60 protein-coding genes (2 of these 60 running past the window's edge) are annotated in these 55137 nt (G+C 69.8%); 39 read left to right on the top strand and 21 right to left on the bottom strand.

Annotation, left to right across the window (positions count from 1 at the left end; translation table 11 throughout):
• Positions 1-276, bottom strand: part of the annotated coding region (locus AD72_RS26095) for an APC family permease (RefSeq protein ID WP_037347340.1) (this coding region is incomplete at its 3' end). The annotated region extends 823 nt beyond the left edge of the window; 276 of its 1099 annotated nt are in view.
• Positions 277-434: 158 nt separating this feature from the next.
• Between AD72_RS26095 and AD72_RS26090 the strand changes: the two genes are divergently transcribed.
• The 9 genes from AD72_RS26090 (at position 435) to AD72_RS26050 (ending at position 10437) form a co-directional block, all read left to right on the top strand.
• The gene (locus tag AD72_RS26090) at positions 435-2525 is read left to right on the top strand and encodes an acetate--CoA ligase family protein (protein WP_051899030.1); all 2091 of its coding nucleotides are present in this window, start codon (positions 435-437) and stop codon (positions 2523-2525) included.
• Positions 2507-3649, top strand: coding sequence for an acyl-CoA dehydrogenase family protein (locus AD72_RS26085; RefSeq protein ID WP_031469234.1), 1143 nt, complete (start codon positions 2507-2509; stop codon positions 3647-3649). The genes AD72_RS26090 and AD72_RS26085 overlap by 19 nt, the downstream gene beginning before the upstream one ends.
• A gap of 26 nt (positions 3650-3675) precedes the next feature.
• The gene (locus AD72_RS26080) at positions 3676-4278 is read left to right on the top strand and encodes a TetR/AcrR family transcriptional regulator (protein WP_031469233.1); all 603 of its coding nucleotides are present in this window, start codon (positions 3676-3678) and stop codon (positions 4276-4278) included.
• 151 nt (positions 4279-4429) lie between these two features.
• Entirely contained in the window at positions 4430-5278 is an 849-nt protein-coding gene (locus AD72_RS26075; RefSeq protein WP_031469232.1) for a TetR/AcrR family transcriptional regulator, read from the top strand.
• Positions 5279-5356: 78 nt separating this feature from the next.
• Positions 5357-5905: a thioesterase family protein gene (locus tag AD72_RS26070; RefSeq protein WP_051899029.1), complete on the top strand. Its 549-nt coding sequence runs from the start codon at positions 5357-5359 to the stop codon at positions 5903-5905.
• Between the two features lie 19 nt (positions 5906-5924).
• Positions 5925-7085: an acyl-CoA dehydrogenase family protein gene (locus AD72_RS26065; RefSeq protein ID WP_031469230.1), complete on the top strand. Its 1161-nt coding sequence runs from the start codon at positions 5925-5927 to the stop codon at positions 7083-7085.
• On the top strand, positions 7085-9160 hold the full coding sequence (locus tag AD72_RS26060) for an acetate--CoA ligase family protein (RefSeq protein WP_031469229.1): 2076 nt from the start codon (positions 7085-7087) through the stop codon (positions 9158-9160). The genes AD72_RS26065 and AD72_RS26060 overlap by 1 nt, the downstream gene beginning before the upstream one ends.
• Entirely contained in the window at positions 9153-9938 is a 786-nt protein-coding gene (locus AD72_RS26055) for an enoyl-CoA hydratase-related protein (protein WP_031469228.1), read from the top strand. Before AD72_RS26060 ends, AD72_RS26055 begins: the two co-directional genes overlap by 8 nt.
• 76 nt (positions 9939-10014) lie before the next feature.
• On the top strand, positions 10015-10437 hold the full coding sequence (locus AD72_RS26050) for a nitroreductase family deazaflavin-dependent oxidoreductase (RefSeq protein ID WP_031469227.1): 423 nt from the start codon (positions 10015-10017) through the stop codon (positions 10435-10437).
• Here AD72_RS26050 and AD72_RS26045 read toward each other — a convergent pair.
• The 3 genes from AD72_RS26045 to AD72_RS26035 all read right to left on the bottom strand — a co-directional run bounded on the left by AD72_RS26045 (position 10414) and on the right by AD72_RS26035 (position 13245).
• On the bottom strand, positions 10414-11085 hold the full coding sequence (locus AD72_RS26045; protein ID WP_031469226.1) for a formylglycine-generating enzyme family protein: 672 nt from the start codon (positions 11083-11085) through the stop codon (positions 10414-10416). The genes AD72_RS26050 and AD72_RS26045 overlap by 24 nt on opposite strands.
• Before the next feature lie 17 nt (positions 11086-11102).
• Positions 11103-12602: a class I adenylate-forming enzyme family protein gene (locus AD72_RS26040; protein WP_031469225.1), complete on the bottom strand. Its 1500-nt coding sequence runs from the start codon at positions 12600-12602 to the stop codon at positions 11103-11105.
• A gap of 70 nt (positions 12603-12672) precedes the next feature.
• Entirely contained in the window at positions 12673-13245 is a 573-nt protein-coding gene (locus AD72_RS26035; protein WP_031469224.1) for a TetR/AcrR family transcriptional regulator, read from the bottom strand.
• A gap of 56 nt (positions 13246-13301) precedes the next feature.
• On the opposite strand from AD72_RS26035, the gene AD72_RS26030 reads away from it, so the two are divergent.
• From AD72_RS26030 to AD72_RS26020, 3 genes are all read left to right on the top strand, one after another.
• Positions 13302-14174 carry an alpha/beta fold hydrolase gene (locus AD72_RS26030; RefSeq protein WP_031469223.1) on the top strand — a complete coding sequence of 291 codons (873 nt, stop codon included), beginning with the start codon at positions 13302-13304 and terminating at the stop codon, positions 14172-14174.
• A 62-nt stretch (positions 14175-14236) separates the two neighbouring features.
• The gene (gene rpmF, locus AD72_RS26025) at positions 14237-14407 is read left to right on the top strand and encodes a 50S ribosomal protein L32 (protein ID WP_031469222.1); all 171 of its coding nucleotides are present in this window, start codon (positions 14237-14239) and stop codon (positions 14405-14407) included.
• Positions 14408-14542: 135 nt separating this feature from the next.
• Complete coding sequence (locus AD72_RS26020; protein WP_031469221.1) at positions 14543-14986, top strand: DoxX family protein; 444 nt, start codon at positions 14543-14545, stop codon at positions 14984-14986.
• A 5-nt stretch (positions 14987-14991) separates the two neighbouring features.
• On the opposite strand, the gene AD72_RS26015 is transcribed toward AD72_RS26020, so the two are convergent.
• Complete coding sequence (locus tag AD72_RS26015; protein ID WP_031469220.1) at positions 14992-15573, bottom strand: TetR/AcrR family transcriptional regulator; 582 nt, start codon at positions 15571-15573, stop codon at positions 14992-14994.
• Between the two features lie 84 nt (positions 15574-15657).
• Between AD72_RS26015 and AD72_RS26010 the strand changes: the two genes are divergently transcribed.
• Positions 15658-16812 carry an EstA family serine hydrolase gene (locus tag AD72_RS26010; protein WP_031469219.1) on the top strand — a complete coding sequence of 385 codons (1155 nt, stop codon included), beginning with the start codon at positions 15658-15660 and terminating at the stop codon, positions 16810-16812.
• On the opposite strand, the gene AD72_RS26005 is transcribed toward AD72_RS26010, so the two are convergent.
• Together AD72_RS26005 and AD72_RS26000 are read right to left on the bottom strand one after the other, a co-directional pair.
• Complete coding sequence (locus AD72_RS26005) at positions 16813-18129, bottom strand: cytochrome P450 (protein ID WP_031469218.1); 1317 nt, start codon at positions 18127-18129, stop codon at positions 16813-16815. It abuts the gene before it with no gap.
• On the bottom strand, positions 18126-18455 hold the full coding sequence (locus AD72_RS26000) for a hypothetical protein (protein WP_031469217.1): 330 nt from the start codon (positions 18453-18455) through the stop codon (positions 18126-18128). Before AD72_RS26000 ends, AD72_RS26005 begins: the two co-directional genes overlap by 4 nt.
• 163 nt (positions 18456-18618) lie before the next feature.
• Here AD72_RS26000 and AD72_RS25995 point away from each other — a divergent pair, with 163 nt between their 5' ends.
• Positions 18619-19851, top strand: coding sequence for a sensor histidine kinase (locus AD72_RS25995; RefSeq protein ID WP_063890801.1), 1233 nt, complete (start codon positions 18619-18621; stop codon positions 19849-19851).
• A complete protein-coding gene (locus AD72_RS25990; protein ID WP_031469215.1) occupies positions 19848-20525 on the top strand; it encodes a response regulator transcription factor in 678 nt (225 codons plus the stop codon). Before AD72_RS25995 ends, AD72_RS25990 begins: the two co-directional genes overlap by 4 nt.
• Positions 20526-20535: 10 nt before the next feature.
• Here AD72_RS25990 and AD72_RS25985 read toward each other — a convergent pair whose 3' ends face one another.
• Positions 20536-21951, bottom strand: a complete 1416-nt coding sequence (locus AD72_RS25985) for an MFS transporter (protein ID WP_343123747.1) — start codon at positions 21949-21951, stop codon at positions 20536-20538.
• Between the two features lie 76 nt (positions 21952-22027).
• Between AD72_RS25985 and AD72_RS25980 the strand changes: the two genes are divergently transcribed.
• Positions 22028-22636, top strand: coding sequence for a TetR family transcriptional regulator (locus AD72_RS25980; protein WP_231644963.1), 609 nt, complete (start codon positions 22028-22030; stop codon positions 22634-22636).
• A 3-nt stretch (positions 22637-22639) separates the two neighbouring features.
• Here AD72_RS25980 and AD72_RS25975 read toward each other — a convergent pair whose 3' ends face one another.
• The 4 genes from AD72_RS25975 to AD72_RS25960 all read right to left on the bottom strand — a co-directional run bounded on the left by AD72_RS25975 (position 22640) and on the right by AD72_RS25960 (position 25584).
• Positions 22640-23623 (bottom strand): MBL fold metallo-hydrolase, encoded by a 984-nt coding sequence (locus AD72_RS25975; protein WP_231644962.1) that lies wholly within the window; start codon positions 23621-23623, stop codon positions 22640-22642.
• Between the two features lie 27 nt (positions 23624-23650).
• A complete protein-coding gene (locus tag AD72_RS25970; protein ID WP_031469211.1) occupies positions 23651-23956 on the bottom strand; it encodes an ArsR/SmtB family transcription factor in 306 nt (101 codons plus the stop codon).
• Between the two features lie 35 nt (positions 23957-23991).
• A complete protein-coding gene (locus AD72_RS25965; protein WP_031469210.1) occupies positions 23992-24447 on the bottom strand; it encodes an SRPBCC family protein in 456 nt (151 codons plus the stop codon).
• Positions 24448-24516: 69 nt separating this feature from the next.
• Positions 24517-25584 (bottom strand): pentapeptide repeat-containing protein, encoded by a 1068-nt coding sequence (locus tag AD72_RS25960; protein WP_051899026.1) that lies wholly within the window; start codon positions 25582-25584, stop codon positions 24517-24519.
• 27 nt (positions 25585-25611) lie between these two features.
• On the opposite strand from AD72_RS25960, the gene AD72_RS25955 reads away from it, so the two are divergent.
• From AD72_RS25955 to AD72_RS25945, 3 genes are read left to right on the top strand one after another with little or no spacing between them, the layout of a single operon-like run.
• Positions 25612-26232 (top strand): hypothetical protein, encoded by a 621-nt coding sequence (locus AD72_RS25955; protein WP_156365380.1) that lies wholly within the window; start codon positions 25612-25614, stop codon positions 26230-26232.
• Positions 26233-26238: 6 nt separating this feature from the next.
• Positions 26239-26883 carry a hypothetical protein gene (locus tag AD72_RS25950; protein ID WP_031469207.1) on the top strand — a complete coding sequence of 215 codons (645 nt, stop codon included), beginning with the start codon at positions 26239-26241 and terminating at the stop codon, positions 26881-26883.
• A complete protein-coding gene (locus tag AD72_RS25945) occupies positions 26880-27551 on the top strand; it encodes a hypothetical protein (RefSeq protein ID WP_031469206.1) in 672 nt (223 codons plus the stop codon). The genes AD72_RS25950 and AD72_RS25945 overlap by 4 nt, the downstream gene beginning before the upstream one ends.
• Positions 27552-27563: 12 nt before the next feature.
• Here the strand turns inward: AD72_RS25945 and AD72_RS25940 are convergent, their stop codons facing one another.
• The 5 genes from AD72_RS25940 to AD72_RS25920 form a co-directional block, all read right to left on the bottom strand.
• Positions 27564-29057: a purine-cytosine permease family protein gene (locus AD72_RS25940; protein ID WP_037347334.1), complete on the bottom strand. Its 1494-nt coding sequence runs from the start codon at positions 29055-29057 to the stop codon at positions 27564-27566.
• On the bottom strand, positions 29054-30007 hold the full coding sequence (gene speB, locus AD72_RS25935; RefSeq protein ID WP_031469204.1) for an agmatinase: 954 nt from the start codon (positions 30005-30007) through the stop codon (positions 29054-29056). Before speB ends, AD72_RS25940 begins: the two co-directional genes overlap by 4 nt.
• 92 nt (positions 30008-30099) lie before the next feature.
• Positions 30100-31245 carry a beta-1,3-glucanase family protein gene (locus tag AD72_RS25930; protein ID WP_051899025.1) on the bottom strand — a complete coding sequence of 382 codons (1146 nt, stop codon included), beginning with the start codon at positions 31243-31245 and terminating at the stop codon, positions 30100-30102.
• A 160-nt stretch (positions 31246-31405) separates the two neighbouring features.
• On the bottom strand, positions 31406-32803 hold the full coding sequence (locus AD72_RS25925; RefSeq protein WP_031469202.1) for a PucR family transcriptional regulator: 1398 nt from the start codon (positions 32801-32803) through the stop codon (positions 31406-31408).
• A 45-nt stretch (positions 32804-32848) separates the two neighbouring features.
• A complete protein-coding gene (locus AD72_RS25920) occupies positions 32849-33592 on the bottom strand; it encodes an IclR family transcriptional regulator (protein ID WP_031469201.1) in 744 nt (247 codons plus the stop codon).
• A 117-nt stretch (positions 33593-33709) separates the two neighbouring features.
• On the opposite strand from AD72_RS25920, the gene AD72_RS25915 reads away from it, so the two are divergent.
• The 5 genes from AD72_RS25915 to AD72_RS25895 all read left to right on the top strand — a co-directional run bounded on the left by AD72_RS25915 (position 33710) and on the right by AD72_RS25895 (position 38757).
• A complete protein-coding gene (locus tag AD72_RS25915; protein WP_031469200.1) occupies positions 33710-34702 on the top strand; it encodes a dihydroxyacetone kinase subunit DhaK in 993 nt (330 codons plus the stop codon).
• A gap of 11 nt (positions 34703-34713) precedes the next feature.
• The gene (gene dhaL, locus AD72_RS25910) at positions 34714-35322 is read left to right on the top strand and encodes a dihydroxyacetone kinase subunit DhaL (protein WP_031469199.1); all 609 of its coding nucleotides are present in this window, start codon (positions 34714-34716) and stop codon (positions 35320-35322) included.
• Positions 35323-35351: 29 nt separating this feature from the next.
• Positions 35352-36242: a LysR family transcriptional regulator gene (locus tag AD72_RS25905; RefSeq protein WP_031469198.1), complete on the top strand. Its 891-nt coding sequence runs from the start codon at positions 35352-35354 to the stop codon at positions 36240-36242.
• Positions 36243-36376: 134 nt separating this feature from the next.
• Positions 36377-37564: a CaiB/BaiF CoA transferase family protein gene (locus AD72_RS25900; RefSeq protein ID WP_082469171.1), complete on the top strand. Its 1188-nt coding sequence runs from the start codon at positions 36377-36379 to the stop codon at positions 37562-37564.
• Between the two features lie 11 nt (positions 37565-37575).
• Positions 37576-38757: an acyl-CoA dehydrogenase family protein gene (locus AD72_RS25895; RefSeq protein ID WP_031469196.1), complete on the top strand. Its 1182-nt coding sequence runs from the start codon at positions 37576-37578 to the stop codon at positions 38755-38757.
• Here AD72_RS25895 and AD72_RS25890 read toward each other — a convergent pair.
• A complete protein-coding gene (locus AD72_RS25890; RefSeq protein WP_037347332.1) occupies positions 38732-39304 on the bottom strand; it encodes a putative immunity protein in 573 nt (190 codons plus the stop codon). The genes AD72_RS25895 and AD72_RS25890 overlap by 26 nt on opposite strands.
• Positions 39305-39370: 66 nt before the next feature.
• Between AD72_RS25890 and AD72_RS25885 the strand changes: the two genes are divergently transcribed.
• From AD72_RS25885 to AD72_RS25865, 5 genes are all read left to right on the top strand, one after another.
• Positions 39371-39808, top strand: a complete 438-nt coding sequence (locus AD72_RS25885; RefSeq protein WP_031469194.1) for a VOC family protein — start codon at positions 39371-39373, stop codon at positions 39806-39808.
• Positions 39801-40250, top strand: coding sequence for an SRPBCC family protein (locus AD72_RS25880; protein ID WP_037347329.1), 450 nt, complete (start codon positions 39801-39803; stop codon positions 40248-40250). Before AD72_RS25885 ends, AD72_RS25880 begins: the two co-directional genes overlap by 8 nt.
• Before the next feature lie 92 nt (positions 40251-40342).
• Positions 40343-40570 carry a hypothetical protein gene (locus tag AD72_RS25875; protein ID WP_156365379.1) on the top strand — a complete coding sequence of 76 codons (228 nt, stop codon included), beginning with the start codon at positions 40343-40345 and terminating at the stop codon, positions 40568-40570.
• On the top strand, positions 40567-41067 hold the full coding sequence (locus AD72_RS25870) for a sigma factor-like helix-turn-helix DNA-binding protein (RefSeq protein WP_051899024.1): 501 nt from the start codon (positions 40567-40569) through the stop codon (positions 41065-41067). The genes AD72_RS25875 and AD72_RS25870 overlap by 4 nt, the downstream gene beginning before the upstream one ends.
• A gap of 92 nt (positions 41068-41159) precedes the next feature.
• Positions 41160-42071 (top strand): universal stress protein, encoded by a 912-nt coding sequence (locus AD72_RS25865; RefSeq protein WP_063890800.1) that lies wholly within the window; start codon positions 41160-41162, stop codon positions 42069-42071.
• Positions 42072-42080: 9 nt separating this feature from the next.
• On the opposite strand, the gene AD72_RS25860 is transcribed toward AD72_RS25865, so the two are convergent.
• Positions 42081-42950 (bottom strand): LysR family transcriptional regulator, encoded by an 870-nt coding sequence (locus AD72_RS25860; RefSeq protein ID WP_231644966.1) that lies wholly within the window; start codon positions 42948-42950, stop codon positions 42081-42083.
• Positions 42951-43111: 161 nt separating this feature from the next.
• Between AD72_RS25860 and AD72_RS25855 the strand changes: the two genes are divergently transcribed.
• The 6 genes from AD72_RS25855 to AD72_RS25830 all read left to right on the top strand — a co-directional run bounded on the left by AD72_RS25855 (position 43112) and on the right by AD72_RS25830 (position 49662).
• The gene (locus AD72_RS25855; RefSeq protein ID WP_031469188.1) at positions 43112-44284 is read left to right on the top strand and encodes an acyl-CoA dehydrogenase family protein; all 1173 of its coding nucleotides are present in this window, start codon (positions 43112-43114) and stop codon (positions 44282-44284) included.
• Positions 44285-44297: 13 nt separating this feature from the next.
• A complete protein-coding gene (locus AD72_RS25850) occupies positions 44298-45458 on the top strand; it encodes an acyl-CoA dehydrogenase family protein (protein WP_031469187.1) in 1161 nt (386 codons plus the stop codon).
• Positions 45459-45540: 82 nt separating this feature from the next.
• Entirely contained in the window at positions 45541-46413 is an 873-nt protein-coding gene (locus tag AD72_RS25845) for a 3-hydroxyacyl-CoA dehydrogenase NAD-binding domain-containing protein (protein ID WP_031469186.1), read from the top strand.
• Positions 46410-47891: a CoA transferase gene (locus AD72_RS25840; protein ID WP_031469185.1), complete on the top strand. Its 1482-nt coding sequence runs from the start codon at positions 46410-46412 to the stop codon at positions 47889-47891. Before AD72_RS25845 ends, AD72_RS25840 begins: the two co-directional genes overlap by 4 nt.
• A gap of 2 nt (positions 47892-47893) precedes the next feature.
• Positions 47894-48793: an SMP-30/gluconolactonase/LRE family protein gene (locus AD72_RS25835; protein WP_031469184.1), complete on the top strand. Its 900-nt coding sequence runs from the start codon at positions 47894-47896 to the stop codon at positions 48791-48793.
• Between the two features lie 5 nt (positions 48794-48798).
• Positions 48799-49662 carry a 3-hydroxyacyl-CoA dehydrogenase family protein gene (locus AD72_RS25830; RefSeq protein WP_031469183.1) on the top strand — a complete coding sequence of 288 codons (864 nt, stop codon included), beginning with the start codon at positions 48799-48801 and terminating at the stop codon, positions 49660-49662.
• Positions 49663-49667: 5 nt separating this feature from the next.
• Here the strand turns inward: AD72_RS25830 and AD72_RS25825 are convergent, their stop codons facing one another.
• Positions 49668-50825 carry an acyl-CoA dehydrogenase family protein gene (locus AD72_RS25825; protein WP_031469182.1) on the bottom strand — a complete coding sequence of 386 codons (1158 nt, stop codon included), beginning with the start codon at positions 50823-50825 and terminating at the stop codon, positions 49668-49670.
• 72 nt (positions 50826-50897) lie between these two features.
• On the opposite strand from AD72_RS25825, the gene AD72_RS25820 reads away from it, so the two are divergent.
• The 3 genes from AD72_RS25820 to AD72_RS25805 all read left to right on the top strand — a co-directional run bounded on the left by AD72_RS25820 (position 50898) and on the right by AD72_RS25805 (position 53324).
• On the top strand, positions 50898-51362 hold the full coding sequence (locus AD72_RS25820; RefSeq protein ID WP_031469181.1) for an SRPBCC family protein: 465 nt from the start codon (positions 50898-50900) through the stop codon (positions 51360-51362).
• Between the two features lie 25 nt (positions 51363-51387).
• Positions 51388-52047, top strand: a complete 660-nt coding sequence (locus AD72_RS25815; RefSeq protein WP_031469180.1) for a class I SAM-dependent methyltransferase — start codon at positions 51388-51390, stop codon at positions 52045-52047.
• Between the two features lie 542 nt (positions 52048-52589).
• Positions 52590-53324, top strand: a complete 735-nt coding sequence (locus tag AD72_RS25805) for an alpha/beta hydrolase fold domain-containing protein (RefSeq protein ID WP_197285075.1) — start codon at positions 52590-52592, stop codon at positions 53322-53324.
• Between the two features lie 220 nt (positions 53325-53544).
• Here the strand turns inward: AD72_RS25805 and AD72_RS25800 are convergent, their stop codons facing one another.
• Complete coding sequence (locus AD72_RS25800; protein ID WP_031469177.1) at positions 53545-54432, bottom strand: LysR family transcriptional regulator; 888 nt, start codon at positions 54430-54432, stop codon at positions 53545-53547.
• A gap of 92 nt (positions 54433-54524) precedes the next feature.
• Between AD72_RS25800 and AD72_RS25795 the strand changes: the two genes are divergently transcribed.
• Positions 54525-55137, top strand: the 5' portion of a protein-coding gene (locus AD72_RS25795; RefSeq protein ID WP_031469176.1) for an alcohol dehydrogenase catalytic domain-containing protein. 482 nt of this gene lie beyond the right edge of the window; only the first 613 of its 1095 coding nucleotides appear in the window; the start codon lies at positions 54525-54527; its stop codon lies beyond the right edge, outside the window.

The raw sequence follows: 55137 nt of genomic DNA, 5'->3' as shown, positions 1-55137 counted from the left end.
GGCGAGTACATAGGTGCCGCCCGTCGTGGTGAACCGGCGCGCCAGCCAGGCGATCCCGCCGGCGAATCCGAGCACGAGCACCGAGGTCACCGCCCAGGTCAGCCAGCTCAGTTCGCCGACCGTCTCGAGGACGACGCCGATCGCGAGCGCGAGCGTGGACGCGGGGGCGAGTACGCCGAGTGCCACCCCGAACACGGCCCACACCGGGAGTACCCCGCGCCGCAGCCGCGAGTCGTCCTCGCCCGTGCGCGCGGTCCGCGGTTCACTGTGCACCACCTCGGCCTCCTTGCCGGCAACGACGTAGTTGACTGATGGCTCAGTTATCTTCGATGCGGAATGCGGTGTTGTCAATGCTGGAATAGAACCGTTGACACCACTGGATTCCCAAACTAATACTTGACTCGCCATTCAGTTATCGACCATTGCGAGGCGCGATGACCGACGCCGGTTCATCCGGCCTGCGAGCCTTCCGTGATCCGGGCTCGCTCGCCGTCGTCGGGGCTTCCGGGAACCCGGCGAAGTGGGGCTACTGGCTGGCCACCGGCGCGCTGCGCGGAAGGCACCGGCGCCGGGTGGAGCTGGTCAACCGGCGGGGCGGGGAACTGCTCGGCACCCGGTGCGCGCCGGATCTGCGCGCGCTGGACCGGCCACCGGAGCTGGTCGCGCTGTGCGTTCCGCCCGGTGAGGTGGCGGGGGTCGTCGAGGACGGCTTGGCCATCGGGGTGCGCGGGTTCCTCGGCATCACCGCGGGAGTCCCCGGGGAAACCCGGCTGGCCGAACGGATCCGCGCGGCCGGGGCCCGATTGCTCGGCGCCAACAGCCTCGGGCTCTACGATGCCGCCACCGAGCTCCAGCTCGCCTGGGGTGCGTTCACCCCTGGACCGCTCGCGATCGTCTCGCAGAGCGGCCAGCTCGGTTCGGAGCTGGCGATTCTCGGCGCTCGCAGCGGGCTCGGCATCTCCCGGTTCGTCTCGATCGGCAACCAGTCCGATGTCCGGGCAGCCGAACTGCTCGCCGATCTCGCCGAGCACGAGCCCACCAGGGCGGTCGCGGTGTACCTGGAGAGCTTCACCGGGGCGGAGGCGCTTTTCGACAGCCTGGCCACGCTGCGGGCCAGCGGGCGGCCGGTGCTGCTGCTGACCATCGGGGCCGCGACGGCGAGCAGCAGGCTGGCCCGTTCGCACACCGGCTCGCTGACTTCGCGGCTGGATGTGGTGGACGCCGCCTGCCGCAGGGCGGGCGTGATCCGGGTGGACACCCCGGCCGAACTCGTGGACACCGTTCGCACTCTGCTCACCGCACCGGTACCAGCAGGCAACCGGGTGGCCGTCGTGGGGGACAGCGGCGGACAATGCGGGATCGCCGCCGACCAGGCCACGGCCACCGGGCTCGGGGTGCCCGCGTTCCCCTCCGGACTTGCCGGCGAGCTCGGCGCGGCGCTGCCTTCGGGCGCGGCCACGGCGAACCCCGTCGATCTGGCCGGGGCGGGGGAGCAGGACTTGGGCAGTTACGCGGACACCGTGGAACGCGCACTGCGTGCCGAAAGCGTGGACGCGGCCGTGCTCACCGGATACTTCGGCCGGTACACCGCGGATGTGCCGGAGCTGAAGGCGGCCGAACAGGCAGTCGCCGAACGCCTCGGCGCGCTCGCCCGCCGGTATGGCAAGCCGGTGCTGGCGCACAGCATGGCCGAACCGGTCGCGCTCGAGGAAACACTGTGGCAGAACGGGGTTCCGGCCTTCGGTGAGGTGCGTTCGGCGGTGCGCGCGCTCGCCGCGGCCGCCCGCTGCCGGGAACCCTTGCCGCGCGCGGAGATCCCGCTTCCGGAACCCGTGACCGGTGCCGTACGCGGGTACTGGAGAGCGCGCGAACTCGTGTCGGCGCACGGGATTCCGGTTCCCAGGGCGCGACTGGTGCGCACCCGCGCGGAACTGCGTGCGGCCGCCGAACGGTTGCGTGCCCCGTTCGTACTCAAAGCCGGCTGGTTCGCGCACAAGAGCGAGGCGGGCGCGGTCGCGGTCGGACTGCCCGACGCCGGGGCGGCCGCGGTGGAGTTCGAGCGGATGTACGCCGCCCTCGGTGCCGGTGACTACGTGCTGGAGGAACAGGATCGCCGCCCGGACGTGGTCGAGCTGCTCATCGGGGTGCGCCGGGAACCCGGATTCGGCCCGGTGCTCACCCTCGGGCACGGCGGCACCGAAACCGAACTGCGCGCCGACATCGCCGTGGAACTCGCGCCGGTCAGCGCCGAGACCGCCCTCGCCATGCTCGGCAGGCTGCGGTGTGCTCCGCTGCTGGACGGCTGGCGTGGCCGTCCGGGCGTGGACCGGCACGCCGTGGCCCGGATCGCCTCGGCGGTCTCCCGGATCGGTGCGGCGAACCCGCGCATGACCGAACTCGAACTGAACCCGGTCCGGGCCGCTGCCGATGGCGCGCTCGCCGTGGACGCCGTCGCGGAGTTCACCGATTCCCCGGAACAGCAGGAAACCCGAGCAGAGGAGCCACCATGTCCGCATGGCCACTGAGCACCGAACAGCGCCAGATCGTCGAACTGTGCCACGAGTTCGCCGCCAAGGAGATCCGCCCGCGCGGCCGCGAGGTGGACGAGGCCGATGTGGTCACCCCGGTGGAGCTGTTCGCCAAGGCCGCCGAGGTCGGGATCACCGACTTCATGATCCCGCAGGAGTACGGCGGCGGTGGGTTCACCGATGTGTTCACCCAGTGCCTCGCCCAGGAGGAGTTGTGCTGGGGTGACCCGGGCATCGGGAACCTGGTGTGCTCCAACGGTTTCTTCGCCGATCCGGTGCTCGCGCTCGGTACCGCGGAACAGAAGCGGGCCTGGCTGGGCCCGCTGACCGGGGCCGGGGCACCGATGACCGCGCTGGCCACCACCGAACCGGGTGCGGGCTCCGATGCCGCCTCGATCAGCACCGCGGCCGAGCGCGTCGATGGCGGTTACCGGATCAGCGGGCAGAAGGCGTGGATCTCCAACGCCGGAGCGGCGAAGTACTACGTGGTGTTCGCGAAGACCGACCGGTCCAAGCGATCCTCGGCAGTGAGCGCATTCCTGCTTGAGGACGGTGCCGAGGGGCTGAGCTTCGGTGAACCGATGCGCAAGATGGGGCAGCGGGCCATCGTGTGCCGGGAGGTCTTCTTCGACCGGGTGTTCGTGCCCGAGCACCAGCGCCTCGGTGCGGAGGGACAGGGTTTCTACGGGCTGATGAACACCTTCGACATCTCCCGGGTGATCCTCGGCTCCGCGGCGCTCGGTGCCGCGCGGGCCGCCTACGAATACGCGCTCGACTACGCGCGCACCAGGACCCAGTTCGGGGTGCCCATCATCGAACACCAGGCGGTGGCCTTCCGGCTCGCCGATATGGCCACCCGGATCGAATCGGCGCGGCTGCTGGTGCACCACGCGGCGCGCACCCTGGACGCGGGCACCGGGGCAACCGGACTGGCCGCGATGGCGAAGCTGACCGCGACCGAGACCGCCTCCTTCGTGACCTGGTCGGCGGTGCAGACCCTCGGTGGCTGGGGGTACTCCCGGGAGTACCCGGTCGAGCAGTGGATGCGCGATGTGCGGCTCGAGGAGATCGAGGAGGGCACCTCGGACATCATGCGGCTGGTGATCTCGCGGAACCTGTGACCACCGCGGCGAGGTACCATGCGCCCGTGCCGCGCCCGAGTGTGGAAGCCGAACGACGCAAGCAGATCCTCGATGCCGCCTGCGCGATGATCGCCAAGCACGGCCTCCAGGAACTGCGGGTGGCCGAGGTCGCCACGGCGGCCGGGCTCAGCTCGGGCACCGTGCACTACTACTTCGACACCAAGAAGGAACTGGTCAACGCGGCCTTCGAGTACAACTTCGCGAACTCCCTCGAACGCCGGAAGTGGCTGCGCCGGGCCGCGGGCGACCCACTCGAACGGCTGCGCGAGATCATCGAGTCCTACCTGCCGGGCAAGGGGAAATCGCTGCGCGCCTGGCGGGTCTGGGCCGAGCTGTGGGCCGAGGGGATGCGCGATCCGGCGCTGCGCGCGGTCAACGAGTCGCTCTACGGGCAGTGGCGGGACCTCGTCCGGGACACCATCGCCGCGGCGCAGCACGAGGGTAGTGCCCGGGAAGGCGATCCCGAACAGCTCGCGAACATGCTCATCGGCATGGTGGACGGGCTCGCGATGCAGGTACTGCTGCACGCCAGGGCGATGCCCCAGCAGCGGATGCGGGAGACCTGCGCGGCCTTCATCGATCAGCTCGTCGCCGCCAAAGGTGACTGACTCGCGCATCAATCAGTGTGCGGAACATCGGTCCTCCGTCGACCGATTATGCCGTTATAACAGGAGTATCCGTCCGTGATTCGCTTCGGCGAGTGGTTTGGCCAAGCATCTGCATTGCGAATTTCGCAACGCGTTGCTAGTGTTCCCGATCGTGGACAGCGTGGACGCGACACGGCAACGGGTACGCGAGGTACTGGCCGGTTATCCGGGCAGCCAGCGGGCGTTCGCCGGGGAGATCGGCCTGGACCCCACGAAGCTGTCCAAATCGCTGACCGGGACCCGGCGCTTCCTCGCCGCCGAGCTGACCAGGATCGCCGAGGTCGGCAATGTCACGGTGAACTGGCTGATCAACGGAAGCGATGAGGCCGACACGGTGTCCGCGGTTCCGCGGCGCACCGCACTGCCGCCGGTGCCGCCCGCCGATTCCGGGCGTTACCGGCAGATCCTGGAGGCTGCCTGGCGGCTGATCGCCGAGCGTGGTTATCACGCGGTGCGGGTGGCGGATGTCGCGGATGTGTGCGGTACCAGTGCCGCCACGATCCACTACTACTTCCCGGGCCGGGACGACCTGCTCACCGAGGCGCTGCGCTATTCGGTCAAGCACGCCTTCGACCGCCAGGTCGCCGAACTGCACAGCATCGAGGATGTGCACCAGCGGCTGCTGCGGCTCGTCGAGCTGCAACTGCCCACGGCGGGAGCGTTGCGGCTGGAGTGGTCGATCTGGCTGCAGGTGTGGAACGAGAGCGCGCTGCGCCCGGAATTGCGGGTGCTGCACAGCGATTCCTACACCCGCTGGCAGGACACGATCGCGCGGACGATCGCGGAGGGCCAGCGCCAGGGCGTGTTCACCGACACCGATCCCGAGGAACTGACCGTGGAACTCGCGGCGCTGATCGACGGCCTCGGTATCCAGGTGCTCACCGGACGCCCCGGCCGGACCATCGAGCGGATGCGGCGGAGCCTGCACGCCTTCGTGGAACGCGAGATCGTGCGCGGCTGAGTCACCGGCCAGTCCCGAACCAGTCCCGAAAAACCCAGTCCCGAAACCAGTCACCGACGACACGAACAGGAGACCGGTATGCCCGAACAGCGCAGTGGCCGGGTGGTGACCCCGTACGAAGGCAGCGGGCACCGCGAGTGGGACGACACCGCGGAGATTCCCGCGCCGCTTGCCTTGCACAGCACCAAGGTCCGCCCAGAATGGGTGGACTACAACGGCCACATGAGCGAATCCTGCTATCTGCTGGTGTTCGGGGACGGGGCGGACGCGTTCTTCCGGTTCATCGGCATCGACGAGCAGTACCGGGAAGCGGGGCATTCGCTGTACACGGTGGAAACCCATCTGCACAACCGTCGCGAGGTGGCCGAAGGGGAACCGATCCGGCTGCACCTGTGGGTGCTCGACCAGGATGCCAAGCGGGTGCACCTGTTCCAGGAGATGTACCACGGCGACGGGGCACTGCTGGCCACGGCCGAACAGCTGCTGGTGCACGTCGACATGACACAGGGGAAATCCTGCCCGCTTCCCGAACGGCTGCGGCACCGGCTGCAGAAGATCCAGCGAGCACACGAGCTTCTGGCCCGCCCCGAAGTCCTTGGCCGCCCGATGGGAATTCGCCGCGGTTGACCACCGAGAGGAGCCATACATGGATTTCGCACTGACCGACGAACAGCGCATGATCGTGGAAACGGTCCGGAAATTCGTCACCACCGAACTGGAACCCCACGAGGACGAGGTCGAGCGGCTGGACGAGGTCCCGCCCGGGCTCGCCGAACAGATCCGCGGCAAAGCACTGGAGGCCGGGCTCTACGCGGCGAACATGCCCGAGGAGATCGGCGGCGGCGGACTGGACGCGGTCAGCATGACGCTTGTCGAACGGGAACTGGGCCGGGCGGGTTACGCACTGCAGATGCTCGTGGCGCGGCCGAGCAACATCCTCCAGGCCTGTGTCGGCGAGCAGCGCGATCGTTATCTGCTGCCCACGGTGCGCGGGGAACGGCACGACTGCCTCGCCATGACCGAACCCGGGGCGGGATCCGATGTCCGCTCGATGAGCACGCGTGCGGTGCGTCAGGGCGAGGACTACGTTCTCGACGGCACCAAGCATTTCATCAGCCATGCCGACGCGGCCGACTTCGTGATCCTGTTCGCCGCCACCGGAACCGAGGAGCACCAGGGCCGCACCCGGAACCGGATCACGGCTTTCCTGGTGGACATGGACACCCCCGGGCTCACCGTCACCCGCGGCTCCGCCTGCGTCTCGCACCGGGGCTATCACCAGTGCGAGCTGTCGTTCACCGGTTGCCGAATCCCTGCCGCGCAACGACTCGGCGAGGAAGGGAAGGGCTTCGAGCTGATGGGGGAGTGGCTGGGGGCGAGCCGGCTCAGCGTGGCGGCCACCAGTGCCGGGCGCGCCCGCCGGGTGCTCGACCTCGCCACCGGATGGGCCGCCGAACGCGAACAGTTCGGCCAGTCGATCGGCCGGTTCCAGGGCATCGGGTTCCCGCTCGCGGACATGGCGACCGAACTCGAGGCCGCGGAGCTGCTCACGATGCGGGCGGCGTGGAAACTCGACGCGGGCACCATGACCGACCGGGACGCGGCGATGGCCAAGCTGTACGCCTCCGAGGCGCTGGGCAGGATCACCGATCGGGCGGTGCAGGTCTTCGGCGGTATGGGACTGATGGCCGAGCTGCCGATCGAACGGTTCTGGCGGGACGCGCGCGTGGAACGCATCTGGGACGGTACAAGCGAAATCCAGCGGCACATCATCTCCCGCTCGCTGCTGCGCCCGCTGGATTCCTGATGGGTGCGCGGGAGAATCTGCGCCGCCTGCTGACCCCGCGGCATCTCGCGGTGTTCGGCGGGGAGACGGCGGCCGCGGCGATCCGGCAGTGCCGCGCGGCCGGGTTCACCGGGCGGATCTGGCCGGTGAACCCGCGGCGTGCCAGCATCGAGGGGCTGGACTGTTATCCGGACACGCGGGCGCTTCCCGAACCGCCCGATGCCGCTTTCCTCGGCGTGCCACGGGATTCCACCGTGGAGGTGGTCGCCGAGCTCGCCGCTCGTGGTGCCGGTGGGGCGGTGTGCCACGCGTCCGGGTTCGCCGAGGACGGGGCGAGTGGCGCGCACCGGCAGCGCGAACTGGTCCGCGCCGCGGGCGAGCTGGCCGTGATCGGGCCCAACTGCCTCGGCATGCTCGACTATCTCGACGGGGCCGCGCTGTGGGCCGATCAGCACGGCGGTCAGCGGGTGGACCGCGGGGTCGCCGTGATCACGCAGAGCGGCAACATCGGCCAGAACCTGACCATGCAGCGGCGTTCGGTGCCGATCGCCCGGCTGGTGACGGTCGGGAATGCCGCCGTGACCGGGGTGGCCGAGCTCGTCGAGGCGATGCTGGCCGATCCCCGGATCACCGCGATCGGCCTGCACCTGGAAGGCATCGAGGATCCGGCAGCTCTTTCCCTGGCCGCGGTCCGGGCACTGCGTTCCGGGGTGCCGATCATCGTGCTGAAGACCGGCAGATCCGAACTCGGCGGCCGGGCCAATCTGAGCCACACGAGCTCGCTCGCCGGATCCGATGCGCTCTGCGACGCCTTCTTCCATCGGCTGGGCATGCCGCGGGTACATCAGATTCCCACGTTCCTGGAAGCGTTGAAGTTCCTGCACGTGCACGGACCGCTGTCCGGGGCACGGATCGCCTCCGCGAGCTGTTCGGGAGGGGAGGCGGCCCTGCTGGCCGATCTCGCCGCGGACCACGAACTCGAGCTGGCCCCGTTCCCCGAGGACGTCGCGGGCCGGCTGGGGAAGGCGCTGGGTGACCGTGTCCCGGTCGCGAACCCCCTCGACTACCACACCTACATCTGGGGCGACTTCGAGGCACAAGGGGACTGCTTCCGGGAATTCCTCTCCTGCGGTTTCGACACGCGACTGCTCGTGCTCGATTTCCCGCGCACCGACCGCTGCGCCACGCATGCCTGGCAGACCACGGTCGAGGCGTATCTCGCCGCGCACCGGGAGACCGGCGGGCCCGCCTGCGTGGTGAGTTCACTGCCGGAAGGGCTTCCGGAGCCGGTGCGGGATCGGTTGCTCGAAGCCGGAATCGCGCCCATGCAGGGGATCGCCGAATGCCTGACCGCGATCGCCGCGGCCCGCCGAATCGGCCGGGCGCGGGAGACCGCCGATCCGGTGCACCCCGTCACCCCACTGCGCGGCGCGGCCGGGCGGCTCGATGAATGGCACGGCAAACGGATCCTCGCCGAGTGGGGGATTCCCGTTCCCGAGGGTGCGCTCGTCGCCACGGGAGACGAGGCGGCCGAAGCGGCGGCCCGCATCGGGTTTCCGGTCGTGGTGAAGGCGGTTTCGGCGGAGATCGCGCACAAGAGCGAGGTCGGCGGGGTCCGGCTCGGGCTCGCCGGGGAGCACGAGGTACGGGCCGCCGTCACCGAACTGGCCGCGCTCTCCGACCGGTTCCTGGTGGAACGCATGGCCGGTGACGCGGTGGCGGAGCTGTTGGTGGGGGTGCACCGGGACGCGCAGTTCGGCCCGGCGCTCACCATCGGCGCGGGCGGCACACTGGTCGAACTGCTCGACGACGCGGTGACCCTGCTGTTCCCGGTGCGGCGGGCCGACATTCGCGCGGCGCTGCACCGATTGCGCAGCTGGCCGCTGCTGACCGGTTTCCGGGGGCGGGCGAGGGCCGATGTCGAGGCGGTCGTGGACGCGGTGGCCGCGGTCGCCGAGTACGCCCGGGATCACGCGAGCACCCTGCGGGAACTGGACATCAACCCGCTGGTCGTACTCGGCGAGGGACACGGAGTGCTGGCCGCCGATGTGCTGATCGGGTTCGGGAACGGCGATGAAGGAGGAACGGATGACTGAACCGGTGCGCCAGGAGGTCGAGGACGGGATCCTCGTGGTGACCCTGGACCGCCCCAAGGCGAACGCGATCGACGTGCCCACCAGCCGCGCGCTCTACGCCGCCTTCGAGCGGCTGGCCAGCGAGGAGAGCCTGCGCGTCGCGGTGCTGACCGGTGCCGGGGAGCGGTTCTTCTCGGCGGGCTGGGACCTCAAGGCCGCCGCGCAGGGAGAGGCCATCGAGGCCGATCACGGGCCGGGCGGGTTCGCCGGGCTCACCGAGTTCGCCGAGCTGGACAAGCCCGTCATCGCGGCGGTGAACGGTCTGGCGCTCGGCGGGGGTTTCGAACTCGCCCTCGCGGCCGATCTGATCGTCGCCGCCGAGCACGCCGAGTTCGCCCTGCCGGAGGTGACACTCGGCATGGTCGCCGATTCCGGTGGTGTACTGCGGCTGCCGCGCAGGCTTCCGGACGCCGTGGCCAGGGAACTGTTGCTGACCGGGCGGCGGATGACCGCGCGGGAGGCGCAGCGATGGGGCCTGGCCAACCGGGTCGTCGACGGGACGGAGCTCCGTGCCGCGGCGATGGAGCTCGCCCGCGAGGTGCGTGCCGGGGCACCATTGGCGGCCGCGGCGGTCAAGGAGATCCTGCGCGCCACCGCCGACTGCGGCGTCGAGGAGGGCTACGCGCGGCTGCGCCGGGGCGAACTGCCCCGATACCGCGCGATGCTGAGCTCCGCGGACGCCGAGGAAGGGCCGCGGGCCTTTGCCGAGAAACGCGTCCCGCGGTGGACCGGCCGCTGACCGTGTGGCGGGCTGCCGGGTGCGGGCTTAGGCTGAACGTGCCGGACCCGGCACCCGACGGAGCGGAGGCAGCACCATGACCGAGGCCGCGGACTTCAACGCGCGCACCATCGCGGAGTTCCGGGCGAACCACGGCGAGGTCGGCGGACCGTTCGCCGGGGCCCCGATGCTGTTGCTGCACACCATCGGCGCGCGCAGCGGCAAACCCAGGGTGAACCCGATGATGTACCTGGCCGATGGGGACCGCTACCTGGTGTTCGCTTCCAAGGCCGGTGCGGACAGCAATCCCGACTGGTACTGGAATCTGCGCGCCCAGCCGCGAGCCAGCATCGAGGTCGGCGATGACACGGTCGAGGTGCGGGCAGTGGAGCTGGACCGGGCCGAGCGGGACGAGAAGTATCGCATCCAGGCCGAACGCTACCCGGGATTCGCGGAATACGAGCGGCGGACCGAACGGGTCATCCCGGTGCTCGCGCTAGTTCCCGTCGAGGGGAACTGAGCCGCTGCTGGTGCGGGCGAGCCGGAATCCGACGTCGTCGATGCGGAAGCTCGGATGGCTGCGCCGCCGCACCGAGGCCCGGCAGCTCCAGTGCGCATCGGACCAGCCCCCGCCGCGCAGCACCCGGTAACTGCCGTACACCGCGGGATCGTAGAGATCCCAGCACCAGTCCCAGCTGTTGCCGAGCATGTCGTAGAAACCCCAGGCATTGGCCCGTTTCCCGGCGACGGGGTGGATCCGCTCGGCGGAATTGTCCCGGTACCACGCGATCTCGTCCAGTTCGCCGTAGCGCGGACCGCTGCTGCCCGCACGGCAGGCGTACTCCCATTCGGCCTCGGTCGGCAACCGGTACCCGTCCGCGGCGGTGTCCCATTCGGCGAGCTCGGCGGGCGAATCGACGCGGTATGCGGGTTTCAGTCCCGCCTGCTCGGACAGCGCATTGCAGAAGCGCACCGCGTCCCACCAGGAGACCCCTTCGACGGGCAGTTCATCGCCGCGTGCGGTGCTCGGCCGTTCCCCGGTGAGCCGGGCATACCAGTACTGGGTGACCGGGACCGCGGACAGCCGGAACGGTGCCAGCTCGACCCGCCAGCTGTACCGGGTGCGCCGGTCGGTCAGCGTCACCGTCCCGGGCGGGACCGCGATCATGCTCGATTCCACGGTCCTCACGCCGGTTCCGCGCGCAGTGCGGCCTTCTGGATCTTTCCGGCCGGGGTGAGCGGAAGTTCCGCGCGCAGCACGATCTCCTTCGGCACCTTGTAGTCGGCGATCCGCTCGGCGCAGTAGCGGTTCAGTTCGTCCTCGGTGAGCGTGGAACCGGCGGCGAGGACGAGGTAGTAGCGGCCGATCTCGCCGAGCACCGGGTCGGGAACCCCGATCCCGGCGGCCATCACCACATCCGGGTGGGTCAGCAGCAGGTTCTCCACCTCGACCGGATAGATGTTGAAGCCGCCCTGGACGAACATGTCCTTGGCACGGCCGCGCAGGGCGATGGACCCATCCGCCCCGGCGACCGCCATATCGCCGGTGTGCAGCCATCCGTGCGCGTCGAGGACCGGGGCGGGGTTGCCGTGGTAACCGGCCATGATCGAAGGACCGCGGACGAGCAGTTCCCCGGTCTCGCCCGCACCGAGCGGCGCACCCTGATCGTCCGCGATGGTGATCTCGGCACCGGGCAGCGGCGCACCGATGGCGTGCGCCGTGGTCGCGGGTTCGGCTTCCCACGGGGTCATGATCACCGCGCCGGAGGTTTCGCTGAGCCCGTACAGGTTCATCACCGTGGCGTTGGGAAAGCCCGCGGTGAGCCGCTCGACGAGATCCGGCTCGGCGTTGGCGCCGCCGGTGATCACCAGCCGGATCCCGGTGGTGTCCACCTCCGCGAACCGGGGCTGGCGCAGCAGCAGCGTGTGCATGGTGGGCACGCCGACCCAGAGCGTGAACGCGTCCAGCGATTCCACCAGCGAGGCGGCGTCGAAGCGCGGCAGCAGCACCACGCGGGCCCTGGCGACCAGGCAGGTCAGCACGCAGCAGGTGATCCCGCTGACGTGGTTGAGCGGAACGGCCAGCGGAACCACATCCCCGGCGCCCATGCGGGTGTGCTCCGCCTGCGCCGTTGCCGCTGCGAGCTGTCCCCGGTGGGTGAGCACCGCGCCCTTGGGACAGCCGGTGGTTCCCGAGGTGTAGATGATCATGACCGGATCCGCCTCGGTCACCGGCGCCGTGGCTTCGGCGAGCCGTGCCGGATCGTCCGGTTCGCCCGCCGGGGGTAGCTCGGCGAAGCTCACCACCTCCGCCGGTCCCCGGATGTTCCGGAACACCGCGAGGAAATCGACATCCTCGCCGCGCGGCACGGTGATCACCAGGCGGGCGCCCGAATCGCCGAGGATGTGGCCGAACTCGGTTTCCCGGTACCGCGGACTGAGCCCGACAAGGACCGCGCCGATCTTGGCCGCGGCGAAGTACACGGCCAGCCAGTCCGCCCGGTTGGGGCCGTTGACCGCGATCCGGTCCCCGTGCCGGATCCCGCGCCGCAGCAACCATTCGGCCACCCGATCCGACCACCGGTCCAGCTCCGCGAACGGGATCTCCCGGTCACCGTCGACCCAGCCGATGCCCTCGGGAGCGGTTCGCGCCGTGTCGCGGAGCACCTCGGGGATGGTCGTCATGTGGTTCTCCCGGTTCGCGATTCGTGGTCAGGGACAGGCTCTCCCGATCACCGTCGCGGCGCAACGGGGCTCATGCCCCGAAGAGCCGGTCGAGCGCTGCCGCGAGCACCGTTCTCGCCTCGCCGGCGGTCCGCCTGCCCTGCAGGCATTGCGCGATGAGCCCTTCCAACAGGGCGAGCAGCGTGGTCGCGTCCAGTTCCGGGTCAGCTGAGCGGGTGTGTTCGCGCAGCGATGCGGCCAGGTTCTGTTCGAATTCCGCGCCCGCGGCGCGCAGTTGCGCACCGCTGCCCGGCCGGGTCGCCGCGCGCAGCTGCAGCGTCCACAGGAACTGGCCTTCGATGATCCCGTACTGCTCGCCGGGCAGCATGGCGGACAGCATCGTCTCCAGGCTCGCGCGCGGCTCGGTCTGTTCGGTGAGCAGCTGCCGGATCCGGTCATCGACCTTCGCGTTCACCGTGCTGACGGCGAATTCGAGCAGTTCGTCCTTGGTTTTGAAGTAGTGCTGCACCGTGCCGATCGAGACTCCTGACTCGGCGGCGACGGCGCGCACGCTCACCGCTTCGACCCCGTCCCGGTGCGCGAGCCGCCACATGGCCTCCGCCAGCAGTTGCCGCCGCTGCGCATGATCGACCTGTTTCGGCACGTTCGGCACCTTACAGCGCATTGTGCGCCCGATCCGGCACCGTTATCATACGGTGTATGAAAACAGCGTGGAACGCGGATGTCGGGATCGCCTATCAGAGCTCGGGTCCCGCGAGCGGGTTCCCGCTGCTGTTGTTGCCGGGAGCCGCGGGGCAGATGGTCATGTGGCCGCGGGGATTCCGCGCGGCCCTTGTCGATCGTGGCTGCCAGGTGGTGCGGATCGACAACCGTGACACCGGTCTGTCCACCCATCTGAGCCGGTACGACGTCCCGCGCAGGCGTCGTCCGCCCGCGTACACGCTGCGCGATATGACCGACGATGTCATCGCGGTGTTCGACGCCCTCGGGTGGTCGGGCGGTCATGTCCTGGGCCTGTCGCTCGGCGGTATCCTCGCGCAGGCGACGGCCACTTATCACCCCGAGCGGGTGCGCGGCCTCGTCTCGATGGCCTCGACCCCGAGCGTCTCACCATTGGTGAATCGGCAGAAGCTCCTGCCGAATTTCCGGGCGTGGCGGGCGATGCGCCGGAAAGCGCGGAACGGGGACGAGGAGGGGTGCAAGTGCGTGGAGCTGTTCCGCGCCATCGGTTCACCCGGTTATCCGCTCGACGAACGGCACTGGCGGGACGTCGGCAGGCGGCAGTACGAGCGCGGGCTCAATCCACGAGGGGACGTGCGAATCCTTCGCGCCGTGCTCGCCGCGGGGGACCGGCGGTGCGAGCTGGGTTCGGTGCGGTGTCCCGCGCTGATCATCCACGGCGAGGCCGATCCGATGTGTTTGGTGCGCGCGGGCCGGGCGACTGCCGCGGCCATTCCCGGTGCCCGGTTCGTGTCCTACCCCGGAATGGGGCACGACCTGCCGCGTGAGCTGTGGCCGGCGATCGTGGACGAGATCATGGCGCACCTCCACCGGAGCCCTTGCGGTTATTGATAATCGTTTTCATGTAGGGTCTCCGTTGGCATGGCCGCAGGGCAACGGAGGAGTGGAACGACATGGCGGTACCGAAGCGGAAGAAGTCGCGCTCGAGGACGCGGACCCGGCGGGCGGCATGGCAGGCGACACCGCCGGATCTGGTGCCGATCGTGGTCGACGGCAAGCGCAAGCTGGTGCCCCGCGCGCTGATCAGGCACTTCCACGGCGAGACCGGCGGGCGTGACCGCTGACACAGCGAAATACCTACTTATGGCCCATTCTGGGCGCGGTGCTGTTCGCCGATCATGATGGCGTACCGCGCTGCGTCTCCCACCACTTCTCGGCGACCCGTCCATCCGGCAACGTGGGAGAACGCAGGACCGAGTATGAGTTTCCTTCATCGCGCGCAGTCGCCCGTCTATGTGCTGTTCCGGATCATCGTGGGGCTGATGTTCGCCTGTCACGGGCTGCATAAGCTGTTCGGTGTCTTCACCGGCGCCGGTCCGCTCCCCGCGGTGGGGGAATGGCCGGACTGGTGGGCGGCGGTCATCGAACTCGCGGGCGGGCTGCTGGTGGCGTTCGGGCTGGCCACCAGGTTCGCCGCGATCATCTGCGCGGGTGCCATGGCGTACGCGTACTTCGTCGTGCACCAGCCAGGTGGCGCCTTGCCCATTCAGAACCACGGTGAATCCGCGGTCCTCTACTGCTGGGCGATGCTGGTGATCGCCTGCATGGGCAGCGGGCGCTGGTCGGTGGACGCGGCGATCCGTGCCACCGTGGGCAATGCCGGAAGTGAGCCGGAAGGGGCGCGCTCACCGGCGAGCACGTGAACGCGCTACCGCCGCTCGATACCCGGTTCCCGTGCGGGCAGCCCGCGCAGCAGGGCGTCGAGGAACAGCTCGAAGCGCGGCGCCCGTTCCCCGAGTTCGAGGGGGTTCTCCTGGGTGGCGAGCCAGCTGACGAGCGAGGTGATGAAGATGTACCAGCTCTGCTCGGCGAGTTCGGGTGGCACACCGGCCGCGGTGAACGCGGTGCTGACCGCGTTCCGCATCCGGCCGAAGGAGTGCGCGTTGTGCCGGTGTGGCCGTGCCAGGTGGGTGGCGTAGCCGGGTACGGCGAGGAACTGGTCGTGCATGGCCCAGGCGACGCGGCCGAGCCAGGGGCGCCAGGATCGCCCCCGTGGCCCCTCATCGGGTAGCACGCGATCCACCATGACCTCGCTGAGCAGATCGAACAGCTCCTCGCGGTTCTTCACCCAGCGATAGAGCGCCCCGTGGCTGACCTCGAGGCGGGTGGCGAGCTCCCGCATGGTCAGCGTGTCCAGGTTCCCCGCCGCGAGCACGGCATCGACGATCCGTTCCCGGGACAGCTGTGCTGGGCGCCCGGGGCGGTTCCGGGCTGTCGGGGCATCGGCCATGGGGACGACTGTACGAGAACCCCGTGCGGGTGCCGCACGGCAGAGTTTATGACCAATGGTTACAAATTCTGTTAGGCTCGGGTCATGACGGAATCGAACGCGGTAGCGGGAACGGTGGCCGAAGGACTCGAACCGGTGCGCGAGGAGTTCGCCGCGGTCGCCGCCGAGGAGGGGGGTGACCTCGCCGCGCAGCTGGTGGTCTACCGCAACGGCGCGCCGATCGTCGATCTGTGGACCGGTCCAGAGCTCACCGGGGACACCCTGCTCGGCGCGTACTCGGCGAGCAAAGGAGCGGCACACCTGGTCGTCGCGCTGCTCGTGCAGGAGGGCGCGCTGAGCCTGGACGAGCGGGTCGCGCACTACTGGCCGGAGTTCGCCGTGGCGGGCAAGCAGGACATCACGGTGCGGGAGCTGCTCGCGCACCGGGCGGGTCTGGTCGGCGCGGACGAGGGGTTCGGCATCGAAGAGCTCGCCGATGACCGGATCGTCGCCGAACGCCTCGGTGCGCAGCGCCCGTACTGGCGGCCGGGGACCGCGTTCGGATACCACGCACTGGTCGCCGCCGCGCTGAGCGGGGAAGTGGTACGCCGGGCCACCGGGTGGACCGTGCAGCAGCATTTCACCGACCGGGTGCGCGCGCCGTACGCGGTGGATTTCCATCTCGGCCTTCCGGAGGAGCAGGAGCACCGATTCCGGTGCGCGCAGCCGATGCTGCTCACCCCCGAACGGCGCGCCGCGCTCGTGGCCCGTGCGAGCGGACCGAACAGCCTGACCGGAATCGCCTTCAACCGGCATCATCCGCGGAACCCGGAAGTGTGGGAACTGCCGAACTTCCGGGCGGTACGGGCGAACGGCACCGCCTCGTTCGGTGGCGTGGCCTCGGCGCGCGGGCTCGCCCGGATGTACGCGGCCGCGATCGGTGCGGTGGACGGTGTTCCGCCGTTGCTGCGCCCGGAAACCGCCGCCGCGTTCGCGCAGATCCACTCGATCGGCTACGACCTTGTCACCCGCGAGCACAAGGCATTCGGGGCCGGGTTCCACGTCACCGGTGAGTACCATCCGGTGCTCGGACAGGGCGCGTTCGGGCACAGCGGGGCGGGCGGCCAGCAGGCGTTCGCCGATCCGCGCAACGGCCTCGCCTACGGTTACACCCGGCGGCGCACCCCGTTCCCCGCCGCGGCCGCTCCGGAGAACGATCGCCTGATCCGCGCGCTGTACGCGGCCGTGGCAGCGGCCTGATCACACCGGCGCCGCGCCCGGTCTTCCGGGTTCGGCGCGCAACGGGAGCCGGTCGTAGCCACGCAGTACGCGGGTGCGGCGCCGGGACGGGGTACCGGCCGGGCGCAGTTCGCCGAACCGCTCGAACAGGGCCTGTAGCGCGATCTCGGCTTCCAGGCGGGCCAGCCGCGCGCCGAGACAGTAGTGGATGCCCGCGGAGAAGGCGAGATGCTCGCGGGCGTTGGCGCGGGTGATGTCGAAGGTGTGCGGGTCCTCGAACACATCCGGATCGCGATTGGCCCCGCCGAGCATCAGGACCACGGCGCGCCCCCGCGGAACCGGAATACCCGCGAGTTCGGTGTCCCGTTCCGCCACCCGCAGGGTGATCTGCACCGGGGACTCGTAGCGCAGTACCTCCTCCACCGCACCGGGCCAGCCGGTGGGATCGGCCCGTAGTGCGGCCAGCTGGTCGGGGTGTTCGAGCAGCAGCCGCACGGCATTGCCGAGCAGGTTCACCGTGGTCTCGAACCCGGCACCAAGCAGAAGCAGCGCGGTGGCGCGCAGTTCGGTATCGTTGAGCCGGTCGCCGTCCTCGTCGTGGTGCACGAGTTCGCTGAGCAGATCCTCGCCGGGTTGTTGGCGCAGCTGGCCGAGGTGTTCGCCGAGCCAGCCGTTGAGGCCGCGCAGGGCGGTGTCCGCGCGCCAGAACGCCCGCCAGCCGAGGTCCGGGTCGAGGGTCATCGCGGCTTCGTTGCCCCACGAGAGGAATTGCTCGCGCATCGCGGTCGGCACCCCGAGGATCTCGGCGATCACCATGACCGGAAGCGGTCCCGCGTAGCGCTCCACGAGATCGAACGGCTCCCCGTCCGGGATCCGGTCGAGCAGATCCTCGGCCACCTCGCGGATGCGTTCGCTGAACGAGGAGATCGCCCGCGGGGTGAAGGCGTGCGCGACGAGCCGGCGCAGGCGGGTGTGCTCCGGGGGACGGATGGTCAGCAGTGAGGGTTGATCCACCGGGCCGATCGCCTGCGGATCGACGGCCGCGGCGAGCACCCGGTCCAGTGCGGCGTTCACTCCGCCGCCCGGATTGGCGAAGAAACCGTTGCCGCGCAAGGCGTCGCTTGCCACCCGATGGCTCGCGGTCGCGCTGACGAACCGGTTCGAGGGCAGTGGTCCCCTGGAGCGCAGTTCGTCGTAGGCCCGGAACGGATCGGCGCGGACGGACTGGTCGGCGGTGAGCCGGGCGATCAGATCACCGCGGCGGGCGCCGAATCGGATGGCCGCACCGGGCAGCCCGTAGCGGATCGCCCACACCGTCGCCGAGCGCAGCCGGTTCATGCCACACCTCCCAGTCCGCGGCGGGCGGTGATCCGGGTGGGTGCCGGTGCCGCGAATTCGGCCGCGTGGCGGCGCAACAGGCGCAGCAGCCCGGAATTCTCCTCGCCGAGTTCGCGCAGCCGCCGATCCGGCTCGTGGAATGGCTCGACCTGTGCCTGCACCAGCAGCTCCCAGCGCCTGCGCAGGGCCAGCAGCAGGCCACGGCGGTCGCCGAAGATCTCGGCGTATTCGGCCCGCCAGGGCAGCACCGGTTCGCCGGAGCGCTCCAGTTCCTCGGTCACCTCGCGCAGCGCCGCGTAGTAGCGGTGGGTCTCGTTCCAGCCCATAGGGTCCTCCCACGTCTGCGGTGCGGTCTGCGGACGAGGCTAGGGCCCGCGCGGGGCGGTTTTCTTCGAGCCGTGGACGGCATTTCGTTTCCTACCCTGGTAGGAGGCGGCCGCCCGCCCGGCGAAGGATGCCCACCGGTCCGCGGCCACCTATGCTGGGTTCGTGCTGGCGGTAGTGACACGGGTGAAGGCGCGCATCGAACACAGCTGCGCCCGCCTCGGTGTGCCGTATCCGTGGTGGGTGCCGGCGTGGGCCACCGCGGCGAGCACCATCATCGCGGTCGCCGCACTGATCCAGCGGTATGCGCTCGCTCCCGGCTGGCTCGTGGTCGCCGGGGCGCTGCTGTACGCCCATCTCGTGGTGTGGATCGTGACCGGGCGGATGCTGCGCCCCTGGATGGAGGCGCTGCTGGCGGGTGCCGCGGTGGTCGTACTGCTGCTCGGTCATCCGGTGTCCACGGATATCGCACCCTGGCTGCTCACCGTGGCGGTCGCCGAGGTCGCGGCCACCTCACGCCCGCTGATCACGGTGGCCGCGGCCGTGGTGGGCGGCGCGATCCCGATCGTGGCCGGGCTGACCGGGTACCTGGAGAGCGCGCCGGTCTACGTGGTCGGCGTGCTGCTCGGCACCCAGGTCGGGATCACGCTGCGCTGGCAGATCCGGGCGCTCGCGGCCGAACGGACCACCAGGACGGCCGAGCGCGAACAGGCGGTGCTCGCCGAACGCCAGCGCATCGCCCGTGAGGTGCACGATGTGGTGGGGCATTCGCTGAGCATCACCCTGCTGCACGTCACCGGCGCCCGGCACGCGCTGGCCACCGACGGCGACCTCACCGAGGCGATCGAGGCACTCACCGAGGCCGAGCGGATCGGGCGCGGGGCCATGACCGACATCCGGCGCAGTGTCGGACTGCTGCCCGCCGACCAGCCGAGCACCGAACCGCTCCCGGACCTCGCCGAGATCACCACGCTGGTCGAGCGGACCAGGGGAGCGGGTGTCGAGGTGCAATATCAGCACAGCGGGGATCCCGGCACGATCGACGCCACCCGCGGCCTCGGGCTCTACCGGATCGCCCAGGAGTCCCTGGCGAACATCGTCAAGCACGCTCCGGGGAGCACGGCGGACGTGCGGCTGCGTATCGACCGGGACCGGGTCCGGCTCACCATCCGGAACACGCTGCCGAGCGGTGAACCGGTACGGCGGGACACCGGAACCGGTCTGGACGGCATCACCACCCGCGCCGGTCAGCTCGGCGCCGAACTGACCGTGGGCCCGCAGCGCGGCGGACACTGGATCGTGGACGTCTCCGTGCCGCTGCATGAGCCCGATCCCGCGCACGAACCGGACGGTCCCTGTCCGATCCGGTCCATGGCACCCCGGCCGAGGACCTCATGACCGAAACCGATGCCGAGATCCGCGTGCTGCTGGTGGACGACCAGGAGCTGGTGCGCTCCGGGCTGCGCCGGATCCTGCGCAGGCGGGCGGGATTTCTCATCGTGGCCGAGTGCGCCGACGGCGAGGAGGTGCCGGCCGCGCTCATCGCACAGGATGTCGATGTCGTGGTGATGGACCTGCGGATGAAACGGGTGGACGGTATCGAGGCCACCCGCCGGATCCGGGCGAGCGCGGAATGGCCGCCAGTGCTCGCGTTGACCACCTTCGACGACGACGAACTGCTTTCCGGGGTGCTGCGGGCGGGCGCGGCCGGGTTCGTGCTCAAGGACTCGCCCGCCGAGGATCTGATCCGTGCCGTGCGCACCGTGGCGGCGGGGGAGAGCTGGCTCGACGCCGGGGTCACCGCCCGGGTGCTCGCCACCTACCGCGAGGCTGCCGTCTCCGGGGCGCCCGGTGCCCCGCCCGCGGAACTGACCACCCGGGAGCGGGATGTCCTGTACGCCATCGCGAGCGGGCGCACCAACACCGAGATCGCCGAGGAACTGGTCATCTCCGAGGTCACGGTGAAAAGCCATATCGGCCGGATCTTCGCCAAACTCGATCTGCGTGACCGCGCCGCCGCGATCGTCTACGCCTACGATCACGGCATCGTCACTCCCAACAGCCGGGGCTGAACCGGTCGCGTCAGCCCTGTCGCGGGAGGCCGCGGCGCGCTCGGCGCAGCGGCAGCAGGATCGCGGCGGCCGCGGTGAGCACCCAGCCGAGACCGGCGACCATACCGATGATCGTGTAGCCGCTGTTCGCCGGGAACTCCTGCCCCGGCGCGGTTTGTGCCTGCAGCAGGACCGCGGCCAGTGCGCTTCCGGTGGAATAGCCGACATAGCGCAGGATCTGGTTGAAGCTCATCGCACTGCTCGTCTCGTGTTCCGGAACGGCGCGCATGAGGTAGCCGGGCAGCACCGCGAAGATGCTGCCGGTCCCGACCCCGGCGATCGCCATGATCAGCACGATCTCCCAGATGTTGTCCCGGGCAAGGCCGAACAGGATCATGGCGGCCAGCATCATGGCCGAGGCCAGCGGCAGCACCAGTTCGTAGGAGGTGCGCCGCACCAGCCAGGGCACCACCCGGGTGATCAGATAGCTGGTGGCGGAGAACGGGATCAGCACCAGTCCGGCGATGACGACGGTGCCACCCAGTCCGTAACCGGTGGCGCGTGGTGTCTGGACGAACGTGGTGACCGGGGAGATCAGCAGGTACATCCCGACAGCGGCCAGCAGGGTGGCCACGCTCGCCGTCAGCACGGCGCGTTCACCCAGCAGCCGCAAGGCGACCAGGGGCTGCGTGACCCGCAGTTCCCACCACACCCAGACCGCCAGTACCGCCGCTGCCGCGAGGAAGATCCCGATCACCAACGCGGATCCCCAGCCCCATGCCTCGCCCTCGCTGAGCGCCAGCAACAGACCGGACAGCCCGGCGCCGAGCAGCACCGCGCCGGTGATGTCGAGCCGTTCCCGGCGGCGCGACACCGAGCCGGGGACGACCCGCCACGCGATCAGCAACGCCAGCGCGGCGACCGCCGCCCCGAACCAGTAGGGCAGGTGCAGACCCCCGGCCTCCGCCAGCAGCCCGGTGATCGGGTAGCCGAGACCAACACCGACCGCGGCGGTGGTGGAGAGCATCGCGACCCCGGCCCGCATCCGTTCCGGCGACAGGTTGTCCCGGGCGGTCGCGATCGCCAGTGGTGTCAGCCCGACCCCCAGACCCTGCAGGCCGCGACCGAGCAGGAAGGGGCCGAACCCGAGCGGCAGCGCCGCGAGCACTCCGCCCAGTGTCAACGCGGAAAGCGCGAACAGGAAGACCCGGCGCCGGTCCGGCCCGTCTCCCAAGCGGCCCAGTACCGGGGCGGCGACCGAGGCCACCAGCAGCGTGATCGTCAAGGACCACTGGGCTTCGGCGAGCGAGACGTGCTCGGCCAAGGCGATGACCGGGATCAGCGGCGCACCAAGGCTGCTGATGACCGCTACCACCAGACACGCGAGTGTCAGGCCCGGCAGCAACCCACGGGACGGAGTTCGGCGATCGGATCGCCTCTCGTTCACTGATGCACGCACGATTCTGATACTACGCGTCAAATGAGACTCAGTGTCAAATATGCTCGCGTGTCACAATCGGCACATGAGTCTGCGGGAGCGAAAGAAGCAGCGCACGCGCGCCGAGCTACAGCGGCATGCCCTGCGCCTGTTCCGTGATCAGGGGTACGCCGAGACGACGGTGGAGGACATCGCGGCGGCCGCCGAGGTCAGCCGCAGCACCTTCTTCCGGTACTTCGGCACCAAGGAGGACGTGCTCCTGTTCGACAACGTGGACCCGGTGATGTACCGCATGATGGCCGCCGTGCCGGAGGGGACTCCGCTGCTGGAGGCCGTGCGCCGGGTACTGCGGGACTCGTTCGCCTCCCTCGGCGAGGAGGCCCGTGAGCTCGAGGAAGTCCGCATGGAGCTGGCCAGGACGGTGCCCGCCATCGCGGCGATCCTGCGGGAGCGCAACGCGTTCGGCCTCGAGGAGATCGCCGGGATCGTCGGGCCCGCGACGGGGCGCACACCCGACGACTCTGACGTGTTGCTGTTCAGCGGGATCCTGATGGGGGTGCGCCTCGCCGCCCGGGCCCGCATGGACGCCGGGAGGGGCGAGCGCATCGTCGAGGAGCTGGACGATCTGCTCGGACGGCTCGCCTCCGGTGTCCCACTGGCCGGGGAGCCGGTCCGTCGCCCGGCGGAGGCCTGAGTCTCAGCGCAGCGGAATCCGGTCGAGATCGGCTCCCACGACGAGCCGCCCGCCGAAGGTGTCCGCGGCCTCGTGCCAGCGTGGTGCCGGATTGTGGCCGGGCACGAAATGAGTGAGCACCAGGGTGCGCGCACCGCACTCGGCGGCGATCCGCCCGGCATCGGGAATCGAGGTGTGCGCCGTGGTGTGGTGGGCGAACATGGCCGCCGCGACCGGGTCGTTCGCGCCAGAGTAGCTGCGCTGGATCCAGTGCTCGTCGATGACCTCGTGGACGAGCACATCGGCGCCATGGGCCAGGCGCACCAGGTTCGCGCACGGCCCGGTGTCGCCGGAGAACACCACCGAGCCGTGCGCGGTGTCGAACCGGAACGCGAAGGCCGGGGCCATCGGTGCGTGCTGCACCAGGATCGCGGACACCTCGACGTGCTCGTCGCGGTAGACCGCAAGCGGTTCCATGTCCGGGGCGACGCGGGTGCGCGGGTCGAAACCGAGCGAGTCCGGCAGCGGGATGTCGGTACCGTCGAGCACCTCCTCCGGCGGGCGCCGCGCATTGTCGATGATCCGGTCCTCGATATCGGTGGCATAGGCATGCAGCAGCCTGCGCAGTGTCTCGGTGAACCCGGGAAGTCCGGCGGCGCCCGGATCCCGGTAGGGCGGCCGCGGTCCCGGTCCGAACAGCCGGACCGGGCGCGGCACCTCGCAGAGTCCGGCATACCAGCCGTAGAGCAGCAGATTGCCCAGATCCGCGATGTGATCGGAATGCAGGTGGGTGACGAACCCGGCGCGCAGCCGTTCGAAGCCGAATCCGGCGAGGGTCAGCTGACGGCAGGCGCCGTAGCCGAGATCCACCAGATACAGTGCCTCGCCGACTCGCAGGGCCGAGGCGATACCGGCACGTTCGGGTTGCGGCCGGGGACCTCCGGCGGTACCGAGCAGCACGAGTTCCGCCGATTCCCCGGATGAGCGCAGCACGATCGACCATTCCACCGGATTCGTGCCGGTGTGGCAAGGGTTTCAGGATCGTCGTACGGCGGCGAGCACACTGCCGAGCACACCTGGATAGCGTTCGTCCACATCCGCGCGAAGCCGGACGTAGCACCGTGTTCCCTCGTTGCGGTGCCGGGTGACGCCCGCCTCCCGCAGGGTCTTCATGTGGTGGCTCAGCGTCGACTGCGCCAGGGCGACCTCGAAGTCGTCCCTGGTGTGCTCCGCCCCGTCCGCGAGTACCTCCACGATGTGCAGCCGCACCGGATCACCGAGAGCGGAGAGGACGTTCGCCAGCTCGATCTCCTCGGTGCCCGGATGCCGTGGTTGCCGCATGTTTCCATGATAGGAGATTCTTCGAGCTTCGCCGATCATCGAACTTCGGCTGCGGCCAGCGCTTTCTCGGCGGCTTCGAGGATGGTGCCGAAGGTCCGACTCAGGATCGGCTGGGCGAGCAGCCGGGTGAGGAACGCGCCGGCCAATGGGATCCGGACCTCGGCGCGGGTCCGCCACAGTACGTGGGTGCCGCCCTCGACCTCGGTGAACTCCATCCTGCCGAGCTCGTGCTTGCTCGGCGGCATGCTGCGATCCACCACGTATTCGGTGACGTGGGGCCGTTCGTAGCTGGTGATCCGCTCTCGGAACCAGCCGATCAGCCACAGGTGGGTCCGGATCGCCCCGACTCCATACGGTGCGCCCGCTCCCGGCCGGGTCAGCCGGCAACGCAGTACGAGTGGCGATGCCGCATAGTTGCTCGTCGTGGTCAGCCAGTCGAACACCTCCTCGATGGGTGCCGGGATGACGCGTTCGACGGTGACGGTTTCCATGGCGGTCCTCCTCGTTGCGTGGTTCCTCCCGGAGACAAGTCGCGGACGCGAGGCGTGACATCCGGGTGCTCAGAGGTGCCAGTCCGGATGGGTCCGGTAGCCGGATCCCTCGGCGGCGGCCCTGTCCAGCGCACTCTTCCGGATTTCCTCGCTCGGCCAGGTGGTGTCGTCGGTGAACAGCACCGAACCGAGCCGGGCGTCTCGCAGCACCGCTCCGGTCAGCTCGGCGCCGGACAGGTCGGCCCCGTCGAGCCGGGCATGGCTGAAGTTCGCCTCGCGCAGCGTCGCATTGGTCAGTACCGCGCCGGTCAGCTCGGCCGTGGTGAAAACGGCCCGCATCGACTGCACCGATTCGAGCTCGGCCTCACCGAGGTCGGCCGCCGTGAAGTCGGCGTGGTCGAGCTTGGCGGAAGTGAAGACGGCGCCGACCAGTTTCGCGCCGGCGAAAACGGCGTCGCTCAGATCGGCCCGCGCGAACTCGGCCTCCCGTAACGAGGCACCGGTCAGGTCGATCGTGAGTCCGGTCCATCGCTGGTCCGCACGGTGTTCCTGACTGGCCGCGGTGGTCAGCCTGCGGTGCAGGATGCGTTGCGCGGTCAAGCGCACCTCCCGCTCCTGAACCCGCTCCTGGTATCCCTCGCTCTCCGGAGAACCGAGCCTGGTGAACGGCATGCGCAGATAGGCGCAGATGACGTTGATGACCGTCGGCCGCTGATCGGGTGCTCCGCTGCCCACCCGCTCCAGCGCGTACAGCCCGGCGAGCCGCACCGGGGCCTTCTCGCTGCCGAGTTGATCGGCGGCCTTGGTGTAGAGCTCGGTGATCCGGCGTTCGACCGCGTCGAGTTCGCTGACCCGGTCGGCCGCGTACTGGCGGCTGAGTTCGAGTTCGGTGGACCGCTGCCGGCGCGCGGCGAGCCACAGCGCGACGAGGCCACCGGCACCGACCACGATGGTGCCCGCCACCCGGATGGCTTCGAGTCGCCCCCGGTCCGCGGGGGTGCTGCCGCCGAACAACCAGGGCAGCACGACCCCGATCGCCACGGCGAACACGATCAGGGCGAGTCCGGTGAAGGCGATCGTCCGGTTGGTGAGCGGAGCCGCGAGCGGACGGGGATACGGCTCTTTCTGGGGCGTCATGGCCCTATTTGTGGCATATTGGTCACCTTGCTGTCAGCAGTTTGCACGCATCTGGGGGCACTGTTGTCCGGACGTCGCGGCATCGAGAAGGACCGGCAGCGCGCATCGAGTGCGATGCGGCGCTCGATCGCCTGCGCGGAATCGGGTGACCTGGCCATGGCGGTGCGGCACAGCGAGGACGCCGAGGCCTGTGTGCAGCGGCTGATGCGGCACGAGCCGGAGAACACCTATCACCGGTTCGTGCTCGCCGGGCTGCTGTACAACCGTGCGACGATCCTGGACGGGACCGGTGCCGGCGCGGCAGCACTGGCCGCGGCCCGCGCGGCGAGCGAGCTCTACGAAGACCTCGATCCCAGTCACGGCGATCCCTCGGCGGTGGAACCCCTGCTGCGCGGATTCCGGGACGAGGGCCAGGAAATGGAAACCCTGATCGCGCACGCCGCGGACGCCCGGGCACGGTTCGCCCGCCTGCTCGCCGAGCAGCAGGGGGAATCCGCCGCCACGGCGGCACGTCAGCACGGCCGCGCCGCGGTGCGGACCTACGAGGTGCTCGCCAGGGCCGGGCAGCACTTCGGTCAGGCCGATGTCGACCGGGTACGCGAGCAGTACCGGGCCGCGCGGGATCACCTCGGTGAACCGGACGGATGAGCGCCGATGCCACGAACCGGAAAGATCAACCGGGCGATCCGGAAATCACGCTCGCTCACCGAATCCGGAAACCACGGCCGGGCCGCGGCCTGGAATCTGCGCGCGATCGGGATGCTGGAACGTGCCGCCCGGTTCGACGTCCTGCACGGTCTCGCCGACCGGCCGGCCCTCGCCGGTCTGTACTGCGAACGGGCCGGAATCCTGGCCCGGCTCATGGAATGGGACTCGGCCTGCGATGCCGCGGAAACCGCGGTGGACCTGTACCTGGACGTGGATCCCGCGCGTGGCGCACCGGATCTCGTCGCGGTGAAGGTCCGCGAATTCCGGGCCGAGCACGGCGATGCGGCGGTCGTTCCGTTCGAGGAACACATCGGTGATGCCGCCAACGCGCGCGGTTTCCTCGCGCTGCTGCTGGCCAGGAACCGTGGTGCGGCGGCGAAACCGGCCGTCGAACGCCTCGGAAGCAACGCGGTGCAGACCTTCACCGAACTGATCCGGGTCGGTCTCGCCTACGACCGCGAGGATCTGCGCCGGATTCGCGATCAGGTGAGCCAGGCGCACCGGCTGCTCACCGCCGAGGCGCCGTCACAGGCTTGGCGTTCCGCTCCCGCGGACATTCTGGCCGTTTACCGGAAAGCGATGGGGAAATGACCACGAGGGCACGCGCCAGACTGGAAGCGCACCTCGCCGATGGGGCGCGGCGCGCCGCCGAAGGGGACTATCGCGGCGCGCTCGCGCAGAACGTCGCGGCGACGCGCCTGATCCGTCGGCTGGGCAGCAGAGAACTGACCGGGCCGGAGTACGACGCGCGAATGGGATTCGCCTACTACTGCCGATCCCTGTTCCTCGAGCGGTTGCACCGGGAGAGCCGGACCGTGCTCCTGGAGCGCAATCACCGTGGTAAACAGGCGATCACCGCGGCGCGGTCCTCGATCCTGTGCTACGAGGCGCACGATCCCATCCGGCGCGGCGGGAAGACGGTGGCGGAGGCGATCGCGTACGGGCCGGACAGTGCCGGGTTGCGCCCAGCGCACTGGATCGCGGGCCTCGCCGAAGCACGCTCCTTCCTTGCCCTGCTGCTCGGCAAATACGAATGGCCCGGCCGGATGCGGGACCGTGAGCTGGCCCTGTTCGATCTGGACCGGGACCTGACCATTCAGCACGAGGTGAACGTTCTCGACCAGGAGTCCTTCCTCGCCTCCAAGGCGCTCGTGCAGTGTTCCCGGCGAACCGAGGACGACCACGAGCGAATGTTCGCGCAGAACAACGAGGCGATGGGCGCGGTGTACGAGCGAATGCCCGACCACCCGAGGAAGTGACGGCCCGGTCGTTCAGGAAACCTTGCGCCGCACCGCTTCCGAGTGCTTGGTCGGCGTGATCGCCTGGACCGTGGTGGCCGCGGCCGGAATCAGCCGCGGGCCCGCGGGTCCGTATACCCCGCGTGGTTCCGGGAACATTCGCACCAGCAGTAGGTACAGCATCGCGGCGAACACCAGGGTGATCACGAGGCTGATGTCCACACCACCGGCGATCCCGGCGAGCGGCCCGGTGATCAGCGGGGTGTTGGCGGTGAGCAGTCCCGCCGTCGTCGCGGGAATCCAGGCCGCCATGGCGCGCCAGTTCACCCCGTGACTGAACCAGTAGGCCCCGCCGGTCTGTCCCCGGTTGAACACCTGCAGATCGTCGGGCAGATAGTGACCGCGGCGCAGCCAGTAGCCGGTCATCATGATCACCATCCACGGGGAGGTGCACAGCACGATCAGTGTCACGAAGGCGTTGATGCTGGCGACCACGTCGAACACGAAGGAACCGAGGAAGACGAACACTACCGAGAGTGAGCCGATCAGGGCGGTGGCGCGCACCCGGGACAGTCTCGGGAAGATCGAGCTGAAATCCAGGCCGGTGCCGTACAGCGCGGTGGTTCCGGTGGAGAGCCCGCCGATCAGCGCGACAAGGATGAGCGGAATCGCGTACCACAGCGGCGAAATCGCGGTGAGCCCGGCGATGTAGTCGTTCGGGTCGGGCACCAGGGTCGCGGTGGCCACGCCGAAACCGAACGGCAGCATGGTGCACAACTGGGCGAGGAACGGGGCCGCCAGTACCCGCGTTTTCGGTGCACTGGCGGGAATGTAACGGGACCAGTCACCGAGGAAGGCGCCGAAGGAGATGGGGTTCGCCATCGCGGTGAGCGCGGCGAGCACCCAGGTCGGCCAGAATCCGCCGAGCGCATAACCGCCGTGCCCGGTCGCCCCGGCGTGGAAATCGCCCGCATAGGCCAGAACACCGAGCAGCATCAGCGCCGTGCAGGCCAGCACGGCGAGTTTGTTGACCAGCAGCATGAACCGGTAGCCGTAGATGCAGACCACGAAGGTGGCGATCGCGATCAGCCCGTAGGCGATGGCGCGCACCAGGTTTCCGCCGTCCACCCCGGCGAGCCTGCGCACCGCACCGGTGACCGCGTCCCCGGAGACCCACACCGAGATGGAGAAGAACGCGATCGCGGTCAGCAGGGACAGAAACGAGCCGACACAGCGGCCGACGACACCGAAATGCGCCCCCGAGGACACCGCGTTGTTGGTGTGGTTGGCCGGGCCGAACAGGCTCATCGGGGCGAGGATCAGCGCCCCGGCCAGTACCCCGGCCAGGGTGGCGCTCAGCGCCGCCCCGAAACCGAGGCCGTAGGTGATCGGCAGGGTGCCGAGGATGATGGTGGCGAAGGTGTTCGCGCCGCCGAAGGAGAGCCGGAACAGATCCCACGGCCGGGAGGTGCGCTCCGCCTCGGGGATCGGCTCGACCCCGTGGACCTCGATCTCGGTGACCGTCATGACCGTGCCCGCCCGGGGAGTACGGAAAGCAGTTCGTAGAGTACGTGGGCCGCGGCGATCCCGGTGATCTCCGCATGGTCGTAGGCAGGGGACACCTCGACCACATCCGCGCCCACGATGTCCATGCCACGCAGCCCGCGCAGGATCTCCAGCAGCTCCCGGCTGGACAGCCCGCCCGCCTCGGGGGTTCCGGTCCCCGGCGCGAATCCCGGATCCAGCACGTCGATGTCCACCGAGACGTACAGCGGACGGTTCCCGATGCGTTCGCGTATCCGCTCGATCAGTTCGTCGATCGGGGAGCGCAGGAAGTCCCGTGCGTGCACCGCGGCGAAGCCGAGTCGTTCGCTGTCCTCCAGGTCCAGTCCGGAGTACAGCGGGCCACGGATGCCGACGTGCATCGAGTGCGCGAAGTCGATCAGCCCTTCCTCCGCGGCCCTGCGGAACGGTGTGCCGTGCGTGTACGGGGCGCCGAAATAGGTGTCCCAGGTGTCCAGGTGCGCGTCGAAATGCAGCACCGCGACCGGCCCGTGCCGTTCGTGCTGCACCCGCAGCAGCGGAAGGGCGATGGTGTGGTCGCCGCCGATGGTGAGCAGCCGCCGGTCCGTGCCGGAGAGCTCACGGGCGCACCGCTCGATCGTGCCGATGGCCTCCCGGATGTCGAAGGGGTTCACCCCGGCATCGCCACCGTCGGCTACCTGGCCGAGCGCGAACGGTTCGGTGTCCAGCGCCGGATTGTAGGGGCGCAGCAGCTTCGAGCTCGCCCGCACGTGCGCGGGGCCGAACCGGGCACCGGGCCGGTAGCTGACCCCGGTGTCGAAGGGCACGCCCCACAGCACCGTGTCCGCCTCGCGCACGTCGGCGAGCCTGGGCAGCCGGGCGAAGGTGTTCTCGCCCGCATAGCGCGGGATCCTGCTCGCGTCCACCGGCCCGATCGGCTCCTGGTCTTCCATGGTGGACAAGCCTGAGCGAACAGAGCGGTGTACCGGAACCCGCGGATCCTCCAAGACCGCGCCGCGGCATTGGAGGAACGCACAACGGAACCCTAATGCAACTTGTGCACCGTGATGGTCAGCTCGACCGGGTCACCGGCCTGCACGGCGCCGCTGAAGTCCGGTCCCGGCGAGACATCGTCGTAGGGGAAGGCGTAGCCGCGGTTGTCCGGCAGGTGGGCGTGCACGATCTTGGCGTAGTGGTTGGTGACATCCTGCTGGTAGAACTTCTTCGGATCCTCACCGTCCGGCTGGTTCGGGTTGTCCAGCAGCGTGGTGCGGTTCAGCGCGGCGGCCAGGCGCGCGATGATGGCCTTGCGCGCGGTGCTGCCCTCATTGGCGAACGGTCCGCTGTTGCAGCTCCACACATCCGCGGTGACCGGCTTGGTGAACTTCTCGCCGTTGTCGAAGGTGAGCACGTCACCGTTCACCCGGCCGGTGAACTTGCCGAGATCGGGCCGTTGCGAGTCGACCACGAGATCCGTCCCGGCGTACTTCTTCCAGCACTGGTTGATGTAGTCGTCCAGGTAACCGCCGAACTTGTCGCTGTGGTGCCCCGCGGACAGCGCGCGCACATTGCCACCGTCTCCGGAAGTGATCAGCCCGGCCCACTGATCGCCCGCGGCGCGCAGATCGTCGCAGATCTTGTCGAGGGAGCCCGCCGGAAGGCCGGGGGCGTCCTGTTCCCCGCTCCCGGAGGTGGTCAGGTGCAACCCCATCGGGAAGGCGACGAAATCGACATAGCTGATGTTCGCGTACAGTTGCTCGTCGTTGAAGGTGAACTCGCTGAACGACCAGTTGCGTTGATAGTTCGGATCATCGGCATTGAGGAAACTCGGATGGACCAGCGCCGGTCCGGGATCCACGAAGAAGTCGAGTTTCGTATCGGTGACCACGTAGATCCGGGCTCCGGACAATTTCGGCACGGTCACCTTGGCGGATTTCAGCGGGATCGCGCAGTCGTCGATCGGGGTGTGCGGGGCACCGGGGGACGGGACCTTGTATACCGAGCCGTCGGCCTTGACGAAGACCGGCTGTTTTTCCGTGTCGAGCCCGGTTATGTAGGCATACGCGGATCCGGCTCCGGTCTGGTCGTCGAACGCGAGCGAAACGGTGTCCGGGGTCCGGCCGCCCGCCGCCCTGGCGAGTCCGCGGCCGAGTACCGGCACCGCAGCGGCTGCCGTCGCCGCCGTCGCCACACCGAGAAAACCTCTCCGGGAAATCAATCGGAACGCCTCCTGGGTTCGCTTTGTTCGAACAGCGAAAAACGCTAATCAGGGCGCGCGGAGAGGGTCAACAGCCGGTCCGGCGATTGACTTGTTTTGTCATCTCTTTACGACGAAAGTTCTGTTTCCCGGATCAGTGCTCACGCAGTGCCCGGAGCGCGAGATAGAGATCCACCCGATCGGCGGTGTCGCCGAGGCTGCGGCCGGTCAGTTCCTCGACCTTGCCGATGCGGTGGCGCAGGGTGTTGATGTGCACGTGCAGTGACTGGGCTGCCTCCTGCCAGCGCCCGCCGCAGTCCAGGAAGACCCGCAGCGAGGGCAGCAGCTCGCTGCCCCGGCGCCGATCGTGTTCGGCCACCCCGCCGAGCACCGCCCGGGAGGTGGCCGCCAGCAGCTCCGGATCCTGCGCGGCGAACAACAGGGTCGGGCTGGACAACCGCGCGTAGCTCAACCGGCCGGATTCCCCGCGCAGCGCGGCCACCGCGTGCGCGGCCTGCAACAGGCTCGCGCGCAGCGAATCCACCGGACCGGGGCCGCCGATACCGAGCCCCGCATCGCCGAGCGCGCCGTGCAGCGCGGCCGCCTGCCGGTCCGGGTCCCCGTCCACCGCGACCAGTCCGAGCACCTCCTCCCCGCGCACCGCGCAGATCCCGGTACCGTGCAGTGCCTCGGTCAGCCGGGCGGCCAGCGCTTCCGGTGCGGCACCGTGCACCACGAGTCCCGCGTACTCGGCATCGGGCGGCAGGCCGAGCGAACGCAGCCGGGAACGCACCGCGGGCAGTTGCGGGCCGCCTGCCTGGATCCACTCGAACAGCTCCGCGGCGAACCGGGACTCCATTTCGCGCAGTGCCCGGACCCGTTCGATCTCCAGGGCGAGGAACGGCATCGCCTGGGTCACCGAGGCCCGCTGGCGGACATCCAGTTCGGCGAACGGGACCGGGAGCAGCAGTTCGGCGTCCGCGAGCCCGTCACCGACCAGCGCCACCCCGTGCCGCGCCTCCGGTGGTTCCCCGAACAACCCAGCCGCCGTGCGCACCGCGACCGGAAGCCCGAGGTGCTTGGCGAGCACCCGCAGCACCGAGTGCACACCCCGTTCCCGGCGCAGCGCGGCCACGATCGCGTCGTACTCGGCGAGATGGCCGCGCAGCGGGCCTTCCCATTCGGCGCGCTTGGCCGCCACGAATGCCTCGGTGATCTGTACGAACGGAATCTCGACGGGGACGACGAAACAGGTGAGCGCATGCCGGCGCGCGGCGGCGAGAAACTCCCCGGGAACCTCGGGCGCGTCCGGCAGCAGGCCGTAGCCGATCGCGGCCACCCCGGCGGCGGCGATCCGGTCCACGAACTCGCCCGCGCCGAGCCCGCCGTCCCGCCACACCCCGGCGGTGAGCACCACCTCGCCACCGCGCAGGAACCGGGCGGGGTCGGCGACCTCGGTCGTGTGCACCCAGCGCACCGGCCGGTCCAGCGCACCGCGCACCCGCAGTTCGAGCCGCAATTCGGGATCCGTCACCAGGTCGCGAACCAGCATCCGGTCACCCTACGCCGGTGCTCGTCCGTCCACTGTGGACCGCGCTCAGCGCGCGGCGGGCCAGCCGCTCGCGCCGAGCTCGTGCGAGATGGTGCGGGCCGCCTCGCGCACCGCTGCGGTCACCGGATCGGCGACCGGCCATTCCGCGACGGGCACCACGATCCCGATGGCGCCGATGACCGATTCGGCGTCGCTGATCGGCGCGGCGAGCCCGCATTCGCCGAGCACCGCCTCCTCCTGCTCGGTGGCCAGGCCACGGGCGCGCGCCTGGTCGAGCTGTCCGGCGAGTGCTGCCGGATCGGTGACGGTGTCCGCGGTCATGCTCGACAGCTCGCCGGGTTCCTCACCGGTGAACGCGAGCACCGCCTTGCCTAGCGCGGTGGCGTGCAGCGGAAGGGTGAGCCCGACCTCGGCCATCTGCCGGGACCCGTCCGGGCGCGGTTCGTGGTGCACGATCATCACCTCGCCTGCCGTGCGGGCCCCGATGCGCACCGCGAAACCGGTGCGCCTGGCCAGTTCGGCGGACCAGGTCACCGATCGGGAGCGCAGCTCGAGCGTGCCGAGGTAGACGTTGCCGAGCTTGAGCAGTTCCGGGCCGAGCCGATAGTGACCGGATCGCGGTTCCTGCACCACGAGTCCGTGCGCCTGCAGGGTCTTGACGATCCCGTGCACGGTGGACGGGGCGAGCTCGAGACCCGCGGCGAGCTGGGCGAGGCTGAGGCCGTGCGAGCCGCGGGCGGACCGGAGCAATCCGAGCGCCCGGATCGCCCGGTCGACGGACTGGATCATGAGGCCTCTCCCGCTCTGGTCAGCACGCGAGCTTTACAGCGATGCGAGATCAGCCTAGTATGCCTCGGTAATTCGGTAATGTCGAATGAGCTTCGACGATGAAGGATGGTCGCGAGGATGCCGGTACGTGCACTGCTGAATGATCCGGACGAGCTGGTCGCCGAGGCGCTCGACGGGTTCGCGCGCTCACACCCGGAGCTGGTGCGCGCGAGCGCCGACCCGGCCTACCTGATCCGCGCCGACCCGGCCGACAAAGTGGCGCTGGTGTCCGGCGGCGGTTCCGGGCACGAACCGCTGCACACCGGCTTCGTCGGTGCCGGGATGCTCGATGTGGCCGTGCCCGGCGCGGTGTTCGCCAGTCCGACCGCGTATCAGATCCGTGCCGCGATCCGGGCCGCCGACCGCGGGCGCGGGGTACTGCTCGTGGTGAAGAACTACACCGGTGACGTGCTGAACTTCGGCATCGCCGCGGAACTGGCCGCCGAGGAAGGCATCGAGACCCGGATCGCGCTGGTGGACGACGATCTGGCCACCGAGAGCGAGGACGGGCCGGGCAGGCGGGGGACCGCGGCCGTGCTCGCGGTGGAGAAGATCTGCGGGGCGGCCGCCGAGCGCGGCGCGGACCTGGATCAGCTGGCCGAACTGGCCGCCCGGATCACCTCATCGGCGCGCACGCTCGCCCTGGCCACCGCCGCCTGCACGCATCCCGGCGAATCCCGTCCCTCCTTCGAACTCGCCGCGGACGAGGTGGAGTTCGGGGTCGGTATCCACGGGGAACACGGCATCGGCCGCAGGCCGTACGGCAGCGCGCGGGAACTGACCGCCGCGCTGGCCGATCCGCTGCTCGAATCGCTCGGACTCACCGCGGGCGAGGAAGTGCTGGCCATCGTCAACGGGCTGGGCGCCACGCACGGCCTCGAACTGGCCACCGTGGCGCGCGAACTGCACGAACACCTGGCGGGGCGCGGCATCCGGATCACCCGTTCCCTCGTCGGCTCGTATGTCACCGCGCTGGACATGCGCGGCTGCTCGGTCACCCTGCTCCGGCTCGATCCGGAACTGGCCGAGCTCTGGGACGCCCCGGTCCGTACCCCGGCCCTGACCTGGTGAAGGAGCGAAACGTGGACGCATTCGACGGCGCGGAGGTGCGCGCCTGGATCGACCGGTTCATCGCGACCGTGCTCGACCGGACCGGTGAGCTGACCGAACTCGACCGGCAGGCGGGCGACGGCGATTACGGCACCAACCTGCGGTCGGCGCTCGGCCGCGCCCGGGTGAACCTGGACGGAACCGCGGACCCGGCGGCCGTGTTCACCGCGGTCTCCGAGGCCTTCCTGAACACGGGCGGGACCAGCGGCCCGCTGTTCGGCATGTGGTTCCGGGAGTTCGCCAAGGCGTTCACCGAACCGGTGAGCGACGCCACCCTGGCCACCGCGGCCGGGAACGCCGCGGCGGTGGTGCAGCGGCTGGGCAAAGCCGAAGTGGGGCACAAGACCATGGTGGACGCGATGGTGCCCGCCGCGCAGGCCCTGCGGGCGGCGGCCGAACGGAACGCGGGACCGGATCGGGCACTGCGGGAGGCGGCCGCGGCCGCGCGTACCGGAGCCGAATCGACCGAGCAGTTGCTCGCCCGCCGCGGCCGGGCCAGCTACGTCGGGGAGCACGCCCGCGGAGTGATGGACCCCGGCGCGCTGACCGTGGCGATGTTCTTCGCCGCCGCGAACGGCTGAGCCGCACGCCGAGACGTTACGGTTGACCGGTGGAGATCTTTCACCTGCGCTATTTCCTCGCGGTCGCCGAGGAGCTGAGCTTTTCCCGGGCGGCGCGGCGGTTGCACATGGCGACCTCGCCGCTGAGCCAGCGGGTGCGGGATCTGGAGCGGGAACTCGAGGTCGTGCTGTTCGATCGGGACTCGCACCACGTGGGGCTGACTCGGGCCGGTGAAGCGCTGCTGCCGATCGCGCGCGATGTCCTCGGCCGCTTCGATGATATCGGCTGGCGGCTGCGCGAGGAGATCGTGCCGGACCAGCGCACCGTCTACATCGGTGTGCCGCCCGGGCTGCATCGCCGGGTCCGGGAACGGCTCAAGGAACTCGAATCCCGCGCCACGGGATACCGGTTGAAGCGGTGGCCGGGCGGCAGCGCGGATCTGGCCGCCGCGCTGCAACGCGGAGAACTGGGCCTGGCCCTGGTGCATCTGCCGGTGCACATCGAGGGAATCGGCATCCTGGAGGTCGACAGCGAACCACTGGGCGCGGTGCTGCCCGCGGCCGAGTTCCGGGACCGGGAATCGGTATCGCTGTCCGAACTGACCGAGTACACCTATGTCCGGCCGGCCGCGGGCATGTCGCCGACCTATTTCGAACAGCTCGGCGTGCGCATCGCGGCCGCGGGAATCAACAAGAAGATCACCCTTTCCAGTGGTGATTACGGCAGCGTCAGCGAATTCGTGGCGAACGGTTCCGCCTTCGCGATTTCCATGCTCGATCCGGAAAGCGATATGCACAAACATCGGACCGAGAACAATGTCGTGCTGCCGTTCAATGATTTCCAGCCCGCACTAACCACCGGGCTCGCCTGGCGGGAAAATCGTGATGACCTGCGTGAACTTCTCGAACTGGCCCAGGAAGTGCTGTCCGGGAACGAGTGACCCAATGGCGTGACCGCTGTGGTCACGCCATTGTTCGCCATTCGGTGCAGCCGGATCGTTGATTGTTCTTTTCCGCCGGGGCTAGCGTCGAAGGTGAAAACACGAGACGCGTTATCCGGTGGAGGACGATGACAATGCAGGCTCCCGGAAACAACAGTGGACCGCTCGCGGGAGTACGGGTCGTCGACCTGTCCACCGTGGTGATGGGTCCGTACGCCGCGCAGATCCTCGGCGATCTCGGCGCGGATGTGGTCAAGATCGAATCCCCGCGGGACACGGTCCGCAACGGAACCGTGCACCGCACGCCGGGCATGACCCCGCTGAACCTGAACGTCAACCGGAACAAGCGCAGCATCGCGCTGAACCTGAAGGACGAACAGGAACACGCCAGCGCGCTCGAACTGGTGCACGGGGCGGACATCCTGATCACCAACATGCGCATCGACGCCCTGCGGCGGCTGCACATGGACTACGACAGCCTCGCCGAGGCGAACCCGAAACTCATCTACGCGCACGCACAGGGATTCCGGCCCGATTCCGACCGGGCCACGCTGGCTGCTTACGACGAGACGGTGCAGGCGGCTTCCGGGCTGCTGGACATCGCCTCGAGGGCCGGGGACATCGGCGCACCCGTCGTGCTGCCCGGGATCTTCGCGGACAAGGTGAGCGCGCTGACCATCGTGTACTCGGTGCTCGCCGCGCTCGTGCATCAGCGGGCCACCGGAGAGGGTCAGCTTGTCGAGGTGCCGATGACCGACACCCTGCTCGCCTTCAACATGGTGGAACACCTGCAGGGCAAGATCTTCGAGCCGCCGATGGGGGAGACGGGCTTCCCGCTGTCCATGAACAAGGGGCACCGTGCCCGGCCGACCAAGGACGGGCACGCGATGATCATTCCCTACAGCCCGCAGAACTGCCGGGACCTGTTCCACGCCGCGGGCCGGGACGATCTGGCCGCGGACCCGCGGGTGAACGGGGAATTCATCGACGCCAAGGCCGACGGCGCGGCGATCGCCGAGCTGATCGAATCGGTCACCCCGAACCTGACCACCGCCGAATGGATCGAGGTCTGCACCGAGCACAGCATCCCGGTCGGACCGGTGCTGCGCCTGGACGAGGCCGATGCCGACCCGTACGTGCGCGAGGGGCACCTGCTCGACGTCGCCGAGCACCCGAGCGAGGGCAGCTACCGGGTCATCGGAACCCCGATGCGGTTCTCCCGCACCCCGGCGAGCGTCCGCAGGCACGCCCCGCTCCCCGGCCAGGACGGCGCGGAGATTCTCGCCGAACTGGGCGCGACCGAGACCGCCGGACAGGAATAGGAGCATCGAGCATGGCACAGGTACACGAGGAAGCGGACTTCTTCGGGTTCGCCGAACTGCTTTCCGCCGAGGAGCGCGCCGAGCTCGCCGACATCCGGGCCTATCTGGAACGCGAGATCACACCGATCGCGAACAAGGCGTGGGACAGCGGCGAATTCCCGGCCGAGGCCATCGGGAAATTCGCCGAGCTGAAGCTGGCCGGTTACCAGTACCCGGAGTACGGCGACGGAAAAGCGCGCAGTGCGCTCTTCCCGGGTTTTCTCAGCCTGGAGCTGAACCGCATCGATCCCTCCTTCGCGGTGTTCTCCGGTGTGCACACCGGGCTCGCGCTCGGCTCCATCCACGGCGGGGGCGACGAGGAGCAGCACCGCCGCTGGATCCCGGACATGGTGGCGATGCGCAAGATCGGCGCCTTCGCGCTCACCGAACCGGAGGGCGGTTCCGATGTGGCGGGCGGCATGCGCACCACCGCGCGCCGAGACGGCGAGCACTGGGTGCTGGACGGGGCGAAGCGCTGGATCGGGAACGGCACCTTCGCCGATCTCGTGGTCGTGTGGGCCCGGGATGTGGCCGATGGCAATGTCAAGGGGTTCGTGGTGGAGCACGGCACGCCGGGGTTCACCACGAGCAAGATCGAGGGCAAGATCGCACTGCGCACCGTGCAGAACGCGGACATCACCCTCGATGGCGTGCGGGTGCCGGAAGCGAACCGGCTCCAGCGCATCAACAGCTTCCGGGACACCGCGAAGGTGCTCGCCCGTACCAGGGGCGGGGTCGCCTGGCAGGCACTCGGGATCGCGGTCCGCGCCTACGAACTCGCGCGGGAATACGCCACGCGGCGGGTGCAGTTCGGTAAGCCGATCGGCGGTTTCCAGCTGATCCAGGACCTGCTGGTGAAGATGCTCGGCGATATCACCGCGATGTTCGGCATGGTGGTGCGCCTCAACGAGCTCATCGAGCGCGGCGAGGCGCGAGCCGATCAGGCCGCACTGGCGAAGGCGTTCACCACCACCCGGATGCGCGAGGTCGTCTCCTGGGCGCGGGAACTGTTCGGCGGCAACGGAATCGTGCTCGACTACGAGATCGCGAAGTTCTTCGCCGACGCCGAGGCGGTGTACTCCTTCGAAGGCTCCCGGGAGATGAACACGCTGATCGTGGGGAAATCCATCACCGGGCACAGCGCCTTCGCGTGACCGCGCAGCAGCGCAGCCAGGCGTCCAGCTGACGGATCAGTTCCCCGGTTCGCGCACCGCCACCCGGAGCCGCGGGATAGCGGTGCAGGACCTCCACCACGAGAGGATCCGCCAGCTCCCGCGACCGCGCGAGTTGTTCGGTTCCCACTGCGGGATCGTCTCCGGCGGCGAGCTCGAACGCCCGTGCGGCATGCGCCGCCGCGCCGAGGATGTGCTTGACCTGGGTGGCTTTGGCCAAGGGATGGAGGTACGCGGCACTGGCCGCGGCCAGTGCCGCCCGGGCTGCCTCGCTCGCGGCGGCTTGGCCCGCGTCCCGGGTTTCCTGGGCGGCCCGCTGAGCCGCCCAGGCACTGTCCCGGATCAGCTTGCTCCGCCTGGCCCCGTCTGCGAATTCCTGGGCGGCCCCGACCGCGGATCGCGGGCGCGGGTCCCCGGGGCGGGCTTCGGTGAAGATCGGCAGTGCGGTGCGCGCGCAGGCCGCTGCATAGCCCGCCACCGCACGCAGTTCGGCCATGCTGAGTTGGATGGTCGTGGAGCCCTCCACCATGGCGGCACCCTACTGAATGTGTTGCGGCCAGGGCCATCCGATTGACGTGCTCGGCAGAATGGGTGCATGAGTGAAGCGCTGCCGGTACTCCGGCAGACCGTGCTGGACACCACCGACGCACGCGCGCTGGCCGAGTTCTACCGGAAGTTCCTCGGGCTGCGCTACCGCCAGGGTGACGAACCACCGGCGGTGGGGGAGCCCGATACCCACGGCGCGGACTGGCTGGTGCTGCGGGATCCCGCGACCGCGTTCCGCCTCGCCTTCCAACAGGTCGCCGAGCTGTCCGAGCCGACCTGGCCGCACGGACCGGTGCCGCAGCAGCTGCACCTGGACCTCACCGTCCCCACGAAGACCGATCTGGAACGCCAGCATCTGCGCGCCGTGCGGCTCGGCGCGCGGCTGCTCTACGACCGAACGGATGATCCGGTCGAACCGCTTTGCGTCTACGCCGATCCCGAGGGGCACCCGTTCTGCGTGTTCGTGGCGGGCCCGGACCATGCCTGAGTGCAGCCTCGAGGTCACCCGGATCATCGCGGCGCGTGCGGACCGGATCTTCGCGTTCCTCGCCAGGCCCGCGGAACACCGGCGCATCGACACGAGCGGCATGGTCCGGGGATGCGTGCGGGACTCCACGGTGACCGCGGCGGGCGAGGTCTTCGTGATGGACATGGAGAACCCGGTCAAGGGTGCGCACCGGGTGGAGAACCATGTGGTGACCTTCGAACCGGACCGCGCCATCGGCTGGGCTCCCGCGACGCCAGGGGAGTCGCCCGCCGGGCACACCTGGACGTGGCGCCTCGTTCCGCTCGAGGCCGGGCGTACCCGGGTGACGCTCACCTACGACTGGTCGGCATTCCGTTATCGGGCGATGCTCGACCGGCTCCCGGTGCTGGACCAGGACGGGTTGCGGGCCTCGATCGACCGGCTGGCCGACATCTTCGAGTGACCCATGTCACTCGAGGGAACTGCCGGGGCCTCATATCCGACCAGTCCCATATGCGGTGTTGTTGGATCGGTGAGGTCTCGCTCCTTCCGGTGGTGCCCGCGACCGAGCCGCAGCCACCGGCCTGCGGATCGCGCGCGTGCGGGAATCCGGCCTGCCCACGGAATCGCCCGGCCGCCCGGCCCGCGGACACCATCGACGAGCTGCTCGACACCCTGAAGGCGGGGCCACCCGATCCGGAGGGGCTCACCGAGCGCATCATGCACAATCTGCGCGAACACGGCGCACTCGACGAGCCCGGCGGATCGGAGGGGCAGGAGTGACCGAGGAGACCGCCGAGGTCCGGCGGCTGCTCGAGCGCACCGGACCGCGGGTGTGGCGGGTGTGCGCGGCGCTGGTGGATCCGGATTCGGCGGAGGAACTGGCCGCCCGCACCTACTACCTGGCCATTCGTTCGGGATCGGCAGCAGCGGACACCCCGCTGTCCTGGCTGGCCGGGATCGCCAGGGGAGTCTGCGCCGAGGAACGTGCCCGCCGCGGTACCGGGCCCCGGGCCGCGGAAGCCGGGCGGCATCCCGCCACGCTGCTGCGCGGGGCGCTCGCCGAGGCGGTGGACCGGCTGGCCGTGGAACCCCGGGAGGCGCTGCTGCTCACCGCGGTGGCCGGTCTCCCGGTGACCGAGGCGGCCTCGGCCTGCGGCTGCTCGGTGGAGGTGCTGCGGGACCGGGTGGCCTATGCGCGCACGGCGCTGGCCGACGACCTCGGGATCGGTACCGCGTCCCGCAGGGAGGATGCGGCGGGCGATATGCGGGCCTGCTGACCGCGCGGCCTCCGGGAGCAGGGACCACTGGCGCATCGGGGAGTGCCCTTTGCCCCTACGCCCGGGGCGCCGTCCGGCACCAGTCTGGGGGTATGCGCGAATCAGCAGAGAACGCCGGAAGCCCCGCCTGTGGCGCGGTGGTGGTCGGGGTGGACGGTTCCCCGGCGTCGAACCTCGCGTTGCGCTGGGCGATTCGCGAGGTGACCGGCCGCGGAGTCGGGCTGCATCTGGTGCACGCGACGGGGCTTCCGGTCGGTGGACAGAACTACTGGCGCCCGCTCGATCTGGTGGCGCAGGCCTGCCGGGCGGGCCGGGTGCTGTTGCGGGCCGCCGAGCAGTTCGTGGAGAAGGAATCCGGTGGCGCGGGGATCACCGTGACCAGTGGGCTGGTCTCGGAGTATCCGGGTGAGGCGCTGGTCGCGCTGTCCGGGTTCGCGCGGACGGTGGTGCTCGGCGCCACCGGTTACGGCGGATTCCCCGGGATACTGGCGGGCTCGACCACAGAGGCGGTCGCCACGCACGCGCACTGCCCGGTCGTGGTGGTCCGTGGGCGCGGGACCGCCGGGTCGCTTCCCGAGGAGGGGCCGGTGGTGCTCGGGGTGGACGAATGGCATGCCACCGATCGGGCGATCGCCGCCGCGTTCGACGAGGCCGCGTGGCTGGATGCCCCGCTGGTCGCGGTGCACGCCTGGACGGTCGCCGAGTACGGTGCCTATCCGGCAGGGACCGGAACCGAGAGCATGATCACCGAGCGGCGCCGATTCCTGGCCACCCGGCTCGCCCGCTGGCAGGAGAAGTACCCGGATGTCCGGGTCGAGCAGGTGGTGGCGCACAACCGGACCCGGCGGCAGCTGCTGGAGTGGTCGGGCCGGGCGCGGCTGCTCGTGGTGGGCAGCCACGGGCGGGGCGCGTTCTCCGGACTGGTGCTCGGCTCGGTGAGCAGGGCGATGGTCTACCACGCGCAGAGCCCGGTGCTGGTGGTGAGCAAGGACAGCGCGCGCTGAGTCCCGCGCTCATCCGGGTTCGCGGGCCTGCCGCAGCACGCCGACCACCTCGTCGAAGCGGTCATCGGTGGCGCGCCGGATCAGGTAGGTCGTGATCCGCGCGTCGAGGTCCTGGATCGGGAGGATCGCGAACTCACCCGAATGCAGCCCGAACGCGGCCGCGGATTCGAGCGGTACGAGCCCGAAACCCTTGGTACTGCGCAGGAACACCAGCAGCCCGCTCGGATCGGAGTACTGGGCGCCCTGGTCGACGAGGATGCCCAGCTCGGCGAACTGCTCGGCGCGGCGCGCCCCGAGATCCCAGTGCCGCGGACCCTGGATGTAGGAGAAACCCCGCAGATCGGCGAGGGTGAGCGCGGTGCGGCCGGGAAACCGGGTCGCGTCCACGACCACGCCGAGCGGTTCCCGGTACAACACGATCGTGGCGAGCCGGTTGTCGCTGGTGCCAAGGTGCGATATCGCCAGATCGAGGGAATTGCTCAGCAGCGCGGATTCCATGTCCAGCGAGGGCATCTGGCGCAGCGTGAACCGGTGCGAATCCTCGAACGCGCGGATCGACTCGCCGAGCCTGCGCCGGTGCGCGGGATTGAGCAGATCCGGGATCGCCAGCCGGACATCGGTGCGCCGGTCGCGGGCGCTGATCTGCGCGGGGATCGCGTCGAACTGGGCGACGACGGACTCGGCGAGCGGCAGCAGCGTCTCACCGGCCGAGGACAGCCGGGTGTGATGGGTGGAGCGATCGAACAGCGGTTCACCCAGCTCGCGCTCCAGTGCCCGGATGCGTTGACTCAACGGCGGCACCGACATGTTCAGCGAGCGCGCCGCTCGGGTGAAATTCAGCTCCCGAGCGACCGCCAGGAAGTACCGCAGGTGGTGCATCTCCACGCTGCGCAGCGTACTCGGCGGTGTTATCACTGTGGACATACCGCCCTGATGTACTCGGTCATTCCCTGGTTACCGAGTGGTACCTAAGGTCGGGGGTAGAGCAAGATCGTCGCGGAACGCGGAGCAGCGAAGTGTCGCGGAAAGGAAGGCGAGCCATGGATCTGGAGTTGTCCGGCGAGGACAGGAAATTCCGGGACGGTCTACGGGAGGTGTTCCTCGGCGAGATCTCCGAGGACATCCGCAGGCGCAGTGCGCTGAACGAGACCACCCGCGAGGACATCGTCACCACGCAGCGGACGCTGAACGCGCACGGGCTCGCCGTGCCGCACTGGCCGGCCGAATGGGGCGGCAAGGAGTGGACGCCGACGCAGTCCCACATCTACGCCTCGGAACTGCAGCGCAATGCCGTACCGCAGCCGCTGGCCTTCAACGTCAGCATGGTCGGCCCGATCATCGCCGAATTCGGCAGCGAGGAACAGAAACGCCAGTTCCTTCCCGCCACGGCGAATCTGGACATCTGGTGGTCGCAGGGCTTCTCCGAACCCGAGGCCGGATCCGATCTCGCCTCGCTGCGCACCACGGCGCGGCGCGAGGGCGATGTCTACATCCTCAACGGTCAGAAGACCTGGACCACTCTCGGGCAGCACGGTGAGTGGATGTTCGTGCTGGCCCGCACCGATCCGGACGCGCCGCGCAAACAGCAGGGCCTCTCGTTCCTGCTGATGGACATGACCTCGCCGGGGATCGAACGACGCCCCATCAAACTGGTCGACGGCAGCGCCGAGGTCAACGAGTTCTTCTTCGACAATGTGCGCATCCCGGCGGAGAACCTGGTCGGCGAGGAGAACAAGGGCTGGAGCTACGCGAAGTTCCTGCTCGGCAACGAGCGCAACGGCATCGCCCAGGTCGGCACCGCGCAGCGGATCTTCGCCGATCTGGCCGCGTTCGCCACGGACGCGCCGACCGAGACCGCGACCCTGGCCGAAGACCCGCAATTCCGCGCCGCGATGCACCGCGCCAAGACCACCCTGCTCGCGCTCGAGGCGACCCAGATGCGCGTGACGGGCGCTTCGGAGAACGGTGCCGCGAGCCCGGTCTCCTCGCTGCTCAAGATGGAAGGTACCCGGGCATTGCAGGAGCTCACGAAGCTGCGGATGCGCGCCGCGGGCGCGGACGGGATGCTGGTGCCGACCGAGCAGGCCCTGCAGGCCGATGAGGCGGCGAGCGTGGCGGCCGCGCAGTACCTCAACCACCGCAAGCTGTCGATCTTCGGCGGCTCCAACGAAATTCAGCGCGGCGTCATCGCCAAGACCATCCTCGGACTGTAGAAGGGCGCGGATCATGAACCTCGAATTCAACGAAGACCAGCGGCTGCTTTTCGAGACCGTGGACGCCGCGGTCGGCCGTGGTTACCAGGCGGGCGGGCGCGCCGAAGCCACCGATTCGGAACTGGGCTGGAACGCGGATGTGTGGAACACCCTGGCCGAACTGGGCCTGATGGGGCTGGCCGTTTCCGGTGAGCACGGCGGAGTCGGTGCCGGACCGGTCGAGCTGTACGCGACCCTCGAAGCACTCGGCAAGCACGCCGCGGCCGAGCCACTGCTGGACGGCGTGGTGCTGCCCTCCTGGCTGATCACCGCGCTGGGCACCGAGGAACAGGCCAAGCAGCTGCTGCCCGCGCTCGCCGAGGGCAGCACGACGATCGCGCTCGCGCACGCCGAACCGGGACGGCCGTGGGGCGCCGCGCCCGCGGTCACCGCCGCGGCCGCCGCGGACGGCTCGGTGGCGCTTTCCGGGGTGAAAGCGCCGGTGCGACAGGCCGATCAGGCGGGGAGTTTCCTCGTCACCGCCCTGGACGGGAACACCACCGGGGTCTACCTGGTGGCCGCGGACGCGCCGGGCGTGCAGCGCACCGAGGGGCGCGGCGCGGACTGGAGCCATGCCGCGCAGCTCGAGTTCTCCGGGACCCCGGCGACGCTGCTCGGTGCGTCCGGAACCGATGCCACCGACGCTCTGGGCACCGTGTTCGCCAGGGCACGGGTGGCCGTGCTCGGCGAGGCGGTCGGCCTGATGGAGACCGGGCTCGGGAAAACCGTGGAATACCTCAAGAACCGCAAGCAGTTCGGGGTTCCGCTGTCCACCTTCCAGGCGCTCGTGCATCGTGCGGCGGACCTGTACGCGCGGGTCGAACTCGCCCGCTCGATGGCCCTGTGGGCGACCGCGACGGTCGAGGCCTACGACAACGGCGCGGATGTGGACCTCGCCGCGGCGGCGGACGACGCGTTCGTGTTCGTCGGTGAGGCGGCGACCGAGGCGGCGGAGGAGATCGTCCAGCTGCACGGCGGAATCGGGATGACCTACGAGGCCGAGGTCGCGCACCACGCCGCCCGGCTGATCGCGATCACCGAGAGCTTCGGCGGACTGACCGCGGCACGCCGCCGTGCGGTCGCCGCGGAGACGGCACTGTCGGCGCCGAGCGCACTGCTGGACAACGCCGTGTGACAGACAACGCTTGTGACAGCGCCAGAGGAACAGCGCCAGAGGAACACGGACAACGGGGAGTCGAAGAGAAAGGGAGTGCGTGATGCCGGTCGTCGCGATCGTGGGAGCGGGTGTCATCGGAATGTCGTGGGCCCGGTTGTTCGCCGAGGCGGGCTGGGAGGTTCGGGTCAGCGATCCGCGCCCGGATCTGGCCGAGCTCGTGGCCGAACAACTGGCCGGGCTGCCCGCGACCGCGGTCGCCGATCCGGCGGCGGCCGCGGACGGAGCGGACTTCGTACAGGAGTCCGGTCCGGAGCGGATCGAGCTCAAACACGAGCTGTTCGCCGCGCTCGCGGCGAACACCGGGGAGGACGTCGTACTGGCCTCGTCCTCCTCCTCGCTGCTGCCCTCGGTGATCGCCGAAGGCAATGCGGCGGCCGGGCGCATCGTGATCGGGCACCCGTTCAACCCGCCCCAGCTGATGCCGCTCGTCGAAGTGGTGCCCGGCACGGAAACCGCACCGGAGACCGTGGACCGCGCGGTCGAGGTCTACCGCGCACTCGGCAAGCTGCCCATCAAGCTCCGCAAGGAAGTCCCCGGGTTCGTCGGCAACCGGCTGCAGAAGGTGTTCAACGACCAGGCGATGTACCTGGTGCAGCAGGGCGTGATCGCCCCGGAGGACCTGGACGAACTGGTCAAGGCCTCGCTCGGGCTGCGCTGGGCCACCATCGGGCCGTTCGAGAGCATGCATCTCGGCGGTGGCCCGGACGGGATGCGGCACCTGGTCGGGCACGTCGGCTCGCAGATGACCTTCGAGATCGGGCATCCGGACCGGGAACACCTGGAGGACGTGTTCGAGGACGTCGAGCGCGTGTACGGCACCGGAGCGGAGAATTACCGCGAACATGTCGAGCAGCGCGACCGCGCGACCCGGGCGATCCTGGGCGCGCTCGACTCGGCGGGGGCGCGGAAATGAGCCTGACCGGGGAACTCGAGACCGCGCTGGCCAAACCCGCGACCAGCGATGAGTACGACCTGCACGCGCCGCTCGGCGAACTGCTCGGCGCGGTGGGCCTGACCGAATCCGACTGCGGCGGCAGCGTCGAGTTCACCGGTGCCGATCCGGTGCTGCCCGGCGCGCTGCGCCTTGCCGGTGCCACCTCGCTCGCCCTGGCCGCGAAATCGGTGGCGATCGCGAAGATCTGGCGGATGCGCGGCGGGCGCGGGCAGGACATCGCGATGGATCTGCGGGTCGCCCCGCACCGGCTGTGTCCCTTCTACGACAAGAAATGGGAACTGCTGGACGGTTATCCGCTCGGTGATCCCGCACGGGTCGATCCGGCGTTCAACGCGGACCGCTTCTACGAGACCGCGGACGGCCGCTGGGTGCACCCGATCGGCCCGTACCCGAAACTGCGCAACGACGCCTCGGCGCTGCTCGGGGTTCCGGAACGGGAAGAGTCGGTGCGCCGGGCGATCGCGGGATGGAACTCCTTCGAACTGGAGGAGGCCGCCGAGCGGGCGGGCGTGATCATGCCGGTACTGCGCACGACCGAGGAGCTGATGGCCACCGAGCAGTACCGTTCGGTGCTGGCGCAGCTGCCCCCGGTACGGGTGGAGAAGATCGGGGACAGCGAACCCGAACCGTTCACCGGAGATGCCGCGGCGCCGCTGGAGGGCATCCGGGCGCTGGGCCGCGCGCACATCATCGCCGGGGCCGGGTGCGGCCGGGCCCTGGCGCTGCACGGGGCCGATGTGCTCAACGTCTGGGACCCGGACGAGTACGAACTCCCGCTGCTGTACGGCACCTCCAACGTCGGCGTGCGGTCCACGAAGCTGGACCTGAGACGGGCGGCCGATCAGCAGACGATGCGCGGGCTGCTCGCCGGAGCGGATGTCTGCTACGCGAATCGCCGGCCCGGTTATCTGGCCCGGCACGGACTGGACGCGAGTTCCGCGGCCGCGATCCGGCCCGGGATCGTGCACGCCGAGGTGACCCTGAACGGGGACAGCGGGCCGTGGGCGGGCCGGGTCGGCTTCGACCAGACCGCGGGCTGTCTCGCCGGGGTGATGCTGCTCGAAGGGGAGAACGGAGTGCCCTCCCTTCCCGCGGTTCCCGTGGTGAACGACTACATCACCTCCTGGTTCCTGCAGCTGGGCATCCTGCGCGCGCTCATGCTGCGCGCGGAGTACGGCGGTTCCTACCGGGTGATGGTGTCCCTGACCCGGGTGGCGCTGTGGTTGCTGAGCCTCGGGCTGCTGGACAAGGAGTACGCGGCGAGTGTCGCGGGGATCGCGCCCGGACACGAGTACCTGGACCCGGAGACCTTCACCGCGGACACCGCGCTCGGCCGCTATCGCGGGGTCACCGAGCAGATCCGGATGTCGGCGACACCGGGCTATTACACGAATCCGTGGATCCCGCGGGGATCGCACCGGCCGGAGTGGAGGTAAACATGTTCGCGGAACTGGTGGTGCTCGGTGTACGCACCGGAGCCGTCTACCGCATCGACACCGAGAACGGGAACGTCACGACGATCCGGGAACGCGGCGGCTGGTCTCCGGACGGCGTGGTGGTCGAGAACGGGACGATCTACTGGACCACGATGGGCAAACCGGTGCTCGATCCGGAGATTCCGGGCGAGGCGGGCATGGATTACACCGCGCGCGACGGCGGACTGCACGCGATGCGGCTGGACGGGACCGAGGTGCGCGATGTGCTCGCCCCGGGCACGATCACCACCGGCAAACAGCTCGCCTCGGACCGAGCGGGCACCCTGTACTGGGGCGACCGCGAGGGATTCCGCGTCAGCCGGGTACGCGCCGACGGGACCGGGCTGACCGATCTCGTGGTGAACACCCCCGATGCGAGCGGGTTGCAGGAATGCGTCGGGGTGGCCGTGGACCGCGCGGCCGGATACCTGTACTGGACGCAGAAGGGCCCGAGCAAGGGCGGGGCGGGCCGGATCCTGCGCGCGGGCCTGGAGATTCCCGGAGGCGAGACCGCTGCCACCCGCTCGGACATCGAGGTGCTCTGGGACGGACTTCCGGAACCGATCGACCTCGAACTGCGCGGCGGATGGCTGTACTGGACCGATCGCGGGGCGGAGCCCGCGGGCAACACGCTCAACCGCGCGCCGGTCCCGGCGGCGGGGGAGAAGGGCGCCGAACCGGAGATCCTCGCCGGTGGGTTCAGCGAGGCCATCGGTCTCGCCGTGGACACCGATCGCGCCTACGTCTCCGATCTGGGCGGGCGGATCAGCGTGGTCCCGTTGCCGGAAGCCGGTGGCGGCGAGGCTCGCGTGTTCGTACGGCTGCGGGACCACTGCACCGGGCTCGCCGGGATCGGAGCGTGAGCACCATGCCGTACACCTTCTCGTTCGCCGACATCCAGGACCGCCCGGTCGCGGTGTTCGGTGCCGGGACACTCGGCCGCCGGATCGCGCTGATGTTCGCCTCCCGCGGCGGGACCGTGCGCGTCTACGATCCGAGCGCCGAGCAGGCCCGGGCGGCAACCGAGTCCGTGGCCGGGGAACTGCCGGGGCTGATCACCGCACGCGGTTCCGGTACGCCCGGCAAGGCGGTCGCGGCGGAATCGGTCGCCGAGGCCGTGGCGCGGGCCTGGCTCGTCGTGGAGGCGGTACCGGAGCGGCTGGACGTGAAAATCCCGCTGTGGGGCGAGATCGACGCCGCCGCGCCCGCGGACACGATCTTCACCACCAACTCCTCCTCCTATCCCTCGCGGCTGATGACCGAACGCGTCCGGGATCCGAAGCGGCTGTGCAATATGCACTTCTACATGCCGCCGGAGGCGAAGGCCGTGGACCTCATGTCCGATGGCGAGACCGAACGCGGGCTGCTCGACACCCTGCTCGCGGTGCTGCCGGAGTTCGACATCCACCCGTTCGAGGCCCGCAGGGAAAGCGTCGGGTTCATCTTCAACCGCGTCTGGGCCGCCATCAAACGGGAATCGCTCGCCGTGGTCGCCGAGGGCGTGGCGCGCCCCGAGGACGTGGACGCGATGTTCCGGCTCAACTGGCACCTGCCCGCCGGGCCCTTCCAGATGATGGATCAGGTCGGCCTGGACGTGGTCCTGGACATCGAGGAGCACTACGCGCGGGAGAACCCGGATCTGCCGCGCGGACCGCGGGACCTGCTGCACCGCTACGTGGATGCGGGCAAACTCGGCGTGAAGTCCGGCGAGGGTTTCTACCCGCATCCGTGAGCGGATCAGCGCCTGGCCCTGCGCACCAGCCCGCCGCCGATGATCAGGCGCTGGATCTCACTGGTGCCCTCGTACAGGCGAAGCAGGCGCACATCGCGGTAGATGCGCTCGACGGGAACATCCCGCATGTAGCCGGTTCCACCGTGCACCTGGACCGCGAGATCGGCGACCTGGGCGACCATCTCCGTGCAGTACAGCTTCGCCGCCGAGGGGCCGATCCGCCGGTCCGCGCCGCTGACGTAGTTCCGCGCGGTCTCGCGGACCAGGGCGCGACCGGCGAGCACCCCGGTCTGCTGATCCGCGAGCATGGCCTGGACCAGCTGGAAATCCCCGATCGGGGTACCGCCCTGGGTGGCCGAGGCGGCATAGGCCACCGACTCGTCGAGCGCGCGCTGCGCGGTGCCGACCGCGAGCGCGGCGATGTGCACCCGGCCGCGAGCCAGTGAGGTCATCGCCGCGCGGTAACCGGCCTCCTCATCCCCGCCGATCAGGCTTGCCGCGGGCACCCGGACCCCGGTGAGGTTCACGTCCGCGGTCCACGCGCCCTCCTGGCCCATCTTCCGGTCCTTGGCGGCGACCTCGACGCCCGGCGTGTCCGCGGGGACCAGGAACACCGCGATCCCGGTCCCGGACTCGTCAGCCGGGCGGGTGCGGGCGAACACGATGAACAGGTCGGCGATCGGCGCGTTGGTGATGAACCGCTTCTGCCCGTCGATCACCCAGTCGTCCCCGTCGCGCACCGCGCTGGTGCGCAGCCCGGCCGGATTGGACCCGGCGCCCGGCTCGGTGAGCGCGAAGGACGCGACCACCGCGCCCGAGGCGATACGCTCCAGCCACTCGGATTTCTGCTCATCCGTGCCGAAACCGACCAGCACCTGACCGGCGATGCCGTTGTTGGTGCCGAACATCGACCGCAGCGCCAGGGTCGTGTAGCCGAACTCCATGGCCAGCTCCACGTCCTGGGTGAGGTCCAGGCCCAGCCCGCCCCATTCCTGGGGGATGGCGTACCCGAACAGCCCCATCTCGGCGGCCTGCCTGCGCAGTTCCTCCGGTATCGCGTCGGCATCGGCGATCTCCTGCTCGCGCGGTACCACCCGGTCCCGGATGAACTCGTGCACCAGCTCCTGGATCGGCCGGAAATCCTCCTGGCTCACTGCGGGCATGTCCGTCCCCTTCACCGTCTCGTTGTCCGTGGAATGTCCCTAGCAGATGGCGAGATGTGATTGCATGATCGGGTGACCGAACAGACGGAGCGCGTGGTGCGCGCAAGCCGGGACATCGCCGCCGGAACCGAGCGCATTTTCGAACTGATCGCCGATCCCGCGAAGCAGCCGAGCTGGGACGGCAACGACAACCTCGCCGAGGCTGTCGCCGGACAGCGGGTGCACGGCACGGGGGAGATCTTCCGCACGACGCTGACGAACGGAACCGTGCGGGAGAACCGCGTGGTGGAGTTCGAGGAAGGCAGGCGGATCGCCTGGATCCCCGCCGAACCGGGCCACGAGCCGCCTGGTCACCTCTGGCGCTGGGAGCTCGAACCGCTCGGCGAGACGCACACCCGGGTCACGCACACCTATGACTGGACCCGGCTGGCGCCGAGCGAGACAATGCGGTTGCAAAAGGCCCGCGCCACCACGCCCGACTGGCTGCGCGCCTCGATCGACCGGCTGGCCGTGCTCGCCGAGGGCGCCGGGGAGTAAGACCGGCGCGGCCACGGAGGCGGCGATGGATCCCTATGACGGCAGGCGACCGACCAGCCACGAGCGGATGGCCGGGCAGCCCTGGGATGCCTCGTACCACGACGGCCCCGCGCCCTGGGACATCGACCGCCCGCAACCGGCGATCGCGCGGCTCGCCGATGCGGGCGGATTCACCGGCCCCGTGCTCGACGCCGGGTGCGGGACCGGGGAGAACGCCCTGTACCTCGCCGCGCTCGGACTGCCGGTGTTCGGCGTCGACCTCGCCGCGACCGCCATCGCCATGGCCCGGGAGAAAGCCGAGTCGCGCGAGCTCGCGGCCGAATTCGCCGTCGCCGACGCCTTCGCGCTCGACCGCCTCGACCGCAACTTCGCTAGCGTGCTCGACTGCGGACTGTTCCACACCTGCGACGCCGCGGAACGACGCGCCTACCTGGCAAGCCTGGCCGCCGTGACCGAGCCCGGCGGGATCCTGTACGTGTTGTGCTTCAGCGATGAGGGCCCCGGCACCGGCCCGCACCCGGTCACCCGGGACGAGCTGCGGGCCGCGTTCGGGCCGGGCAGCGGCTGGGAACTCGGCGCGGTCGGATCCGCCCGGATCCACACGAGGTTCCACGACGAGGCGGGCGGGCCCGCCTGGTTGGCGAGGATCAACCGGACTCAGGGCGCGATCGTTTCGCCGAGATGAGGGTCAGGCGGTAGCCAACTGCGGTGGAAGGTGCCGATCCAGGTCAACCGGACGCGGCAGACGCCATGGACAAGGTGCGGGATCATCGCACCGCGGATCCAGGTCCCGGACTCGGTGCGGAACGACTCCGATCTCGTTGCGTTCCTCTCGGTGTCGGTGAGCTGTTCGATAATCCAGGCGATTCGACTGGTGCCGTCGTATTCCGGCGGAGTCCTCGACAGGCCGCCGAGCTCCAGCAATGCGGAACCAGAACGGGCAACGATGTGCGGGTGGGCGCGTGGTAGCGGTAGCGGACCAGCTCTGCGGGAATGCCGTCCGGCGGGTACCGTCATTGATCGTCCGCCCCCCAAGCAGTGCGAATCCGCGCCCTGACGCCCCTGGAGCCGACTCTGATGCGCCTTCCCGAACGGGTCATCCCTCTGTATCTGCGTGCCGCCGGCCGGAATCGCGTGTTCCGCTCTCCTGGAGGTGCTCGCGCCCACATCGATCGCCTGGCGCTGCGGCCCCGCCCTTACGCACCACCGCGTCGGCTCGGGTCTCCGGTGACCATCGATGTCTCGCGCCGCGACGGCTGGCCGGTCTACCGCGTACGCCCCGCGGACGCCCGCCCTCAGGGCTCCGTGGTGTACACCCACGGCGGAGGCTGGGTGAACGAGATCTCCGCGGCGCACTGGCGGCTGGTGGCCCAGATCGCCGCCGAGGCACGGACGACGGTGGTGGTGCCGATCTACCCGCTGGTCCCGTTCGGCACGGCGGACGCCGTGGTGACCGCCGTCGTCGATCTTGTCCGGGAGGCGGGCGAGTCGCACGGGGAGGTACGACTCGCCGGGGACCAGATCGCCCTGTCCGCCGCGATGGTTCTGCGTGACCAGCACAGCGTCACCTTGCCGAGGACCTTGCTGATTTCGCCGGCGCTGGACCTCTCCTGGTCGAATCCGCGGATCCCGCAGGTCCAGCCCAGCGATCCCTGGTTGGCGGTGCCCGGCGGCCGTGTGCTCTCGGACCGTTGGCGCGGCGAGTTGCCCACCGGGGATTCGCGCGTGAGCCCGCTGGCCGGGGACCTGGCGGGGCTCGGCCCGCTCACCGTCTTCAGCGGCACCCACGACATCCTCAACCCGGACGCACACCTGCTGCGGGACCGCGCGAGCGCGGCGGGGGTCGAGGTGGAGTTCCACGAGGGGGAGGGGCTCGTGCATGTCTATCCACTGCTGCCGACCCGAACAGGTGAGAACGCGCGGGCGGTCATCGCCGAGCGCCTCACGATCGGATCACCCTAGAACGGGCCGGAGAACGACGAGCGTTCGGCAAGGCCGACGAGCATCCGGATGCCCTGGTACTCCAGTCGGACTTCATGATCGTGGCTGGTGAGGGTGCGGGTCTCAGCGCGAACCCTCACCAGCTGGCAGGCGAGGTCCGAGGAACCGACGGCGCGGATCGCGGGCCGTTCGGCCGAGTCGAGCCCCGTCGCCGGGCGGAGAAAACTGGTGCTGGGCGTATCTACGGCGCGATCGCCCTGCTGACGGCCGTGATCGCGGCCGAGGGGCGACCGGGAGGCCGGGCCAGCAGCACGCGGCGGATCTCCCGAGGTGCGCCGTCCACGCGCAGCAGGATCACCCCGGGCGGCAGCGCGGCCGCCATCCGGAAGGGCACCGTGGTGAGGCCGAATCCGGCGGCGACGAGGTGCAGTTTGGTCAGCCAGTCCCGTGCGCTGTGTGTGATACGGGGCCGTCCGGGCAGCCCTGGCCAGACACCGAGCAGTGGTTCGGTGCTCGAGGACGGGGTGGCGATCCAGTCGGCCTCGGTGAGCTCGTCGAGGTGTACCGCGGAGCGCCCGGCGAACCGGCCGGTGGCCGCCGCGGCCACGAGCAGCTCGGTGTCCTCGATGGTCTCGGTGTGCAGGCGGGGCGACTCGCTGTCCGGCGCACGGTGTGGCGGGCGGGAACTGAGCACGGCGAGGTCGAGTGAACCCGCGCGCAGTGCCCGTGCGAGGCCGGGCGTCGTGCCCTCGCGGGTGGTCACCGTGATCCGGGGATCGGTCGCGGCGAGCCGGGTGAGCGCGGCGGGCAGCAGCATCGCACCCGCACTCAGGAAGGTCCCCAGCCGCACGCGTTCGGTGCGGGCATTCGGACCGGTCAGCTCGCTCTCCGCGGCCGCGACGGAATCGAGGATCGTGCGGGCGTGCCGCAGCAGGGTCAGTCCCGCGGGGGTGAGCCGCACCCCGTCGGAGCGCCGTTCGAACAGGGCGGTGCCCGCGGTCCGTTCGAGGGCGACGGCCTGGCGGGAGATCGCCGACTGGGTGTAGCCGAGGTGCGCGGCCGCGGCGGTGAAGCTGCCCGATTCGGCGACCTGGCGCAGTACCCGCAGATTCTGACTGGACAGATCCATGCTGACTACGCATACCAGATATGCAGGATCCTCGCTTCCCGCATGGCTGCTCGCGGCCTAGCGTCGATCCCGGAACGAGGAGGTCTCATCCGATGCGAGCAGCGGTATTGACGGAGTTCGGGGAACCGCTCGAGGTCCGGGAGGTAGCCGATCCCGAGGCGGCGGGCGGCGAGGTGGTGGTCGAGGTGCACGCGGCACTCGTGCTGCCGTACGCGCGGGAGGTGTTCAGCGGCGAACGGAACTATCCGCTCGAACCGCCGGTGGTGCCCGGCCTCGGCGGGGTGGGCAGGGTCGTGCGCGTCGGCCCGGACGCCACGCGGGTGCATGCCGGGGATCTGGTGTGGTGTGATCCGACGGTGCGGTCCAGGGACGACGCGCTGACCCCGGACATCACCTTGCAGGGCTGGAGTTCGCGCGGCACGGGCGGTGCGCGGCTCGCCAGGTCCTTTCCCGACGGCTCGTTCGCCGAACTGATGCGGATCCCGACGGAGAACGTGTACCCGCTGCCCGCGGCGGCCGCGGATGATCCGGCACGCTGGTCGGCGCTCGGCGTACACGCCGTCCCCTACGGCGGGCTGCTCGCCGGTGGACTGGAGGCGGGCGAGACCCTGCTCGTCAGCGGGGCAACGGGCAACTTCGGCAGCAGTGCGGTCGCCGTGGCGCTGGCGATGGGGGCGGGCACGGTGATCACCCCCGGACGGAACC

It is taken from the genome of Sciscionella sediminilitoris, from assembly GCF_000737195.2.
Taxonomy (GTDB): domain Bacteria; phylum Actinomycetota; class Actinomycetes; order Mycobacteriales; family Pseudonocardiaceae; genus Sciscionella; species Sciscionella sediminilitoris.
The sequence above is the reverse complement of the archived record's forward strand: the minus strand, read 5'-3'. Positions and strand labels throughout refer to the sequence as shown.

What these genes read in the sequence shown, in the direction of transcription:
- AD72_RS26090 (WP_051899030.1), top strand. Translation starts at nt 435, where the DNA reads ATGACCGACGCCGGTTCATCCGGCCTGCGAGCCTTCCGTGATCCGGGC.
- AD72_RS26085 (WP_031469234.1), top strand. Translation starts at nt 2,507, where the DNA reads ATGTCCGCATGGCCACTGAGCACCGAACAGCGCCAGATCGTCGAACTG.
- AD72_RS26070 (WP_051899029.1), top strand. Translation starts at nt 5,357, where the DNA reads ATGCCCGAACAGCGCAGTGGCCGGGTGGTGACCCCGTACGAAGGCAGC.
- AD72_RS26065 (WP_031469230.1), top strand. Translation starts at nt 5,925, where the DNA reads ATGGATTTCGCACTGACCGACGAACAGCGCATGATCGTGGAAACGGTC.
- AD72_RS26060 (WP_031469229.1), top strand. Translation starts at nt 7,085, where the DNA reads ATGGGTGCGCGGGAGAATCTGCGCCGCCTGCTGACCCCGCGGCATCTC.
- AD72_RS26055 (WP_031469228.1), top strand. Translation starts at nt 9,153, where the DNA reads ATGACTGAACCGGTGCGCCAGGAGGTCGAGGACGGGATCCTCGTGGTG.
- AD72_RS26050 (WP_031469227.1), top strand. Translation starts at nt 10,015, where the DNA reads ATGACCGAGGCCGCGGACTTCAACGCGCGCACCATCGCGGAGTTCCGG.
- AD72_RS26045 (WP_031469226.1), bottom strand. Translation starts at nt 11,085, where the DNA reads ATGATCGCGGTCCCGCCCGGGACGGTGACGCTGACCGACCGGCGCACC.
- AD72_RS26040 (WP_031469225.1), bottom strand. Translation starts at nt 12,602, where the DNA reads ATGACGACCATCCCCGAGGTGCTCCGCGACACGGCGCGAACCGCTCCC.
- AD72_RS26030 (WP_031469223.1), top strand. Translation starts at nt 13,302, where the DNA reads ATGAAAACAGCGTGGAACGCGGATGTCGGGATCGCCTATCAGAGCTCG.
- rpmF (WP_031469222.1), top strand. Translation starts at nt 14,237, where the DNA reads ATGGCGGTACCGAAGCGGAAGAAGTCGCGCTCGAGGACGCGGACCCGG.
- AD72_RS26020 (WP_031469221.1), top strand. Translation starts at nt 14,543, where the DNA reads ATGAGTTTCCTTCATCGCGCGCAGTCGCCCGTCTATGTGCTGTTCCGG.
- AD72_RS26015 (WP_031469220.1), bottom strand. Translation starts at nt 15,573, where the DNA reads ATGGCCGATGCCCCGACAGCCCGGAACCGCCCCGGGCGCCCAGCACAG.
- AD72_RS26010 (WP_031469219.1), top strand. Translation starts at nt 15,658, where the DNA reads ATGACGGAATCGAACGCGGTAGCGGGAACGGTGGCCGAAGGACTCGAA.
- AD72_RS26005 (WP_031469218.1), bottom strand. Translation starts at nt 18,129, where the DNA reads ATGAACCGGCTGCGCTCGGCGACGGTGTGGGCGATCCGCTACGGGCTG.
- AD72_RS26000 (WP_031469217.1), bottom strand. Translation starts at nt 18,455, where the DNA reads ATGGGCTGGAACGAGACCCACCGCTACTACGCGGCGCTGCGCGAGGTG.
- AD72_RS25990 (WP_031469215.1), top strand. Translation starts at nt 19,848, where the DNA reads ATGACCGAAACCGATGCCGAGATCCGCGTGCTGCTGGTGGACGACCAG.
- AD72_RS25980 (WP_231644963.1), top strand. Translation starts at nt 22,028, where the DNA reads ATGAGTCTGCGGGAGCGAAAGAAGCAGCGCACGCGCGCCGAGCTACAG.
- AD72_RS25970 (WP_031469211.1), bottom strand. Translation starts at nt 23,956, where the DNA reads ATGCGGCAACCACGGCATCCGGGCACCGAGGAGATCGAGCTGGCGAAC.
- AD72_RS25965 (WP_031469210.1), bottom strand. Translation starts at nt 24,447, where the DNA reads ATGGAAACCGTCACCGTCGAACGCGTCATCCCGGCACCCATCGAGGAG.
- AD72_RS25960 (WP_051899026.1), bottom strand. Translation starts at nt 25,584, where the DNA reads ATGACGCCCCAGAAAGAGCCGTATCCCCGTCCGCTCGCGGCTCCGCTC.
- AD72_RS25950 (WP_031469207.1), top strand. Translation starts at nt 26,239, where the DNA reads ATGCCACGAACCGGAAAGATCAACCGGGCGATCCGGAAATCACGCTCG.
- AD72_RS25945 (WP_031469206.1), top strand. Translation starts at nt 26,880, where the DNA reads ATGACCACGAGGGCACGCGCCAGACTGGAAGCGCACCTCGCCGATGGG.
- AD72_RS25940 (WP_037347334.1), bottom strand. Translation starts at nt 29,057, where the DNA reads ATGACGGTCACCGAGATCGAGGTCCACGGGGTCGAGCCGATCCCCGAG.
- speB (WP_031469204.1), bottom strand. Translation starts at nt 30,007, where the DNA reads ATGGAAGACCAGGAGCCGATCGGGCCGGTGGACGCGAGCAGGATCCCG.
- AD72_RS25925 (WP_031469202.1), bottom strand. Translation starts at nt 32,803, where the DNA reads ATGCTGGTTCGCGACCTGGTGACGGATCCCGAATTGCGGCTCGAACTG.
- AD72_RS25920 (WP_031469201.1), bottom strand. Translation starts at nt 33,592, where the DNA reads ATGATCCAGTCCGTCGACCGGGCGATCCGGGCGCTCGGATTGCTCCGG.
- AD72_RS25915 (WP_031469200.1), top strand. Translation starts at nt 33,710, where the DNA reads ATGCCGGTACGTGCACTGCTGAATGATCCGGACGAGCTGGTCGCCGAG.
- AD72_RS25900 (WP_082469171.1), top strand. Translation starts at nt 36,377, where the DNA reads ATGCAGGCTCCCGGAAACAACAGTGGACCGCTCGCGGGAGTACGGGTC.
- AD72_RS25895 (WP_031469196.1), top strand. Translation starts at nt 37,576, where the DNA reads ATGGCACAGGTACACGAGGAAGCGGACTTCTTCGGGTTCGCCGAACTG.
- AD72_RS25890 (WP_037347332.1), bottom strand. Translation starts at nt 39,304, where the DNA reads ATGGTGGAGGGCTCCACGACCATCCAACTCAGCATGGCCGAACTGCGT.
- AD72_RS25885 (WP_031469194.1), top strand. Translation starts at nt 39,371, where the DNA reads ATGAGTGAAGCGCTGCCGGTACTCCGGCAGACCGTGCTGGACACCACC.
- AD72_RS25880 (WP_037347329.1), top strand. Translation starts at nt 39,801, where the DNA reads ATGCCTGAGTGCAGCCTCGAGGTCACCCGGATCATCGCGGCGCGTGCG.
- AD72_RS25865 (WP_063890800.1), top strand. Translation starts at nt 41,160, where the DNA reads ATGCGCGAATCAGCAGAGAACGCCGGAAGCCCCGCCTGTGGCGCGGTG.
- AD72_RS25860 (WP_231644966.1), bottom strand. Translation starts at nt 42,950, where the DNA reads ATGCACCACCTGCGGTACTTCCTGGCGGTCGCTCGGGAGCTGAATTTC.
- AD72_RS25855 (WP_031469188.1), top strand. Translation starts at nt 43,112, where the DNA reads ATGGATCTGGAGTTGTCCGGCGAGGACAGGAAATTCCGGGACGGTCTA.
- AD72_RS25850 (WP_031469187.1), top strand. Translation starts at nt 44,298, where the DNA reads ATGAACCTCGAATTCAACGAAGACCAGCGGCTGCTTTTCGAGACCGTG.
- AD72_RS25845 (WP_031469186.1), top strand. Translation starts at nt 45,541, where the DNA reads ATGCCGGTCGTCGCGATCGTGGGAGCGGGTGTCATCGGAATGTCGTGG.
- AD72_RS25840 (WP_031469185.1), top strand. Translation starts at nt 46,410, where the DNA reads ATGAGCCTGACCGGGGAACTCGAGACCGCGCTGGCCAAACCCGCGACC.
- AD72_RS25835 (WP_031469184.1), top strand. Translation starts at nt 47,894, where the DNA reads ATGTTCGCGGAACTGGTGGTGCTCGGTGTACGCACCGGAGCCGTCTAC.
- AD72_RS25830 (WP_031469183.1), top strand. Translation starts at nt 48,799, where the DNA reads ATGCCGTACACCTTCTCGTTCGCCGACATCCAGGACCGCCCGGTCGCG.
- AD72_RS25825 (WP_031469182.1), bottom strand. Translation starts at nt 50,825, where the DNA reads ATGCCCGCAGTGAGCCAGGAGGATTTCCGGCCGATCCAGGAGCTGGTG.
- AD72_RS25815 (WP_031469180.1), top strand. Translation starts at nt 51,388, where the DNA reads ATGGATCCCTATGACGGCAGGCGACCGACCAGCCACGAGCGGATGGCC.
- AD72_RS25800 (WP_031469177.1), bottom strand. Translation starts at nt 54,432, where the DNA reads ATGGATCTGTCCAGTCAGAATCTGCGGGTACTGCGCCAGGTCGCCGAA.